The sequence below is a fragment of the Pseudomonas sp. DWP3-1-2 genome (genome assembly GCF_049896285.1).
Lineage (GTDB): Bacteria > Pseudomonadota > Gammaproteobacteria > Pseudomonadales > Pseudomonadaceae > Aquipseudomonas.
The window spans coordinates 1-48,603 of the sequence record NZ_JAFCTZ010000016.1 but is presented as its reverse complement, the minus strand read 5'-3'; the positions used below and the strand labels follow the sequence as shown (position 1 = coordinate 48,603).

Annotated in this window: 46 protein-coding genes and 3 pseudogenes; 23 read left to right on the top strand and 26 right to left on the bottom strand. The window is 59.6% G+C overall.

Annotated elements, in window-relative coordinates:
* From ACP7B0_RS22750 to exaC, 8 genes and pseudogenes are all read right to left on the bottom strand, one after another.
* Positions 1-1,260, bottom strand: a 1,260-nt coding sequence (locus ACP7B0_RS22750) for a type VI secretion system Vgr family protein (RefSeq protein ID WP_426143970.1), incomplete at its 3' end; no start/stop codon positions are given.
* A 499-nt stretch (positions 1,261-1,759) separates the two neighbouring features.
* Positions 1,760-1,972 (bottom strand): annotated as a pseudogene (locus ACP7B0_RS22745) (Arm DNA-binding domain-containing protein); the annotation flags it as partial.
* Positions 1,973-2,378: 406 nt separating this feature from the next.
* Positions 2,379-3,098, bottom strand: coding sequence for a LexA family transcriptional regulator (locus tag ACP7B0_RS22740; RefSeq protein WP_426143969.1), 720 nt, complete (start codon positions 3,096-3,098; stop codon positions 2,379-2,381).
* A gap of 416 nt (positions 3,099-3,514) precedes the next feature.
* Positions 3,515-4,042, bottom strand: coding sequence for an inorganic diphosphatase (ppa, locus tag ACP7B0_RS22735; protein WP_426143968.1), 528 nt, complete (start codon positions 4,040-4,042; stop codon positions 3,515-3,517).
* Positions 4,043-4,166: 124 nt separating this feature from the next.
* Complete coding sequence (locus ACP7B0_RS22730; protein ID WP_426143966.1) at positions 4,167-4,979, bottom strand: zinc-dependent peptidase; 813 nt, start codon at positions 4,977-4,979, stop codon at positions 4,167-4,169.
* Between the two features lie 3 nt (positions 4,980-4,982).
* Positions 4,983-5,630: a DedA family protein gene (locus ACP7B0_RS22725; RefSeq protein WP_426143965.1), complete on the bottom strand. Its 648-nt coding sequence runs from the start codon at positions 5,628-5,630 to the stop codon at positions 4,983-4,985.
* Between the two features lie 290 nt (positions 5,631-5,920).
* Positions 5,921-6,379 carry a GNAT family N-acetyltransferase gene (locus ACP7B0_RS22720; protein WP_426143964.1) on the bottom strand — a complete coding sequence of 153 codons (459 nt, stop codon included), beginning with the start codon at positions 6,377-6,379 and terminating at the stop codon, positions 5,921-5,923.
* Positions 6,380-6,612: 233 nt separating this feature from the next.
* Positions 6,613-8,133, bottom strand: a complete 1,521-nt coding sequence (gene exaC / locus ACP7B0_RS22715; protein WP_426143963.1) for an acetaldehyde dehydrogenase ExaC — start codon at positions 8,131-8,133, stop codon at positions 6,613-6,615.
* 297 nt (positions 8,134-8,430) lie between these two features.
* Between exaC and ACP7B0_RS22710 the strand changes: the two genes are divergently transcribed.
* The 4 genes from ACP7B0_RS22710 (at position 8,431) to ACP7B0_RS22695 (ending at position 12,691) form a co-directional block, all read left to right on the top strand.
* The gene (locus ACP7B0_RS22710) at positions 8,431-10,341 is read left to right on the top strand and encodes a sigma-54-dependent Fis family transcriptional regulator (RefSeq protein ID WP_426143962.1); all 1,911 of its coding nucleotides are present in this window, start codon (positions 8,431-8,433) and stop codon (positions 10,339-10,341) included.
* 97 nt (positions 10,342-10,438) lie between these two features.
* Entirely contained in the window at positions 10,439-11,788 is a 1,350-nt protein-coding gene (mpl, locus tag ACP7B0_RS22705) for a UDP-N-acetylmuramate:L-alanyl-gamma-D-glutamyl-meso-diaminopimelate ligase (RefSeq protein WP_426143961.1), read from the top strand.
* Positions 11,785-12,414, top strand: coding sequence for a flavin prenyltransferase UbiX (gene ubiX / locus ACP7B0_RS22700; protein ID WP_426143960.1), 630 nt, complete (start codon positions 11,785-11,787; stop codon positions 12,412-12,414). Before mpl ends, ubiX begins: the two co-directional genes overlap by 4 nt.
* A complete protein-coding gene (locus ACP7B0_RS22695) occupies positions 12,407-12,691 on the top strand; it encodes a YceK/YidQ family lipoprotein (RefSeq protein WP_426143959.1) in 285 nt (94 codons plus the stop codon). Before ubiX ends, ACP7B0_RS22695 begins: the two co-directional genes overlap by 8 nt.
* 10 nt (positions 12,692-12,701) lie before the next feature.
* On the opposite strand, the gene ACP7B0_RS22690 is transcribed toward ACP7B0_RS22695, so the two are convergent.
* The 3 genes from ACP7B0_RS22690 to ACP7B0_RS22680 all read right to left on the bottom strand — a co-directional run bounded on the left by ACP7B0_RS22690 (position 12,702) and on the right by ACP7B0_RS22680 (position 15,688).
* Positions 12,702-13,343 carry an oxidoreductase gene (locus tag ACP7B0_RS22690; protein WP_426143958.1) on the bottom strand — a complete coding sequence of 214 codons (642 nt, stop codon included), beginning with the start codon at positions 13,341-13,343 and terminating at the stop codon, positions 12,702-12,704.
* A 26-nt stretch (positions 13,344-13,369) separates the two neighbouring features.
* Positions 13,370-15,094 carry a C13 family peptidase gene (locus ACP7B0_RS22685; protein WP_426143957.1) on the bottom strand — a complete coding sequence of 575 codons (1,725 nt, stop codon included), beginning with the start codon at positions 15,092-15,094 and terminating at the stop codon, positions 13,370-13,372.
* Between the two features lie 138 nt (positions 15,095-15,232).
* On the bottom strand, positions 15,233-15,688 hold the full coding sequence (locus ACP7B0_RS22680; protein ID WP_426143955.1) for a MaoC family dehydratase: 456 nt from the start codon (positions 15,686-15,688) through the stop codon (positions 15,233-15,235).
* Positions 15,689-15,902: 214 nt separating this feature from the next.
* On the opposite strand from ACP7B0_RS22680, the gene ACP7B0_RS22675 reads away from it, so the two are divergent.
* The 3 genes from ACP7B0_RS22675 to ACP7B0_RS22665 are packed head-to-tail and all read left to right on the top strand — an operon-like array spanning position 15,903 to position 17,580.
* Positions 15,903-16,265, top strand: coding sequence for a CidA/LrgA family protein (locus ACP7B0_RS22675; protein WP_426143954.1), 363 nt, complete (start codon positions 15,903-15,905; stop codon positions 16,263-16,265).
* Positions 16,262-16,978, top strand: coding sequence for an LrgB family protein (locus ACP7B0_RS22670; RefSeq protein ID WP_426143953.1), 717 nt, complete (start codon positions 16,262-16,264; stop codon positions 16,976-16,978). Before ACP7B0_RS22675 ends, ACP7B0_RS22670 begins: the two co-directional genes overlap by 4 nt.
* An 11-nt stretch (positions 16,979-16,989) precedes the next feature.
* Positions 16,990-17,580: an LON peptidase substrate-binding domain-containing protein gene (locus tag ACP7B0_RS22665; protein WP_426143952.1), complete on the top strand. Its 591-nt coding sequence runs from the start codon at positions 16,990-16,992 to the stop codon at positions 17,578-17,580.
* A 15-nt stretch (positions 17,581-17,595) separates the two neighbouring features.
* Here ACP7B0_RS22665 and ACP7B0_RS22660 read toward each other — a convergent pair whose 3' ends face one another.
* Together ACP7B0_RS22660 and ACP7B0_RS22655 are read right to left on the bottom strand one after the other, a co-directional pair.
* The gene (locus ACP7B0_RS22660; protein WP_426143951.1) at positions 17,596-18,912 is read right to left on the bottom strand and encodes a bifunctional DedA family/phosphatase PAP2 family protein; all 1,317 of its coding nucleotides are present in this window, start codon (positions 18,910-18,912) and stop codon (positions 17,596-17,598) included.
* A gap of 3 nt (positions 18,913-18,915) precedes the next feature.
* A complete protein-coding gene (locus ACP7B0_RS22655; RefSeq protein ID WP_426143949.1) occupies positions 18,916-19,587 on the bottom strand; it encodes a DNA-3-methyladenine glycosylase in 672 nt (223 codons plus the stop codon).
* A 220-nt stretch (positions 19,588-19,807) separates the two neighbouring features.
* Between ACP7B0_RS22655 and ACP7B0_RS22650 the strand changes: the two genes are divergently transcribed.
* From ACP7B0_RS22650 to lipA, 12 genes are all read left to right on the top strand, one after another.
* Positions 19,808-21,079 carry a glutamate-5-semialdehyde dehydrogenase gene (locus ACP7B0_RS22650; protein WP_426143947.1) on the top strand — a complete coding sequence of 424 codons (1,272 nt, stop codon included), beginning with the start codon at positions 19,808-19,810 and terminating at the stop codon, positions 21,077-21,079.
* Positions 21,080-21,113: 34 nt separating this feature from the next.
* Entirely contained in the window at positions 21,114-21,761 is a 648-nt protein-coding gene (gene nadD / locus ACP7B0_RS22645; protein ID WP_426143973.1) for a nicotinate-nucleotide adenylyltransferase, read from the top strand.
* Positions 21,762-21,833: 72 nt separating this feature from the next.
* Positions 21,834-22,256, top strand: coding sequence for a ribosome silencing factor (gene rsfS, locus ACP7B0_RS22640; RefSeq protein ID WP_426143946.1), 423 nt, complete (start codon positions 21,834-21,836; stop codon positions 22,254-22,256).
* A gap of 9 nt (positions 22,257-22,265) precedes the next feature.
* Positions 22,266-22,733, top strand: a complete 468-nt coding sequence (gene rlmH, locus ACP7B0_RS22635; protein ID WP_122852525.1) for a 23S rRNA (pseudouridine(1915)-N(3))-methyltransferase RlmH — start codon at positions 22,266-22,268, stop codon at positions 22,731-22,733.
* A gap of 12 nt (positions 22,734-22,745) precedes the next feature.
* A complete protein-coding gene (gene mrdA / locus ACP7B0_RS22630; protein ID WP_426143943.1) occupies positions 22,746-24,647 on the top strand; it encodes a penicillin-binding protein 2 in 1,902 nt (633 codons plus the stop codon).
* Between the two features lie 31 nt (positions 24,648-24,678).
* On the top strand, positions 24,679-25,782 hold the full coding sequence (rodA, locus tag ACP7B0_RS22625) for a rod shape-determining protein RodA (RefSeq protein WP_426143972.1): 1,104 nt from the start codon (positions 24,679-24,681) through the stop codon (positions 25,780-25,782).
* A gap of 17 nt (positions 25,783-25,799) precedes the next feature.
* Positions 25,800-26,807: a lytic murein transglycosylase B gene (gene mltB, locus ACP7B0_RS22620; protein WP_426143942.1), complete on the top strand. Its 1,008-nt coding sequence runs from the start codon at positions 25,800-25,802 to the stop codon at positions 26,805-26,807.
* Complete coding sequence (locus ACP7B0_RS22615; protein ID WP_426143941.1) at positions 26,807-27,826, top strand: septal ring lytic transglycosylase RlpA family protein; 1,020 nt, start codon at positions 26,807-26,809, stop codon at positions 27,824-27,826. Before mltB ends, ACP7B0_RS22615 begins: the two co-directional genes overlap by 1 nt.
* Before the next feature lie 237 nt (positions 27,827-28,063).
* Positions 28,064-29,224: a D-alanyl-D-alanine carboxypeptidase family protein gene (locus ACP7B0_RS22610; protein WP_426143939.1), complete on the top strand. Its 1,161-nt coding sequence runs from the start codon at positions 28,064-28,066 to the stop codon at positions 29,222-29,224.
* 93 nt (positions 29,225-29,317) lie between these two features.
* Positions 29,318-29,593: a DUF493 domain-containing protein gene (locus ACP7B0_RS22605; RefSeq protein ID WP_426143937.1), complete on the top strand. Its 276-nt coding sequence runs from the start codon at positions 29,318-29,320 to the stop codon at positions 29,591-29,593.
* Entirely contained in the window at positions 29,593-30,240 is a 648-nt protein-coding gene (gene lipB / locus ACP7B0_RS22600) for a lipoyl(octanoyl) transferase LipB (RefSeq protein ID WP_426143936.1), read from the top strand. The genes ACP7B0_RS22605 and lipB overlap by 1 nt, the downstream gene beginning before the upstream one ends.
* 1 nt (position 30,241) lies before the next feature.
* Entirely contained in the window at positions 30,242-31,273 is a 1,032-nt protein-coding gene (gene lipA / locus ACP7B0_RS22595; protein ID WP_426143934.1) for a lipoyl synthase, read from the top strand.
* Between the two features lie 186 nt (positions 31,274-31,459).
* Here the strand turns inward: lipA and ACP7B0_RS22590 are convergent, their stop codons facing one another.
* The 5 genes from ACP7B0_RS22590 to leuS form a co-directional block, all read right to left on the bottom strand.
* Positions 31,460-32,788 carry a lytic murein transglycosylase gene (locus tag ACP7B0_RS22590; RefSeq protein WP_426143933.1) on the bottom strand — a complete coding sequence of 443 codons (1,329 nt, stop codon included), beginning with the start codon at positions 32,786-32,788 and terminating at the stop codon, positions 31,460-31,462.
* Between the two features lie 84 nt (positions 32,789-32,872).
* The gene (gene arfA / locus ACP7B0_RS22585) at positions 32,873-33,028 is read right to left on the bottom strand and encodes an alternative ribosome rescue factor ArfA (RefSeq protein ID WP_020289592.1); all 156 of its coding nucleotides are present in this window, start codon (positions 33,026-33,028) and stop codon (positions 32,873-32,875) included.
* Between the two features lie 120 nt (positions 33,029-33,148).
* Complete coding sequence (gene holA, locus ACP7B0_RS22580; RefSeq protein WP_426143931.1) at positions 33,149-34,186, bottom strand: DNA polymerase III subunit delta; 1,038 nt, start codon at positions 34,184-34,186, stop codon at positions 33,149-33,151.
* A 189-nt stretch (positions 34,187-34,375) separates the two neighbouring features.
* Entirely contained in the window at positions 34,376-34,981 is a 606-nt protein-coding gene (gene lptE, locus ACP7B0_RS22575) for an LPS assembly lipoprotein LptE (protein WP_426143929.1), read from the bottom strand.
* Between the two features lie 89 nt (positions 34,982-35,070).
* On the bottom strand, positions 35,071-37,677 hold the full coding sequence (leuS, locus tag ACP7B0_RS22570) for a leucine--tRNA ligase (RefSeq protein WP_426143927.1): 2,607 nt from the start codon (positions 37,675-37,677) through the stop codon (positions 35,071-35,073).
* Between the two features lie 314 nt (positions 37,678-37,991).
* Here leuS and ACP7B0_RS22565 point away from each other — a divergent pair, with 314 nt between their 5' ends.
* The 3 genes and pseudogenes from ACP7B0_RS22565 to ACP7B0_RS22555 all read left to right on the top strand — a co-directional run.
* A complete protein-coding gene (locus tag ACP7B0_RS22565; RefSeq protein WP_426143926.1) occupies positions 37,992-38,363 on the top strand; it encodes a hypothetical protein in 372 nt (123 codons plus the stop codon).
* 87 nt (positions 38,364-38,450) lie between these two features.
* Entirely contained in the window at positions 38,451-39,212 is a 762-nt protein-coding gene (locus ACP7B0_RS22560) for a YdcF family protein (RefSeq protein WP_426143925.1), read from the top strand.
* Between the two features lie 115 nt (positions 39,213-39,327).
* Positions 39,328-39,468 (top strand): annotated as a pseudogene (locus ACP7B0_RS22555) (xanthine phosphoribosyltransferase); the annotation flags it as partial.
* A gap of 197 nt (positions 39,469-39,665) precedes the next feature.
* Here the strand turns inward: ACP7B0_RS22555 and lnt are convergent.
* The 5 genes from lnt to miaB form a co-directional block, all read right to left on the bottom strand.
* Positions 39,666-41,186 (bottom strand): apolipoprotein N-acyltransferase, encoded by a 1,521-nt coding sequence (gene lnt, locus ACP7B0_RS22550; RefSeq protein ID WP_426143924.1) that lies wholly within the window; start codon positions 41,184-41,186, stop codon positions 39,666-39,668.
* 27 nt (positions 41,187-41,213) lie between these two features.
* Positions 41,214-42,056 (bottom strand): HlyC/CorC family transporter, encoded by an 843-nt coding sequence (locus ACP7B0_RS22545; RefSeq protein WP_426143923.1) that lies wholly within the window; start codon positions 42,054-42,056, stop codon positions 41,214-41,216.
* A 5-nt stretch (positions 42,057-42,061) separates the two neighbouring features.
* Entirely contained in the window at positions 42,062-42,562 is a 501-nt protein-coding gene (gene ybeY / locus ACP7B0_RS22540; protein ID WP_426143921.1) for an rRNA maturation RNase YbeY, read from the bottom strand.
* Positions 42,555-43,577: a PhoH family protein gene (locus ACP7B0_RS22535; RefSeq protein WP_426143920.1), complete on the bottom strand. Its 1,023-nt coding sequence runs from the start codon at positions 43,575-43,577 to the stop codon at positions 42,555-42,557. The genes ybeY and ACP7B0_RS22535 overlap by 8 nt, the downstream gene beginning before the upstream one ends.
* Positions 43,578-43,794: 217 nt before the next feature.
* Entirely contained in the window at positions 43,795-45,123 is a 1,329-nt protein-coding gene (gene miaB, locus ACP7B0_RS22530) for a tRNA (N6-isopentenyl adenosine(37)-C2)-methylthiotransferase MiaB (protein WP_426143919.1), read from the bottom strand.
* Positions 45,124-45,255: 132 nt separating this feature from the next.
* Here miaB and ACP7B0_RS22525 point away from each other — a divergent pair, with 132 nt between their 5' ends.
* A complete protein-coding gene (locus tag ACP7B0_RS22525; RefSeq protein WP_065833723.1) occupies positions 45,256-45,582 on the top strand; it encodes a DUF1820 family protein in 327 nt (108 codons plus the stop codon).
* Between the two features lie 25 nt (positions 45,583-45,607).
* Here ACP7B0_RS22525 and ACP7B0_RS22520 read toward each other — a convergent pair whose 3' ends face one another.
* From ACP7B0_RS22520 to ACP7B0_RS22510, 3 genes and pseudogenes are all read right to left on the bottom strand, one after another.
* Positions 45,608-46,669 carry a hypothetical protein gene (locus tag ACP7B0_RS22520; protein WP_426143917.1) on the bottom strand — a complete coding sequence of 354 codons (1,062 nt, stop codon included), beginning with the start codon at positions 46,667-46,669 and terminating at the stop codon, positions 45,608-45,610.
* Between the two features lie 40 nt (positions 46,670-46,709).
* A complete protein-coding gene (locus ACP7B0_RS22515) occupies positions 46,710-47,840 on the bottom strand; it encodes a hypothetical protein (RefSeq protein WP_426143915.1) in 1,131 nt (376 codons plus the stop codon).
* Between the two features lies 1 nt (position 47,841).
* Positions 47,842-48,603: pseudogene (locus ACP7B0_RS22510) on the bottom strand (hypothetical protein); the annotation flags it as partial.

Below are 48,603 nucleotides of genomic sequence, written 5' to 3'. Positions count from 1 at the left end.
CACGGCGGTCTGTGGGCCGGGGTTGTTGGGTTTGAAGTGTTCGGCGGGGCTGCGAAACGGCACGCTGTGCAACTGGCCTTCGAAACGGTTGAGGAAGAAACCATGGCTGCCCACGCCCAAGGTGTCCGCTACTTTGTTCATGACCCCAAGTCCTGAAGGCTCAGGGCGCACCGACTTGAACAGCGCCGCCAGACTGCCCGGCACTTCGCGGCGCTCCTTGGCCAGTGGCAGGTTGCTCTCGGCGAAGATCTCGACTTCGATCAGCAGGAACTGACGCTCTTCGGCGGGCTTGCGCTCGTACAGCGGGTGCTGGGTCAGCTCAAACCAGCGCCCGGCTTCCATCTGCCGCACACCGCTTTGACCTTGAATACGACGCGCCTGGGACTCACGCTGCTCGATCTGCACCCGGCTCAGCCATTCGCCCCGGTCCTGTTTCTGCCAGCCGTACTGGCCCTGATACTCGTAGCGCTCCAGCGCTTGCGGAGCCGAAGCGGCCTGCAGGGCAGGCATCACCGTTTCCCGCGGCTGGCCGTGGGCCAAGTAATCGACACTGCGCCAGTGCAGCTTGCCGCTGAGCAACTGCGAGCCACTGCTCCACTGGGTAATGCCATCCTGCTTTTCGGTGGCGTTCTGGGTATGAAAACGAATGCTCTGCGGCGCCAGCGCGGGCAGGGTGTCCACCGTATCGGTAAAGACGATGCAGTGCTTGTCAGACGTATGCTCGACGTACCAGAAAATGCCTTCCTGCTCGCACCAGCGTTGCACGAAATTGGCGTCGCTTTCATTGAACTGGGTGACGTAGGAAAGCGGGGCGTATTCACGGCGCAGGTCCAGCCGGTAATTGCCCTTGGCCTGTTCGTACAGTGAAAAAACGGCTTCCAGAATCGTCGGCAGGTTCTTGTCCTGCCAGATGCGGCAGTCGAGGCGGTATTCAAGCAAGCTGAACCATGGCGCGAAGACCAGTTGCCAGTCATGCAGGCCGCCGTCGTTGCCCAGGTAGCGCACGCTCTCGACAAGGCCATGACGCTGCGCGGGAGAACCGTCATCGCAGAGGATGGCCAGGCTGACCGGCTGGCCGATGAGTTTTTCGGGATTGTATTCGGTGTCCTGCACCAGCACATCAAGGGTGTAGCGAGGGACGCGCCCCATGCGCTCGACCCCGTGTACGCGCAGGGCCTGAAGCTGGTTCTCGCCCAGCGGCGTGGTGAGTTGCAGCAGGCGGCCACTCTGGCTGAGTGGGGTGCCGAAGGTCAGGTCCATGGTGTAACTCCTTTACTTGCGCAAGCTGTACGTCCTGCCTTTCAAATTGCCATTTCGTGCGGCGAATTGAAAAAACACAACGTTCAGCGTCGATCCTGTTTGCCGCCCATGGGCGAGTGGCTGCGCTGTTAGTTGCCGATACGGTAAATGAGTTCCCACAGTGGCAGGAAATTCATGATCTTAAGTATCTTCGGCGCAACACGCGCTACGTTGGGTGATGAGGCTACATTTCAACACAGTTCGCAACTAGTTCGTATCGTGCTTCAGGGGCCGTAATCATCGATGTCTGAACCGGTGATTGATAGCCTTGGTTGCTCGCCTGACGGTGTGCTGCATTTCTGAAAATATTGTGGGAGTTGAGCTACAGACACGCCTGGGGGAATTCTGAAAAAGACTTCCTGATTTGGCAAAATCCCCGGACACCAATCGCCGAGCTTTTCGATGATGAAGCAAATGACCTTCGCCGAGCGGCTAGGGGGTCGATGCCGTCGCTTAGTTAGGTGCGTTTAGCGCTGGCGTCGAGCCTGGCTTTCTTAAGGCTGACTTCGGGGAATGCGCCTAGACCCATTTCCCTTCGACGTCCTGCCAGTTGGAAGCGGAGCAGCCACGATTTTCGTCCTGTCGTTTTGACAACGAGGCGCAATCCGTCGCCGTCTTCGTAGGTGCCAGGTTCGGTCAGGTTCTCGACCTGTTTCGGATTCAACTTACCCATGTTCTTCTCCAGTTGACGCCCGTTGGCCCCCACTTGTCCCCCCACCTAATCATCGGATGCAGTCGAATCTGATCGAGCAGCATCGGACAAGGGAATAGCGGAAACCCCCGACCTAGCTAAGCTATCAGGAGATTAAAAAGACAAGGCAGGATTATTTCGGACAATTAAAAAGCCGGCTTGTGGCCGGCTTCTCAAGGACGGGACTGGTTTGTTTTTGGCAAACCGTACTCGCCTTTAACGGTTGCGCTCAGCGAGTGGGCGCTAATAGGGGTGGCTGCGCAGTTTTGCGTGGCCTGGCCTCGGGGCGGGGTGGGCCGGCGGGGCTTTGGGTGGCGTGGAGGATACTGATGTTGATTGCGGTTGCCCAGCGCTGAAACGTATTGTCACTCAATCGTATCCTCGGACCTCACCGAAATACCGGCGCATGGCGTCGCACGTTCAAGGTTGACCACCAGAATACCCAGCCCAGGATGCGTATCTGTTGCTGTTCGAGGTGTGCGGCGGTGAGGAATTCGTCGGGGTATTCGCCGTGGTTGTGGCTGCGCAGGCGCAGGCCGCCGCCGGGCAGGCGGTAGAGGTATTTCACGCGCAGCATGCCGCTGTGCTCCAGCGCGTACATTTCGCCATCAATGACGCGGGTCTGGCCGCGGTCGATGCCGATGAGTGAGCCGTCCTGGACTTTCTCGGCCATGCTGTTGCCGACCATGGCCATGCACATGGCGTTGTCGGGGTGGATGTTCATGCTTTGCAGCACATTCAGTGGCAGACGGATCTTCTTCCCGGTGGTCGGGGTGCCGGGCGTTTCAGATTCGCGCTCCTTCAACATCGGCAACTCCACGTCTCCACGGGGCAGGCTGAGCCCTGAGTGAAGAGGTAACGGTGTGTCGCCCAGACGTTCACTGCCGGTGCCGGGATCATGTGGATGTTTGGGGCCTTCGCCCGTGCGTAGCCAGCGAGCGTTGACGGTCAGTAGTTCAGCCACCTCTTCCATGCGCGCCAGGGGAATGCCGCGCTTGAACCAGTTGTTCACATGTTGAGGCGTGACCTTCCGGTTGGCGGCGAAGTCCGTGGCTGAGAGATGGCACTCCCGCAGGAGGGCGCGTAGTCGTTCACCTGATGTATTCATGACGGTGGAGTTTACGTATGTCGTGAACGCGTTTAAATAAACGAGGTGTTCAAAGCGCGGCGTAAAATGCCGAACGTGTTGTGTGTTGACTACAGCTTTAGCGGGGCGCTGTAGGGATATTCTGTCATTACTGCTGTGTGAGTAAACAATGCGCCGGATGTTTAGCGCGGCGCTAAAGGCGTCAGTGTTCTGTTTAGTGTGTAATGGAAAAGCCTGCGTACTTGCGCAGTTGTTTATATAAAAAATGATTGTTTCCACACGGATGCCAATGTCAGGCATCGGAAAGCCGCGTTTTACTCGGGATTTTAAGGCGGGCGTGGGGTATTCAGCGCAAAGCGGGGAGGGGGCAGCGGGGGATTTAAACGCTGTTTACGGGATGTTTGTCGCCAGACATCCCGTAAACACTGAAACGAGTATCAGCCTTTGAAAGCGTTTACCGATTTCATGATCTCGGTGCGGGCAGCTTCAGCGTCGCCCCAGCCTTCGATTTTTACCCATTTGCCTTTTTCGAGGTCTTTGTAGTTCTCGAAGAAGTGTTTGATTTGCTCGAGCAGCAGTGGGGGCAGATCGGTGTATTCCTTCACGTCGACATACAGCTGGGACAGTTTGTCGTGCGGGACTGCGATAACTTTGGCATCGCCGCCGCCGTCGTCGGTCATGTGCAGGATGCCCACTGGACGAGCGCGGATCACCGAACCCGGGGAAACCGGGTAAGGGGTCACGACCAGCACGTCGAGGGGGTCGCCATCGTCAGCCAGGGTGTTGGGGATGAAACCATAGTTGGCCGGGTAGAACATCGGCGTGGCCATGAAGCGGTCAACGAACAGGCAATCGGTTTCTTTGTCGATTTCGTATTTGATCGGCGCGTGGTTGGCCGGAATTTCGATCGCGACGTAGATGTCGTTCGGCAGGTCTTTACCAGCCGGAATCTTGCTGTAGCTCATTGGGCAGTGCCCCCTTTGATTGACCAGACGGCTTTGGCGGATTAAGCCAAAAAGTGGGCCGGATTATAGGCATATTCTGATGGTGTTGCCACGCGTGGCTTTGGGCCTTTAGGCGTGTAAGTCCTTAGTGCCGGGTCTTGTACGAAGGTTCATTAACCTGCAGCGCCATCAGGCGGGCGAGGGGGTCCTGTCGGTAAAACGCCTTGAGTTGTGCGTACACCTCAGGATAGGCCCTGGCCAGCAAATCCGGCGCGCTGAAGAAGTATTCACTGGTTACGGCGAAAAATTCAGCGGGGTTTTCCGCGGCGTAAGGATCAATGGCGGTTTTGGCGTGGGGGTGGCGATCCAGGTGCTGATTGAGATCGTCGTAGGCGCTTTGCATGATGCGCGCCCAGTCGCTGACCCGCATGTCGCTGTGCAGAGGCGGCAGGCCGTTGGCGTCACCGTTGAGCATGTCGAGTTTGTGCGCGAGCTCATGGATGACCAGGTTATAGGCGTCCCAGTCACCGCTGGACAGCACGCCGGGCAGCGCGAGGATCACCGGGCCTTGCAGCCAGGCTTCACCACTGTGCTCACCCTCCCATTCATGCTCGACGCCGCTTGCGTCGCGATGACGCTGTGGGCTGATGAAGTCATCGGGGTAGATCAGCAGTTCGTGGAAACCCTGATACCAGTTCAGATCGCCCAGGTTGAGCAGCGGCAACTGAGCTTGCGCGGCAATGAACAACCGCTGCTCGTCGCTCAACGTTACGCCCGGCAAAGTCGTGAAGTGCTTGTCCTGCAAAAACAGCACGCAGTTTTCAAGGAGCAGGGCGTCTTGTTCGGCGGTCAGGCCGTCAAGGATCGGCAATTGGTGCCGCACCCGCTGCCAAAGCCCGGGTTCGACCGGGTGTCTGGCCAGCGTGCGCCGGCGACGCCATTGGCTGAACGACCACATGCTTTAGCGGGCTTCGGCTGAGCGTGCCATGCGTCCGCGTATCGCGCCCCAGATCATCGGCAACAGGGACACCAGGATGATCGCCAGCACCAGCGCGGACAGGTTTCTCTTGATGAACGGCACGTTGCCGAAGAAGTAACCCAGCGTCACCAGACTGCCGACCCACAGCACCGAACCCAGTACGCTGAAGCCCAAAAAGCGCGGGTAGTGCATTTTGCCAACGCCGGCAACAAACGGGGCGAAGGTGCGGATGATGGGCAGGAAGCGCGCCAGCGTCACTGTCTTGCCGCCATGGCGTGCGTAGAACTCGTGGGTGCGCTCCAGGTAGTCGCGGCGGAAGATCTTCGAATCCGGATTGCTGAACAGCCGTTCCCCGGCCGTGCGGCCAATGACGTAGTTGGTGCTGTCGCCCAGGATCGCCGCGAGCATCAATAGCCCGCCCAGCAGAACCGGGTCCATGCCGCCACCGGCCGCTACGGCACCGGCAATGAACAGCAGCGAGTCGCCGGGCAGGAAAGGCATCACCACCAGGCCGGTTTCACAGAAAATCACCAGAAACAGGATCGCGTAAACCCAGGTGCCGTAGTTGGTGACCAGCATGTCCAGATAGACATCCAGGTGGAGAATAAGGTCGAGCGGGTTGAAATCCATGTTGGGCTACCTGTGTAGCTGACCCTGAATCGGGCCGCGAGCGGAAGAAACTGCAGAAGGTATTGAGGGCGCGATTATAGAGGGAGAAACCCGTGAAGGGGGGAGGACCGATGGACTGGTTGGGATGTGCGGCGTATTTGTATGACTGGATCTGTCCGTGATGCCGCCGGTGTCTGTAGGCGCCAACGTGTGGCGAGGCGATGATCCCGGGTCATCATCAATATTGCTTCGCGAACAAGGTGGATCGCCACCCCGGTCGCTCCTACAGGCACTGCGGGCGGGGGCTGCACTCAATCCCCGTTAATCGGTAGCACGTAGTTTTTGAACTCCTTGTCTTCGCGAAACCCGATGGATTCGTAGACTTTCTGGGCGACTTCGTTGTTGCTGCTGGTGGAAACCCGCATGCGCACCGCATGGGAGTCCTTGGCCATTTTTTTTGCGCTTCTCATCAGGTGGTCAGCGACCAGTTGGCGGCGGGCGTCTTCCGCGACGTAGATGTCGTTGAGGATCCAGACGCGTTTCAGGGACAGCGACGAGTAGCTGGGGTAAAGCTGGCAGAAGCCCAGCAGCTTGGTGTCATCGTCATCCGGTAAGGCGAGGTAGATGACTGACTCATCACGGCGCAGGCGCTTTTCCAGGAAGGCGCGTGAGGACTCCGGGAAGGGATGCTCGCCGTAGAATTCACGGTATTTGACGAACAAGGGGCAGAGCAGGTCCAGATGTTCCAGCGTGGCTTTGATGATCCGCATGGTGGCCTCAACTTCAACAAGGGCTAATGCCGGGATAACAACGAGCGATTGGACGGAGCTGTCGAGCACGATGGTGCCCAACGCCTTTAGAATGCGCAATCTAATGATTTCAAGTAAAGCAGACGATGAACGGTCGGCACGTATTGGATGCCAGTGGTTAAAAGCGATGCGTTTGGGCAGGCCCAAAATACCAATGGCCTCCGAAGAGGCCATTGGCAGGCAAGCAACCGGGTTTAGAAGAAGCCCAGCGGATTGATGTCGTAGCTCACCAGCAGGTTTTTGGTTTGCTGGTAGTGCTCAAGCGCGATTTTGTGGGTTTCGCGGCCGACGCCGGATTTTTTGTAACCCCCGAACGCGGCATGCGCCGGGTACAGGTGATAGCAGTTGGTCCATACGCGACCGGCCTTGATCGCCCGGCCGACGCGGTAGGCGCGGTTGATGTCGCGCGTCCACAGGCCGGCACCCAGGCCAAACTCGGTATCGTTGGCGATGGCCAGGGCTTCGGCTTCGTCCTTGAAGGTCGTGACGCTGACCACCGGGCCGAAGATTTCTTCCTGGAACACGCGCATCTTGTTGTTGCCTTTGAGCAAGGTCGGCTGGATGTAGTAACCGGTCGCCATGTCGCCTTCCAGTTTTTCCACTTTGCCGCCGGTCAGCAGTTCGGCCCCTTCGCCCTGAGCGATGTCCAGGTACGAAAGAATCTTGTCGAATTGCTGCTGGGACGCCTGGGCACCGACCATGGTTTCGGTGTCCAGCGGGTCGCCACGCTTGATTTTCAGCACCTTCTGCATCACGACTTCCATGAACTGCGGATAGATGGATTCCTGAATCAGCGCACGGGAAGGGCAGGTGCAGACTTCGCCCTGATTGAAGAACGCCAGCACGATGCCTTCGGCCGCTTTGTCGATGAACTCAGGCTCGGCGTTCATGATGTCTTCGAAGAAGATGTTCGGCGACTTGCCGCCCAGTTCCACGGTAGACGGGATGATGTTGTCCGCCGCCAGCTTCATGATGTGCGAACCCACCGGCGTGGAGCCGGTAAACGCGATCTTGGCGATGCGCTTGCTGCTGGCCAACGCTTCGCCCGCTTCACGGCCGTAACCTTGCACAACGTTCAGCACGCCCGGTGGCAGCAGATCACCGATCAGCTCCATGAGCACGGTGATGCCCAGCGGCGTTTGCTCGGCAGGCTTGAGCACGATGCAGTTGCCCGCCGCCAGCGCCGGAGCGAGTTTCCAGGCCGCCATCAGCAACGGGAAGTTCCAGGGAATGATCTGACCGACCACGCCCAGTGGTTCATGGATGTGATACGCGACGGTGTTGCCGTCGATTTCTGCCGCGCTGCCTTCCTGGGCGCGCAGTACACCCGCGAAATAACGGAAGTGATCGACTGCCAGCGGAATGTCCGCGTTCAGGGTTTCCCGGACGGCCTTGCCGTTGTCCCAGGTTTCAGTGATGGCCAGCACTTCGAGGTTTTGCTCGATGCGATCAGCGATTTTCAGCAGTGTCAGGGAGCGGGCCTGCACGGAAGTCGAGCCCCAGGCTTCGAATGCGGCGTGAGCGGCATCCAGGGCTTTTTCGATATCTTCGGCAGTGGAGCGCGGGAATTCGGCAATGGGTTTGCCGGTGACCGGCGACGTGTTGGTGAAATATTGACCTTTGACCGGCGCGACGAATTCGCCGCCGATGTAGTTACCGTAACGCTCCTTGAAGTTGACCAGAGCGCCTTCGGTACCGGGATGTGCGTAACGCATGGTGTTATCTCCTGATTCTTGTTGTTGGGGGAGCTGCGGCAGCTGGGTGTCAACGCGCTGTTGCGCTTGTTTAAGCGTAGAGCAAAGGACGGGCCATCGCGGCCAAAGCCTTGATTCAGAGAGGTCTTGAAGGATGAACGGCAGTACCTGATGCCGGATCGTCCCGGATGTGGCGCAGGAGGGGGTGACATTTTGTGCCAGATTCGATACCCCCGACCAAAGCACTAGGGGCTGAGATTGCAAAGGCTGGCGGCCTGGAGGATGCTGGACGGCACCTCCAGTGGAGAATAATAAAAAGTGCACAGCAATCATCTGGCCCGCCATGCCCAACAAGTCCTGACTGTCGCCAAAGGCAACGCGCAACTACGCGGACCGGGCAGCGACCCGTCTATTGTCCGTTCCTGGCTGCGCTGCCTGGACGACTACCATCTTGACCCTGCTCACGCCAACGCGCCCGTGGTGCTTGGGCATGATCGCGTGCTGGAAAGCCGCGAGCGTCTGCAACAGGTGCTGAGCATCGCCGGTCAGGAAATGAGCAGCCTGCACCAACAGTTGGCGGACGGTCATGCCGTATTGCTGACCGATGCCCGGGGCGTGATCCTCAACTGCGTGACCGCGCCCGCCGAGCGCATGATTTTCGAACGTGCCGGGCTGTGGCTGGGCGCGGACTGGAGCGAAGCCTGCGAAGGCACCAACGGCATCGGCACCTGTCTGGTGGAGCGTCAGCCGCTGACCATTCATCGCGATGAACATTTTCGAGGTCGCCACACGGGGCTGACGTGTTCAGCCAGCCCGGTGTTCGACCCTCAGGGTGATTTGCTCGCTGTTCTGGATGTTTCCTCGGCTCGGGATGACGTCTCCCGGCAGAGCCAGTTTCATACCATGGCGTTGGTCAACCTCTCGGCGAAGCTCATCGAAAGCAGCTATTTCATACGCCATTTCGAGAACCAATGGTTGCTGCGCTTTCATGTGCAATCCCAGTCAGTGGGGCTGTTCAGTGAAGGGTTGCTGGCCTTTGATGGCGAGGGCCGCGTCTGCGCGTCGAACCAGAGCGCCCTGAATCTGCTCGGCCTGGGGCGCGCTCAGTTGCTGGGTCAGCCGGTGGACCTGTTTTTCGACTGCTCACTTGATGAGCTACTGGGACGTGCCAGCGCCGAGGCGCAGACGAGTTGGCCATTGCGCGCCCGTGACGGTCGGGGTTTCTACGCCGCCTTGCGCGGGCAAGCGCCTGTGACGGCCAAAGGTCCGGCAGCCTTGGTGGTCAAACCCGCGACTCGATCAGTTGTACCGAGCGGCATGTGTCTGGGCGATGAAGGGTTGCAGAACGATTTTCGCCGCGCCCTGCGGGTTTTCGAGCGCGACGTACCTTTATTGATCAACGGCGAAACCGGTTCAGGCAAGGAAGCGTTTGCCAAGGCCGTGCATCAGGCCAGTGAACGTACTGGCAAGGCATTCGTCGCGCTGAACTGCGCGGCAATCCCGGAAAGCCTCATCGAAAGCGAACTGTTCGGTTATCGCGGCGGCAGTTTTACCGGGGCGCGCAAGGAAGGCATGCGCGGCAAGCTGCAGCAGGCCGACGGCGGGACCTTGTTCCTCGACGAAATCGGCGACATGCCGCTGGCCTTGCAAACCCGCTTGCTGCGGGTGCTGGAAGACCGTCTGGTGGTGCCGATTGGCGGCGAACCTCAAGCGGTGGATGTACGAATCATCAGCGCGACCCATAGAAATCTGCTGGAGCGTGTGTCCGACGGTAGCTTCCGCGAAGACCTGTATTACCGGCTCAACGGGCTGGAAGTGGCGTTGCCCGCTTTACGCGAACGCAGCGACAAGTCGCAACTGCTGGATTTTCTCCTGGCGCAGGAATCCGGCGGGCAACACCTGACAATAGACGAACAGGCACGCCAGGCGTTGCTGGACTTTCCGTGGCCGGGCAACGTCCGGCAGTTGCGTACGGTGTTGCGCACCCTGGCCGCGTTGTGTGAAGACGAGCGAATCCGCTTTGACGACCTGCCCGCCGCCATCCGTCTCGGGGCCGCGCCCGGGGTTGCGTTGCCGGTGGTGGATCGTCCGCTGGAAGATGCCGAGCGCAGCGCGTTGGTGTCGACACTGGAGTCCCATCGTTGGCACATGACCCACTGCGCCCGGCAGTTGGGCATCAGCCGCAACACGCTGTATCGGAAATTGCGCAAGCACGGGATTGCGAGATAACGCAATCCGTTGGGGCGCAGTAATCCGCTCCCGATAAACACTAAGTGCCATTTCACCGCCCCTGCGCTAACCTGCGCGGATGGTTTAAGAGGTGGTCATGCATATTCACATCCTTGGTATTTGCGGCACTTTCATGGGTTCGCTGGCGGTGCTCGCCAAAGAGTTGGGCCATCGGGTTACTGGCTCCGACGCCAATGTCTATCCGCCGATGAGCACGCAACTGCAGGCTCAAGGCATCGAACTGACTCAAGGTTACGACCCGGAGCAACTCGACCCGGCCCCTGATCTGGTGGTGATCGGCAACGCGCTGTCCCGAGGCAACCCGGCAGTCGAGTACGTATTGAACAAAGGCCTGCCTTACGTTTCCGGTCCGCAATGGTTGGCCGATCACGTCTTGCAAGGCCGCTGGGTGCTGGCCGTGGCCGGCACCCATGGCAAAACCACCACCAGCAGCATGCTGGCCTGGGTGCTGGAGCATGCGGGCATGAGCCCCGGCTTCTTGATTGGCGGCGTGCCGCAGAACTTTGCCGTGTCGGCCCGTTTGGGGGGCACACCGTTTTTTGTGGTGGAAGCCGACGAGTACGACAGCGCGTTCTTCGACAAGCGCTCCAAGTTCGTGCACTACCGCCCGCGTACCGCGATCCTCAATAACCTTGAGTTTGATCACGCTGACATCTTCCCCGATTTGCCCGCAATCGAGCGGCAATTCCATCACTTGGTGCGCACCATCCCCAGTGAAGGCCTGGTGATTCATCCCACCACGGAACCGGCGTTGACGCGGGTCATCGAGATGGGGTGCTGGACGCCGGTGCAGACCACCGGTCAAAACGGGCAATGGCAGGCGCGCTTGCTCAGCGAAGACGGTTCGCGCTTCGAAGTGATTTTCGAAGGTCAGGTTCAGGGCGAGGTGGATTGGGACATGACCGGCCAACACAACGTGGCCAATGCCCTGGCAACCCTGGCCGCTGCGCGTCACGTGGGCGTCGTGCCCGGCCTGGGCGTTGAAGCGTTGAGTGCGTTCAAGAGCGTCAAGCGGCGCATGGAAAAAGTCGCTGAGGTGCGCGGCATCACGATTTATGACGACTTCGCTCACCATCCGACGGCCATTGCCACCACCCTCGACGGCCTGCGCAAGAAGGTTGGCGACGCGCCAGTGATTGCGATCATCGAGCCGCGCTCCAATTCCATGAAACTTGGCGCCCATCGCGACGGTCTGCCGCAAAGCGTGCAGCAGGCCGATCAAGTGGTCTGGTACGCCCCGGCGAACCTGGGCTGGGATCTGGCCGCCACCGCTGCACTGTGCGCAGTCCCCGCCGTGGTCTGCGACTCTCTGGAAGGCATCATTGCGCGCGTGAAAAGCCAGGCGCAGCCCGGTACGCACATTGTGATCATGAGCAACGGCGGCTTTGGCGGGCTGCATGGCAAACTGGCCGAGGCCCTGCAATGAGTGGCCCGGAGCGCATCACCGTCGCGATGACCGGTGCTTCGGGCGCGCAGTATGGTTTGCGCTTGCTCGACTGCCTGGTGCGCGAAGATCGGGAGGTGCACTTCCTGATTTCCAAGGCCGCGCAATTGGTCATGGCCACCGAGACCGATGTCTCGCTGCCGCCCAAAGCCTCCATGATGCAGGCGTTCCTCACCGAATACACAGGCGCGGCAGCCGGGCAGATTCGCGTCTATGGCAAGGAAGACTGGATGTCGCCGGTGGCGTCGGGCTCGGGTTCCCCCGCCGCGATGGTCGTGGTGCCATGCTCCACCGGCACCTTGTCAGCGATTGCCACGGGTGCCTGTAATAACCTGATCGAGCGCGCCGCCGATGTGACACTCAAGGAACGTCGGCAACTGATTTTGGTACCGCGTGAGGCGCCGTTTTCCAGCATTCATCTGGAGAACATGCTCAAGCTGTCCAACCTGGGCGCGGTGATTCTGCCGGCATCGCCTGGTTTTTATCATCAGCCGCAAACCATTGATGATCTGGTCGACTTCGTCGTTGCGCGGATTCTCAACCTGCTGAACATCCCTCAGGACATGCTGCCGCGCTGGGGCGAGCATCATTTGAGCGCTGATGAGTAAGTTGCTGCTGATCGTGTTGGCGCTGACCCTGACGGGCTGCGCCACCGCTCGCACGCTCAATGCCGCCAAGCCCGGCGCGCCCGTGGTGTACGCCGGGACGCGGCTGGATTTATATGCCATGCAGGGTGGTTGTTGTGCGATGGACCGTTTCGGTGCAGAAGCGCCGAGCTATCCCGGCCTGGACCTGCCTGGCAGCGCCTTGCTCGACACCTTGTTGCTGCCGTTGTCAGTGTTGACTGCATTGGGCGTCGGGTTTCAGGCGTCGGGCGGGTTGTAACCGCTGGGGGCTACTTGCCCAGCTTCCTCAACTCATCCGACTCCACGATCCGCTCGCCGGGTTGTTCTTCCAGCGCCAGCCGCCACAATGCGCGGGCCAGACTGCAGGCCTCGATGGCGCCGTATTTGCCAGGGATCAGCTTGGCCAACGGGGCGGCCAGTTGTTCGGCCAGGCGTGTTTCACTGCGGTTGCCCACCAGCAGAGAAGGGCGGGCGATGGTCAGTTGCGGCCAGTTCTGGGCCTTGAGTGCCTGCTCCATTTCACCCTTGATGCGGATGTAGAACACGCTTGAAGCCGGGTCTGCGTTGATGGCGCTGATCACCAACAGGTGCCGCGCGCCCAGTTCCCGGGCACGTTTGGCGAAAGTCACGACCAGATCCAGATCAATGGCCCGAAAAGCATCCTGTGACCCGGCCTGTTTGATCGTGCTGCCCAGGCAGCAGAAGGCGATATCGATCTGGCCGCCCAGCGTCGGCAGCAGGGTGCTCAATTCACCGACGGGGTTTTCCAGCCGGGGGTGCTTGGCCAGCGGCCGTCGGGTCGGGGCCAGCACGCGGGTGACCGTGGGTTCATTGAGCAGGCGATCGAGCAAGTGTTCGCCGGTCAGGCCGGTGGCACCGGCGATCAGGATGTGTTGCGGCGTCAAGTACATAGCATTCTCCCTTGATAGACAACAGCTTAGTGGCTGCCAACGGTCTTCGCTTCCTTGCGAGTCATAACCGTGTTGAGTGCACGTTCCGCCTGACGTTTGCGCAGGAGATTCCAATGCGCAATCACGCCCTTGGGCGCCCATATCTGCGGTTCCGAAGCGTCGAAATTGTCGGCGATTTCCCGCTCGGCGACCGTCATTTTGGCAGCGACGAAGGCTTGCTGCAGATCGTCGGTTTCAACCAGCGCTTTGGCGAACAGCGCATCGCCAAAGTACGTGAAATCGGCCTCTTCCGAGCAACCGAAAGACACTCTGTCTTCACGGGACGCGGTGATGACCAGGGTGCGGTCATCCTTGAGCGAGGGAATGAAACCACCCGAATAGCACGCTGAAATCACCACGATTTTGTCGCGATTTTTCAGGGGGGCCATGACCGCTGCCAACTCGTCGGCGGGCAGGTCCGCCAGTTCGAGGCGCGGCTGATCCAGCACCAGTTCGTGGTCCTGCGTGCCGTGGCTGGTCAGGTAGATAAACACCAGGTCTTCCGGTCCGCTGCGTTGCGCGAGCGTACGTATGGCGCGGCTGATGTTTTCCCGGGTCGCCAATGGCCGGTCAGTCATGTGGTCACGATGGTTGACCAGGCTGATCTGTCCGTAAGCGCCAAATCGCGAAGCCAGCAGATCGCTGACAAAGTCGGCTTCACGCAGGAAAACGCTCTGTTTGCCGTCGCCGCCGACCACCAGGGTGAACAGTTCCACGGCGGGCGTTGACGCGGGCACGGCGGCCAGCGCTTTTTCCAGTAGCGGCCCTTGAGCGAGCATGCCGACTTCAAGGGCGTCGGGCAGCAGCTTGCCTTGAGCGTCCCGCACACGTTGGCTGTTAACCCAATAACCGCTTTCTACGATGCCTTGTGCTGACGTCAGTACGCCCTGGCCTTGATAAGCGTCATCGGCAAACTCGCCCACGTAGGTACTGCCATCAATCAGGCGCAGACGCCCCTGCCCGGAGTAGCGCCAGTTGCTGAACTCGCCTTCATAATGGCTGCCGTCTGTGCCGATCAACTCGCCTTTGCCGTTGAGCGCGCCGTCCTTGAACTGGCCCACCCACACGTCGCCATCGCTGTTTTCATAGCGACCGTGACCGTCGAGTTGGTTGTTGACGAAGCCGCCGACGTATTGATCGCCATCGGCGCTGTTGAAACTGCCAATGCCTTGCAACTGACCGCTGACGAAGTTGCCGCTGAATTGATTGCCGCTGGCGTCACTGCGCTGGCCTTCGCCGTCAGGCTTGCCCCGGGAGAACTGGCCCTGATACTGGCTGCCATCGGCGAGCTCCAGACGGCCAAGCCCGTCGTACAGATCGGCCTTGAACGCGCCGCGATAGGTGAGGTTTTTTTCTTTGAGGGTGCCTTCGCCTTCGCGCCTGCCCAGCTTGAAGCCGCCGACATAGCTGCCGCCGCTGGTGGTCAGCGTACCTTGCCCGTCGAACAGCCCATTGGCGAACCCGCCTTTGTACACGTCGCCATTGCTCGCGTGCCATTCACCCTGGCCATGCCACTGACCGTCCTTGAACTGCCCGGCGTACCAACTGCTGTTGGGATAATCGATTCGCCCCTGGCCTTGCAGCAGGCCGTTGACGACATCGCCCCGATAACGCCCGCCATCGGGCAGACGTGCATCCGGAGGGGACAGCGGCTCACCGTCACCGCAGGCCGCGATTAAAAGTGACAGAGCCAATGGAGCAAGCGCGCGCATGGTAGATCCCGAAAAAAATGATGCCTGGCGTGTTTCGAGCGCGCCCTTACAGGCACCGTCGCACAGTCGATGGGAGTATGCCGCAGCAGCGAAGAGAGACGAAACAGTCTGTAACGACTGTTTCATCTTTTAACAGTGTTACACGAAGCACATCGACAGCGGTTCAGCAATGAAAGCGGGCTTCTCCTGACCGTCGATCTCCAGTGTGGCCGTGGCTTTGAGCAGCCATTGCCCCGGTTTTTTCTCGGTCACTTCAGTCAGATCAACTTTTAGACGAACGCGCGAGTTGACTTTCACCGGCTGGATGAAGCGCACGCTGTCCAGGCCGTAATTGACCACCATTTTCAGGCCTTCCGGTAACACCAAAAGGTTTTCCATCAGTTTGGGAATCAACGACAGGGATAGAAATCCGTGGGCGATGGTCCCGCCAAACGGCGTTTGGGCGGCCTTGACCGGGTCTACGTGAATGAACTGAAAGTCACCCGTGGCTTCGGCGAACAGATTGATGCGCTCTTGATCGATGGTCAGCCATTCGGAATATCCCAGCTCCTTGCCGACATAATTCTTGAGCTCTGCAACAGGTACAACGGGCATAGGCACTCTCCTTGTCTTTAATCGCTTTCTTTTTGTGTTACTGCTTTTTCTTCTTTTTGCGTAGGATTTTGCCTTCGCAGGTGAAATCCAAGATCAGCAGACGTATGGCGATTGGTCAAGGAAGGCTTAGCCCGGTGCCGCGTTGCGAATGCCTACCCATAGCCACGCCTGTTGTGGTGCTTATAATGTGGCCGCCCATTTGCCGGAGCTTTTTATGTTGTTACGGGGTTTGACCTGGCTGGTGCTGTTCCAACTACTGGGTACAGCACTCAATCATCTGTTTTTTTCGATCCTGCCCGGGCCGATTATTGGGCTGGTGCTGCTACTGGCCTACCTGATGGTGCGCGGAGAGGTTGGCGAGCCGCTGAGTCTGGCGGCCGGCAGCCTGCTGCGCTACCTGCCGTTACTGCTGGTGCCTCCCGCCGTGGGGGTCATGGTCTATGCGGGCGCCATCGCCGAAGACTTCTGGGCCATCGTCGGTTCGCTGGTGCTGTCGCTGGTGATTTCCCTGGTCTTCGCTGGATGGCTGATGCAAAAGCTCATCAAGCGTCAAGCCCACCCTCAGGAGCGGCCATGAGTCTAGACTGGTACGGCGCCGGGATGTCGGTGATTCATCATCCGTTATTTGGCATTGCCATTACCCTTGGCGCTTATCAGCTTGCGCTGGCCGGTTACGAGAAAACCCGCTGGGTGTTTCTGCAGCCGGTGCTGGTGTCGATGCTGGTGGTCATAGGTGTATTGCTCGGCTGCGGCCTGAGCTACGCCGAGTACCGCAAAAGCACGGAAATTCTCAGCATTCTTCTCGGGCCCGCCACGGTCGCGCTGGCGGTACCGCTGTTTCTGAATTTACGCAGAATTCGACAGTTGTTGTGGCCGACGTTAACTACGCTGGTAGTGGGCGGCGTCTTCGCCACCGGGCTGTGCGTGTTACTGGGCTGGCTGTTTGGCGCCGATCACATGATTCTGATGACCATGGCGCCCAAGTCGGTGACGTCGCCTATTGCCATGCTGGTTGCCGAGCAGATTGGCGGCGTGGCGGCGCTGGCGGCGGTGTTCGTCTTGATTACCGGAGTGATTGGCGCAATATTCGGTCCAGCCTTGCTGAACCTGATTCGCGTGGACCACCCAGCGGCCCGAGGCATGGCGCTGGGATTGACCGCTCATGCGGTGGGTACGTCAACAGCGTTGCAGGAAGGCGAGGAGTGTGGTGCTTTCGCTGCATTGGCCATGAGCTTGATGGGTGTCGCCACGGCGCTGTTTTTGCCGCTGGCCGTGTCTTTGGTCGTTTAAAGGTGCCTTGTATGACGTTACCGCTTTTTCCACTCAATGCTGTGCTGTTTCCGGGGTGTTTGCTCGATCTGCAATTGTTCGAGGCGCGTTATCTGGACATGATCAGCCGCTGCATGAAACAGGGCGAAAGCTTTGGCGTGGTGTGCATCACCGAAGGTAAAGAGGTCGGCGATGCGCCAGCGGGCTATTCGCTGATCGGCTGCGAGGCCGTGGTGCGGGATTTCCAGCAGCAGGACAATGGCCTGCTGGGCATTCGCGTGGAAGGTGGGCGGCGTTTCCGCGTGCTCAGCACCGAAGCCCAGCGTGATCAATTGCTGATCGCCCAGGTGCAGTGGCTGGATGAGCCTCAGGAGCGGCCGCTGCAGGAGGAGGACGCGGACCTGGTTGCCTTGCTCGCCGCGCTGGCCGAGCATCCCATGGTGGCGGCGCTGAACATGGGCCTGACCGCCACTGGTCAACAATCACTGGCCAACCAGCTGGCGTATCTGCTGCCCTTTACGGAGGAAGACAAAATCGAGCTGCTGGAGATCGATGACGCTGAAGAGCGCCTCGATGCGATCCAGAATTTGCTCGATGAAATGCAAGGTGATCTGCAGGCCTGAGCGGGCCTGCAACCGTCAGTATTGATAGCGCAGGACTGCATGGGGCAGTGAGTGCAGGGCGAAAGCGCTGAAAAGCGCAATCAGCGCCGGCAACACCAGCCACCACACGCGCACCGGCAAGGCATTGAGCTTGGTTTCACGTTGAACGAACGCCAGGCTCGCAGCACACACACAGAACGCCAACATCATCCCGGCCAATACGTCCGTTGGCCAGTGCACGCCCAGATAAACCCGGGACATGGCAATCGCCAGCGCCGGAATACCGCCCAGCAGCAGCCACGTCAGGCGCAGTCGTACGGGCTGCCCACGACCGGCCAGCACGGCCAGGGTCATGAACAAACCAAACGCGGCTGAACTGTGCCCGCTGGGCATGCTGTAGGTGGTGAGGGGTTCGAGCAGCACTTCCGGACGGGCCCGGGCGAAGACGTATTTCATGCTGCCGTTGACGATGGCGCAACCCAGCGTCGTGGCGCACGCAAAGAGTGCATGGCGCCATTGACGGGTGATCAGCAGCAGAACCAGCAACAAGGCAGCAGCAAAAAACTGGGTCCTGAAATCCCCTAGCCCGGTCACGACGATCACAAACTTGTCGGCCAGGGCGCTGCGATGTTCCTGGACCAAGGCCATGATCCCGTTGTCAAACTGGGTCAGGTACGGCCAGCCCAGAAACAGCCCGCCCAGCATGATCCCGCTCACCAGTGCGATGACCTTGGTGGCGTAGCGCTTGCCCCGCAGACTGCTTTGCATCGCCACGGCCAATAGCACAGCCATCCCGCCACCGACCACCGCAGCCTGCGGCCAGAAACCTTCCGGCAAGGGCAGGCGAACCGCTGCGCCAGCAGCCCATCCCGGCAACAGATACACAATCGACCATCCCGCCGCACCCAGGACGCTGACCGCCGCGAAGCGCGGGAAGGGCATGTCGAACATGCCCGCCACCATCGGCAACATGGGTCTCAGCGGACCGATGAAGCGACCGACCAGCAGGCTGGCAATGCCGTAGCGCTGGAAATAGATTTCAGCACCGCCGATCCACTCCGGGTGATGACGCAGACCCGGCAGGCGGCGAATGTTCTGGTGAAAATGGCGACCCAGGAAATAAGAAACCGCGTCGCCCAGCAAGCCACCGGCAAAAGCCAGCAACAGGACTTCACCCAATGGCAGCACGCCGCTACCGGCCAGTGCCGCGACAGCGAACAGCAGTACCGTGCCCGGCACGATGATCCCGGCAATGGCCAGGCACTCGACAAATGCCACCACGAAAATGGCCACGCTCAGCCATGAAGGGTTTGCCGCCAGCCAGCCGGTGATGCTATCGAGCCATGGCCCCATGGGTCAGTTTCCTTGATCGATTAAAAAGTAGTCGCGGCCTTCGACCTGACCGCGTCGCAACGGGTTCCGCGTGCAAAAGCGCGTGTATTGGGCGTCGACGAAGCGATACATGAGGTGTTCATCACGGCCTTTCGGAATGCCCAGGCGCGTGGTCTGAATGATCTGGCTCGGGTTTTGCGCCACGTCTTCAACCATCAGCCGCTCCGGGTCGAAGCGCTTGGCATCCCACATCGGCACCTTCAGGCCCAAGGCTTTGCACAGCAGGGTCTGGCCCGCACAGAGACGTTCAGGTGTTCGGACGGCGCCGCTGGCGTCAGGGTTGTTCAGTTGCATCAACGCGAGGCTGTTGGCATCCGAGAGCTCGTCCACCCAAGGGAAGGCGGATTTGATGAGGACCGCGTTGCCGGGGCCTTCGGCGCTGAAGTTCAGCGAATCGCCGCCCCTGGCGTAGTACATATAGATGTGGCCGCCTTCGAGAAACAACGCCTTGCGCTTCTCGGTGTAGCCCAGCGAAGCGTGACTGCCCTTCTCGGCGCAGTAATACGCCTCGGTTTCGATAATCCGCGCCGCCAGCCAAAGCTCACCCACCTTGTGCCGAATGACCTTGCCCAACAGGGCGCGGGCCAGCACTTGAGCGTCGCGGTGGAAGAAGCTATCGGGCAGGGCAGCAGGCATGGATTCACAGGGAGTGGCGACAATTGGGCGGTGATGATACCAATCCCAATCTTAATTGGAGCTGAATTGTGCGGGGTTAAGTAACCTCCGGCCCGCTCGCTCCATCGAGCCGTATTGCGCTTTTTTGCAATGTTCTTGACCATCCGCCCGTCACCGCTGTCGTTAGTGTCGCTTGACCGCTATAATCGGCCGCTTTCCTATGCCAAGACTTCTGAAGACCATGACTGAGTCTGTTCTTGACTACATGACCCGCCTGGGTCAAGCCGCCCGCGAAGCTTCGCGAGTGATCGGCCGTGCCAGCACTGCGCAGAAAAACCGTGCGCTGTTGGCCACCGCTGCCGCTCTGGATGAGGCGCGCGTTCAGTTGTCTGCTGCCAATGACATGGACCTGGCCGCCGGTCGCGCCAATGGCCTTGAGCCGGCCATGCTGGAGCGTCTGGCCCTGACCCCCGCACGAATCGACAGCATGATCGTCGGGTTGCGTCAGGTGGCCAATCTCTCGGACCCGGTAGGCGCCATCCGTGACATGAGCTTTCGTCCGTCCGGTATTCAGGTGGGCAAGATGCGTGTGCCGCTGGGCGTGGTCGGGATTATCTATGAGTCGCGGCCCAACGTGACCATCGATGCTGCGAGCCTATGCCTGAAGTCCGGCAACGCGACCATCCTGCGCGGTGGCTCCGAGGCGATTCATTCGAACAAGGCCATTGCCGCGTGCATCCAGCGCGGCCTTGCCGAGGCCGGTCTGCCGGCGGCTGTGGTTCAGGTGGTGGAAACCACGGACCGCGCCGCAGTGGGTGCGTTGATTACCATGCCCGAGTTCGTGGACGTTATTGTTCCGCGGGGCGGCAAAGGCTTGATCGAACGCGTCAGTCGTGATGCCCGCGTACCGGTCATCAAGCACCTGGACGGCATCTGCCACGTTTATGTCAGTGCCCACGCGGATCTGCCCAAGGCGCAGCGCATAGCGTTCAACGCCAAGACTTATCGTTACGGGATATGTGGCGCCATGGAAACCCTGCTGGTGGATCAGACCATCGCCGCGGAGTTCCTGCCGCAAATGGCGGCGCAGTTCCGCGAAAAAGGCGTTGAGCTGCGCGGTTGCGAACGTACCCGCGAGCTGATCGAGGCGAACCCTGCGACCGAAGAAGACTGGCAAACCGAGTACCTGGCGGCGATTCTGTCGATTCGCATCGTGGCCGGGCTTGATCAGGCCATCGAACACATCAATCATTATGGCTCCCATCACAGCGATGCCATCGTCTCCGATCATCAGGGGCAGGTGCGGCGTTTCATGGCGGAAGTCGACTCCAGTTCGGTCATGGTCAACGCGCCCACCAGCTTCGCTGACGGCTTCGAATATGGATTGGGTGCCGAGATCGGCATTTCTACTGATAAGCTGCACGCCCGCGGTCCGGTGGGCCTCGAAGGTCTGACCTGCGAGAAGTACATCGTGATCGGTGATGGCCAGTTGCGTGGACAGGAGCCAGCCTGACTTGAGCGAGCCTGAAAGGCACGCCGCTGCGCTCATGCCTAAACGTATCGGCATTCTGGGGGGCACGTTTGACCCTGTGCACATCGGTCATTTGCGCGGCGCGCTGGAAGTCGCCGCGTTGCTTGAACTGCATGAGTTGCGCCTGACGCCCAGCGCCCGGCCACCTCATCGCGACACGCCAAGTGTTTCTGCCCAGGACCGTCTGGCGATGGTCAAGTGCGCGGTTGCCGGAGTGCCGCCATTGACGGTGGATGACCGCGAGCTGAAGCGGGACAAGCCGTCGTACACCATAGACACGCTGGAATCGATGCGGGCCGAGTTGGCCGCGGAGGACCAGTTATTCCTGTTGCTGGGTTGGGACGCCTTTTGTGGGCTACCGAGCTGGCATCGTTGGGATGAACTGTTGGAGCACTGCCATATCGTGGTGCTGCAGCGTCCGGATGCCGACAGCGAATCGCCGGATGCCATGCGCAATCTGCTGGCGGCACGCGCTGTCAGCGATCCCAAGGCCCTTAAAGGGCCGGGCGGACAAATTACTTTCGTCTGGCAGACACCCTTATCCGTGTCTGCCACCCAGATCCGCCAACTGCTGGCCAGCGGGAAGTCGGTGCGTTATCTGGTGCCAGACGCGGTACTGGCCTATATCGAAGCGCACGGGCTGTACCATGCGCCGAAAAACTGAGGAAGCGCCCCACAACTGCTTTTATCGATAAGCGTTCTGGCGTTTCCACACATACGAGCAAATGAGTTTTATATGACCAAGCAAAAAATGAGCAGTGAAGAAGTCGTCAAGGTTGCAATCGCAGCACTGGAAGAAATCAAGGGCATGGATATCCTGACCATCGACGTGCGCGAGAAGACCAGCATCGCCGATTACATGCTGATCTGCACCGGTACCTCCAACCGTCAGTTGAACGCGCTGGTTGATAGCGTGCGTGACAAGGTCAAGGCTGCAGGCCTGAAATCGTTGAGCGAAGAAGGCAAGGGCGACAGCGACTGGGTTCTGCTGGATCTGGGCGACGTCATCGTTCACGTCATGACCGCCGCCGCCCGTCAGTTCTATGACCTTGAGCGGTTGTGGAAGGGCGCTGAGCTGAGCCGTTCGGGCGATGGCAAGCACCACAACCCTGAAAATACCCATGAGCATTTCCTCAAGCTCAACAAAGATCAGCAGTAAGAGGTCGTTGTGCGGCTGCGTCTGATTGCCGTCGGTTCGCGTATGCCAAAGTGGGTGGAAGAAGGTTGGCACGAATATGCCAAGCGTCTGCCATCCGAGCTGGCGCTGGATCTGGTGGAAATCCCGCTCAATACCCGGGGCAAAAATGCTGATGTGGCGCGCCTGATCCGTCAGGAAGGCGAAGCCATGCTGGCCAAAGTGCAACCGGGTGAGCGGATCGTGACCCTTGAGGTCCACGGCAAGCCCTGGAGCACCGAGCAGCTGGCGGTGGAGCTGGAGCGCTGGCGGCTGGATTCGCGCACCGTGAACTTCATGGTCGGCGGCCCCGAGGGGCTGGCGCCGGAAGTCTGTGCGCGCAGCGAGCAGCGCTGGTCGTTGTCGCCGCTGACCCTGCCGCATCCGTTGGTGCGCATCCTGATTGGCGAGCAGATCTACCGCGCCTGGACAGTCCTGTCCGGGCATCCTTACCACAAATAGCATGCGCCCCGAATGTCTCAGCCGATCCGCCTAAAAGACCATGAGAAAGACGCACGTCTGGTGCGCGGCAGGGTCGTGGTCGGGGCTGTGGCTGTCGTCGTGCTGGTTTGTGTGCTGGTGGCGCGGTTGTATTTCCTGCAGGTCATCCAGTACGAGTATCACTCGACCCTCTCGGAAAACAACCGGGTTCATGTCCAGCCGATCCCGCCGAGTCGAGGGTTGATCTTCGACCGCAATGGCGTAGTGGTGGCTGATAACCGGCCCAGTTTCAGCCTGAGCATGACCCGCGAGCGTGCCGGTGAGTGGTCGCAGGTGCTAGACACCATCATCGAAGTGCTTGAGCTGACGCCAGACGATCGCGCTATCTTCGAAAAACGCATGAAACAGGGGCGGCGGCCGTTTGAGCCGGTGCCGATCCTGTTCGAGCTGACCGAAGAGCAAATCGCCCGGGTGGCCGTCAATCAGTTCCGCCTGCCGGGTGTTGAAGTGGTGGCGCAGTTGGTTCGGCATTATCCCCAGGGGCCGCATTTCGCGCACTCGGTGGGTTACATGGGGCGAATCAACGAGAAAGAGCTGAAAAGTCTCGATCCGGTGGCCTATAGCGGTACTCATCACATCGGTAAAACCGGGATCGAACGCTTCTACGAGTCCGAGCTGCATGGCCAGGTCGGCTACGAAGAAGTCGAGACCAACGCCCGTGGCCGTGTGTTGCGCGTGCTCAAGCGAACCGATCCGGTGCCGGGCAAGGACATCGTGCTCAGCCTGGACATCAAACTGCAGGAAGCCGCCGAAGCTGCGTTGGGCGGTCGCCGTGGCGCTATCGTGGCACTCGACCCGGCGACGGGCGAAGTGCTTGCGATGGTGAGCGCACCGAGCTTCGACCCCAATCTGTTCGTCACCGGTATCAGTTTCAAGGCATACGCCGAGCTGCGTGATTCCATTGACCGACCGCTGTTCAACCGTATCCTGCGCGGTTTGTATCCACCGGGTTCCACTATCAAGCCTGCGGTTGCCATCGCGGGGCTGGATGCCGGTGTGATTACGGCGTCGAGTCGGGTGTTCGACCCCGGTTTTTATCAGTTGCCCAATTACGATCACAAGTACCGTAACTGGAACCGCACCGGCGACGGCTGGGTCGATCTGGACACCGCAATCATGCGCTCCAACGACACCTATTTTTACGATCTGGCGCACAAGATCGGCATCGACCGACTCTCCAGTTACATGAACAAATTCGGCATCGGCCAGAAAGTCTCGCTGGACATGTTCGAAGAATCGCCGGGCCTGATGCCGTCCCGGGACTGGAAGCGTGCGACCCGTCGTCAGGCCTGGTTCCCCGGCGAGACCTTGATTCTGGGGATCGGCCAGGGCTACATGCAGGCCACGCCGTTGCAGCTTGCCCAGGCCACAGCGCTGGTGGCCAGCAAAGGCAAATGGCATCGACCGCATCTGGCCAAGACCATCGAAGGGCAGCCGCCTGTGGATGAGAATCCGATGCCGGACATTGTGCTGCGCGATCCCTCCGACTGGGACAAGGTCAACCACGGCATGCAGCAAGTGATGCACGGTGCCCGGGGGACGGCGCGCAAGGCGGCGATCGGCGCTCAGTACCGGATTGCCGGGAAAAGCGGTACGGCTCAGGTCGTGGCCATCAAGCAGGGCGAAAAGTACGACCGTTCCAAGGTTCAGGAACGCCATCGTGACCACGCTTTGTTCGTTGGCTTCGCGCCTGCCGACAATCCGAAAATCGTCGTGGCCGTGATGGTGGAGAACGGCGAGTCCGGGTCCGGCGTTGCTGCGCCCGTGGTGCGTCAGGTCATGGATGCCTGGCTGCTCAACCCTGATGGCACACTCAAGCCCGAGTACGCTTCTATATCACCCGTGGAGACTGCGGCCAGTGCCCGTGAAGAGTAATTTCGACCGCATCCTGTCCAGCGAAGACGTGATGCGCCGCCGCGCCACGATCCTGCAGCGCATTCATATCGATGGGCCGCTGCTGATCCTGTTGCTGACACTGGCGGCCGGCAGCCTGTTCGTCTTGTATTCGGCCAGCGGGAAAAACTGGGATCTGCTGATCAAGCAGGCCACTTCGTTCGGTATCGGGCTGGTGGCCATGGTGGTCATTGCGCAACTGGAGCCGCGCTTCATGGCGCGATGGGTGCCTGTGCTGTATGTGGCGGGGGTGTTGCTGCTGGTGGTGGTGGATGTGATGGGCCATAACGCCATGGGCGCGACCCGCTGGATCAACATTCCCGGCGTGATCCGCTTTCAGCCTTCTGAGTTTCTCAAGATCATCATGCCGGCGACCATCGCCTGGTACCTGTCCAAGCGCACGCTGCCACCCCATCTCAAACACGTGGCCGCCAGCCTTGGGTTGATTGGCATACCGTTCGTCCTGATCGTGCGTCAGCCGGACCTGGGCACCTCGCTGCTGATTCTGGCCTCCGGGACCTTCGTGTTGTTCATGGCCGGGCTGCGCTGGCGCTGGATCATCAGCGTGCTCGCGGCCGCTGTGCCCGTCGCGGTAGCGATGTGGTTCTTCATCATGCACGACTACCAGAAGCAGCGAATCCTGACGTTTCTCGATCCTGAGAGCGATCCGCTGGGTACGGGCTGGAACATCATTCAGTCCAAGGCCGCCATTGGTTCGGGCGGTGTCTTCGGCAAGGGCTGGTTGCTGGGCACTCAGTCCCACCTGGACTTCCTGCCGGAAAGCCACACGGACTTCATCATCGCGGTATTGGGTGAGGAATTCGGCCTGGTGGGGATCTGCGCGCTGCTGCTGATCTATCTGCTGTTGATCGGGCGTGGCCTGGTCATCACCGCTCAAGCGCAGACATTGTTCGGAAAATTGCTCGCGGGCAGCCTGACAATGACATTTTTTGTTTACGTTTTCGTCAACATCGGTATGGTCAGTGGCCTGTTGCCCGTTGTGGGGGTGCCGCTGCCCTTCATTAGTTACGGTGGAACTTCGCTGGTGACGTTACTGTCAGCGTTTGGCGTTTTGATGTCGATCCACACACATCGTAAGTGGATTGCGCAGGTTTGATTAAGGTGAAGAATTCAATGCAAGTAGTGCGTAATTGGGCTCGATATGCTCCGTTGGTCGGCCTGGTTGGCATCCTTGGTTCTGTTCAGGAAGCAATGGCCGGTGACTACGATGGCTCGCCGCAGGTGGCTGAGTTCGTCGGGCAGATGACCCGCGATTACGGCTTTGCGGGTGAACAGTTGATTGAAGTGTTCCGCGAGGTCAATCGAAAGCAGGCCATTCTTGATGCGATCGCCCGACCGGCTGAACGCGTCAAGCAGTGGAAGGAATACCGTCCGATGTTCATCACTGACGCGCGCATCGCGCGAGGTGTGGACTTCTGGCGTCAGCACGAGGCGGCCCTGGCCCGTGCAGAACAGGAATACGGCGTTCCGGCGCAGGTTATCGTGGCGATTATTGGCGTTGAGACGTTTTTTGGGCGCAATACCGGCAATTATCGGGTCATCGATGCGTTGTCCACCCTGGGCTTCGATTACCCGCCGCGTGCCGACTTCTTCCGCAAGGAACTGCGTGAATTTTTGCTGCTGGCCCGTGAACAACAGGTCGACCCGCTCACGCTCAAGGGCTCCTATGCCGGCGCAATGGGCTTGCCGCAGTTCATGCCGAGCAGTTTCAGGGCTTATGCCGTGGACTTCGACGGCGATGGCCACATCAATATCTGGACCGACCCGGACGACGCCATCGGCAGTGTGGCCAGTTATTTCAAGCGCCATGGTTGGGTTGCAGGTGAGCCCGTGGTCAGCCTCGCCAGCGTGCGCGGTGATCGTGTCGATGAAGGGCTGAGTCCGGGCATTGATCCGGTAAAGAACGTTGGGGAGTTGCGAGCGTTGGGTTGGGCGAGTCATGATGCGCTGCGCGATGATCTGCCAGTCACTGCCTTCCGCCTTGAGGGTGAAAACGGGCCGGAATACTGGATGGGTCTGAAGAATTTTTATGCGATCACGCGTTATAACCGCAGCGTGATGTACGCCATGACCGTGCATCAGCTGTCTGAATTGTTGGTTCAAGCTCGGGGCGTCAAGTAATGCGGCCAATGCCGATTCGCACACCACTGAAATTGCTGTCCTGCGTTGCAATTGCGTTGCTGGTGGTGAGTTGTTCTTCTACAAACAGCCGCGCCCCCCAAAAAGGCGGCGCAGTGGTGCGCTCTACACCGGGGCTGGATATCAACCGGGCGCATAAAGACGGCGCGCCCTGGTGGGATGTTGATGTTTCGCGCATCCCGGATGCCACCCCGACGTTGCACAACGGGCCTTATAAAGCCAACCCGTATACGGTGCTGGGCAAGACCTACTTTCCGCTTAGCGACTCCCGGCGTTATGTCGCCACGGGCACGGCGTCCTGGTACGGCACCAAGTTCCATGGGCAGAACACCGCCAACGGTGAAGTCTATGACCTGTACGGGATGAGTGCCGCCCACAAGACCCTGCCGCTGCCAAGCTATGTGCGGGTGACCAACCTGGACAACAACCGCACGGTTATCCTGCGGGTCAATGATCGCGGGCCGTTCTATTCCGACCGGATCATCGACTTGTCCTATGCGGCCGCCAAAAAACTGGGTTATGCCGAAACCGGCACCGCTCGGGTCAAGGTCGAAGGCATCGACCCGCAAGAGTGGCTGGCTCAGAACGGCCGCCCGACACCGCTGTTGCCGAATAAACCGCAGGTTATCGCCCAGGCAACGCCTCCCGCGTTGACGGTGTCTTCCGGCACCATTGAGCAATACACGCCGCCACCTCAACAGCACGCGGCACCAGCGGTGCCTTTGCAGGTCGACACAAAAAAAAACGCTTCCGGACAGCCGTCTGGGCTGTTTCTCCAGGTGGGAGCCTTCGCCAATCCCGACGCTGCGGAACTCCTGAGATCGAAGCTGAGCGGGATGGTGCGCGCACCGGTTTTCGTCAGTTCGATCGCACGCAATCAGCAAACGCTGTATCGGGTGCGCATGGGACCGATCAGCACGCCGGGTGAAGCCCAGCAGTTACAGAACAGCGTCAGGTCGGCCAACCTTGGACAGCCTAGCGTCGTGACATCGGATCAATGATCGGTGTGGTCCCGGAGTCATCCGGGGCTGACCGATTGGTGGTTGCCCGGTGATGCGTATTTGCCATCAGAGCATGCGTCTCCGGCAACTGTATGCAAGTTTGTCTGTCGAACAGACGACCTTGTTTGCCAGGATAAGAGCCTGGCTTAGCAGGTCGTGAAAAGTGTTTTCGCTTTCACCGCCTGATCAGCTTTGCCCGCGAGGGCATGTTTGCCCATTAGCAATTTCGAGAGACGGATGAACATCACCACCTTTGCAAAACGATTGTGCCTGCTTGTACCGCTGATCATCACCCCTGCCGCCTGGGCGGTGGAACAGATGACGCCCGCCGCGCCGCAACTGGCTGCCAAGGCCTACGTGCTGATGGATGCCACCAGCGGCAACGTGCTGGTCGAGAACAATGGCGACCAGCGCCTGGCCCCGGCGAGCCTGACCAAACTGATGACAGCGTACATCGCTACCCTGGAAATCCGTCGCGGTCAGATTGGCGAGAACGATCCTGTGACCGTCAGCGAAAATGCCTGGCGTACCGGCGGCTCGCGGATGTTCATCAAGGTCGGTACTCAAGTCACGGTCAGTGACCTGCTGCACGGCATTATCATTCAGTCGGGTAACGACGCCAGCGTTGCGCTCTCCGAGCACATCGCCGGTAGCGAAGACGCATTCGCCGACATGATGAACAAGACTGCGGCTGATCTGGGCATGACCAACAGCCACTTCATGAACCCCACTGGCTTGCCAAACCCGGAGCACTATTCTTCGGCGCACGACATGGCGATCCTGGCCCGGGCCATCATCCATGAAGATCCGGCGCACTATGCGATCTACTCGCAGAAAGAGTTCTTCTGGAACGGCATCAAGCAGCCTAACCGCAACTTGCTGCTATGGCGCGACAAGACCGTTGACGGTCTGAAAACCGGCCACACAGACGAGGCTGGCTATTGCATGGTCTCCTCTGCCGTGCGTGACGGCATGCGCTTGATTGCCGTGGTCTTCGGTACGAGCAGTGAGCAGGCCCGTGCCGCTGAGACCCAGAAGCTGCTGACCTACGGCTTCCGTTTCTTCGAAACCCAGAACTTCTACCAGAAAGGCACTGAGCTGGCCCAGGCTCCGGTCTGGAAAGGCTCGGATAACCAGGTCAAGGCTGGCCTTGCGCAAGACCTGAGTATGACCATGCCTAAAGGCGAGATGAAGAAACTCACCGCCAGCATGACCATGAACCCGCAATTGGTTGCGCCCATCGCCAAGGGCGACGTGATCGGCAAGGTTGAAGTGAAACTGGGCGACAAAGTGGTGCACACCGCCGACTTGATCGCACTGGAACCTGTAGACGAAGGTGGCATTTTCCGCCGCGTGTGGGATAGCATCCGCTTGTTCTTCTACGGCTTGTTCAACTGACATTCTTAGTAAATCAATGCCGACCTTCTCGCGCCCGCTCATACCCTGAGCGGGCGCGTGTCCGTCGTCACGGCTTGTGAGACCTTTACTGCCATGACTGATACCGACGTCAAGTCGCACAAAATCGAATTCCCCTGCGATGACTACCCGATCAAAGTGATCGGCGACACCACTGTGGGTTTCACTGATCTGGTGATCGAGATCCTGGCCAAGTACGCCACCCTCGATATCAAGACCCTTGCCGAGCGCCAAAGCAGCAACGGCAAGTACACCACCGTTCAGCTGCATATCATTGCCACGGGCGAAGACCAACTGCGCGATATCAATAGCGCCCTGCGCGCTACGGGTTTCGTGCACATGGTGCTCTGATGGCCGGCACCCTGGGGTTTCGTGATCCCGGGCAGGTTGACTACGAGCGCGCCTGGCACGCCATGCAGCGCTTCACCGACCAGCGCGATAAAGACGTGCAGGACGAAGTCTGGCTGGTCCAGCACCCGCCGGTCTTCACGCAAGGGCAGGCGGGCAAGGCCGAGCATCTGCTGTTACCGGGTAATATTCCGGTCATACAGGTCGATCGTGGCGGCCAAGTAACCTATCATGGCCCCGGCCAACTGGTTGCTTACCTGATGCTGGACGTCAGGCGCCTTGGCTTCGGCGTGCGTGATCTGGTCACCCGGATCGAGCGCAGCCTCATTGCCGTGCTGGCCAGTTACGGCGTGACCGCCGCCGCTAAACCCGACGCACCGGGTGTTTACGTAGATGGCGCGAAAATCGCCTCGCTGGGACTGCGGATTCGCAACGGTTGTTCATTCCATGGTCTGGCGTTGAACGTCGACATGGATCTGGAACCGTTTCGACGGATTAATCCCTGCGGATATGCGGGGCTGGCAATGACCCAGCTGCGTGATCATGCAGGACCGATTGAATTTGCCGAGGTTAGTGCCCGGCTGCGCGCGCAGCTCGTCAAACACCTCGACTATGCTGAGCAGACGACCCTCACGGGCGGAATCGATTGATATGACTACTGCGACCGACATTGCTGAGAGCCCCGAGCAAGACCTGATCCCGACGCTTGATGTTTCCGAGCGCGTTGCCCGCCCGAAAGTCGAAGCCGGCGTGAAGCTGCGCGGCGCTGAAAAAGTGGCGCGGATCCCGGTAAAGATCATTCCAACGGTCGACCTGCCGAAGAAACCGGACTGGATTCGCGTGCGGATCCCGGTTTCCCCGGAGGTTGATCGCGTCAAGCAACTGCTGCGCAAGCACAAGCTGCACAGTGTCTGCGAGGAAGCTTCCTGCCCGAACCTGGGTGAATGTTTCTCCGGCGGCACCGCGACCTTCATGATCATGGGTGACATCTGCACCCGTCGCTGCCCGTTCTGCGATGTGGGTCATGGCCGTCCGAAGGCCCTGGACGTCAACGAGCCGGTGAACCTGGCTGTGGCCATCGCCGACCTGCGCCTCAAGTACGTGGTCATCACCTCCGTGGACCGTGACGACCTGCGCGACGGCGGTGCTCAGCACTTTGCGGATTGCATCCGTGAAATCCGCAAGCTGTCACCGAACGTGCAACTGGAAACGCTGGTTCCGGACTATCGCGGCCGCATGGACATTGCGCTGGAAATCACCGCTGCCGAGCCGCCGGATGTGTTCAACCACAATCTGGAAACGGTGCCGCGCCTGTACAAGGCTGCGCGTCCAGGCTCTGATTACCAGTGGTCATTGACCCTGCTGCAACGCTTCAAACAGCTGGTGCCGCACGTGCCGACCAAGTCCGGCTTGATGCTGGGCCTGGGCGAGACCGACGAAGAAGTCATCGAAGTCATGAAGCGCATGCGCGAACACGATATCGACATGCTGACGTTGGGGCAGTACCTGCAACCGTCGCGCAGCCACTTGCCGGTCTCGCGCTTCGTGCATCCAGACGTGTTCGCCTGGTTCGCCGAAGAAGGCTACAAGATGGGTTTCAAGAACGTCGCATCGGGTCCGTTGGTGCGCTCTTCGTACCACGCCGACGAACAGGCCAAAATCGCTGTCAAAGCCATGGTGTAAATGCCGGGCGGCTTGAGCGCCTGAGCTGAATACAAAACGGGCCGGATATCACTATCCGGCCCGTTTTTTTGTCGTCTGATTATCCCGTGGGACCGGCTTTAGCCGGGAAAGCTGTGTTCCTGAAGAAACACAGGCGCTGATGCTCAGGTCGCTTCCCGGCTGAAGCCGGTCCCACGGTTATCTGCTTCAGGGTCTGCGCAATGCCTCCAGCAACTCATGGGTTGGATAGCCATCAGCGGGCCATCCGAAAGATTGCTGTGCGCTGCGAATCGCCTTGCGCGTGTTGGCGCCGATAATCCCGTCTGGCGTGCCTGCGTCGTATTGCCTGGCCGAGAGCAGGCTTTGCAGTTCGACGCGCTCTGATCGACTCAGAGGCAGGTCATCGCGTGGCCATTCACCCAAAACGTAACCCCCGCCCATGAAACGCTCCGAAAGCAGGCCGATGGCCAGGGCGTAGGACGACGAGTTGTTGTACTTGAGGATCGCCCGGAAGTTATCGATCACCAGAAACGCCGGGCCACGATGGCCTGCGGGCAATAGCAGCGCAGCCTGTTGCTGTTCAGTGCCGGCAGGCAGCGGCGAGCCGTTGGCCAGGCTCACGCCCAATTGCTGCCATTGGCCCAGGCTCTTGCGGGTCGAAGCATCGGCCAGGGCATAGTCGAAACCTGTGCGCAGCTTCACTTCGTATCCCCACGTCTGCCCGCGCTGCCAGCCGGAGCTTTGCAGGTAATGCGCAGTGGAGGCCAGGGCGTCCGTCGGGGAGTTCCAGATGTCCCGGCGGCCATCGCCATCGAAGTCCACCGCATGGGTGTTGTACGTGGTCGGAATGAATTGCGTCTGGCCCATGGCGCCTCCCCACGAGCCGAGCATCCGGTCTGGGGTGATGTCGCCTTGCTGGATAATCTGCAGGGCGGCCAGCAATTGATCCTGGGCAAAGCCCCGACGACGGCCTTCATAGGCCAGGGTTGCCAATGAGCGAATCACGGATTGCGAGCCCTGGAACTGGCCGAAGTTACTCTCCATGCCCCAGACCGCGACCAATACCTGGCGGTCTACGCCATAACGTTGCTCGATGGTTTGCAGCACATCGGCATATTGATTGAGCAATGCCTGGCCCTTGCGAACCCGTGCTGCCGAAATCGCACCGTCGAGGTATTCCCACACCGGACGCGTGAATTCGGGCTGGCTGCGGTCGGCACGGACCACACTCATGTCGGGCGTCACGCCTGCGAAAGCGGTGTCGAAAACGTCGGGCCTGATGCCCGCCTGGAGGGCCTTGGCTCGGAAACCCGCCTGCCAGTCACTGAAACTCATGGTTGGCTGAATGTCGAGGTTCGCATCGACGGCAAGTACCGGAGTGACGGGCGCCACGGGTGCCACAGGCACGGTGTTGGCGTTTGTAAGAGGCGTTGCGTCGGCGGCGGTGGGTTTTTCCGCGCAGGCAACTAACAGGATGACACTGGAGGCGGCGATCAGTTGGCGTAACTGCCAACGTCGGGAAAAACAAGAAGGCATGCTTGGGTCCAAGGTATTACCGATAGGTGCAGACCTTAACACGCCAGTCTGGTCTCGGGTGCATCAGGGAGAAGTCGTGGTGTTTCAAGCCGCCAGAAGGTAAGAAGCCTCCCAGCTTTTAGACTGGAAGGCTTCGCGGCGGTAGCTGCCTTTGCCTTTGCCGGGCTGTTCCTGACGGCTGCGGAACAAGGGCTGGGCGACGATGGATTTGGCCTTGTTGGCCCGCTTCGGTTTTTTCATGGCGGATGCGCTCTTGGGTGGTTCTGCAAACGAGGGCAATCATCCGGCAGAGCGGGGCGGGTGTCTAATAGATGTGTGCTATGGGGGAAGGGTACTCATCCGTTGGAGCGAGGCTTCCGATTACTCCGCTGGCAACGTCAACCTTTGCCCCGCCATCAACAACCCCAGCCGCGTCAGGCTGTTCCACGGCGAACCGGCAGCCTGGCCTTTGATTTGGGCGTCAATGCGTTGGGCGTCCATCAGCAGTTCGCTCCAGCGTTTGGCGGAATGGCGTTGCAAGGCTTTGCTCATCAGGGGTTTGCGCTTGTCCCAGATGGGCGGGCGAGCCGAACTGAAGGCTTTGTCCAGTGGCACGCCCTGGCTGAACTGCAAAGCCAGGTTGGCCAGCACGCGTAACTCCCGGGACAAGGCCCAGAGGATCACGGGAGGTTCCACACCTTCGCCACGCAGGCCTTCGAGCATGCGCACGACGTGAGCGGCTTCGCCGTTGAGGACGGCATCGGTCAGGCCAAACACATCGAAGCGGGCACTGTCGGCGACCGCCGCCTGTACGGTTTCGACGGTGATCTGGCCTTCTTCGGCCATTAGCTTGAGCTTTTCGATTTCCTGAGCCGCTGCCAGCAGGTTGCCTTCAACCCGGGCTGCAATCAGTTCCACGGCGTCCTGGGTCGCTGCAAGCCCGGCTTGAGACAGGCGCTGACGAATCCACTGCGGCAACTGGCCGATATCAATGGGCCAGATCTGTACGAATTGCGTCTGCGGCCCATCGACCAGGGCTTTGCCCCATTTGGTTTTCTGCGCGCTGCCATCGAGCTTGGGCAGGCTGATCAGCAGCAAGGTGTCTTCAGCGGGGCGTGCGCAATATTCCATCAGCGCCGCAGCGCCTTTGTCGCCGGGCTTGCCGGAAGGCAGGCGCAGCTCCAGCAAGCGACGCTCGGCAAACAGCGACATGCTGGCACCCGCCTGTAACAGCGTGCCCCAGTCGAAGCTGGCATCGGCGCTGAACACCTGACGCTCGTCGAAGCCTTGCTGGCGCGCCGCTGCACGAATGGCATCGGCCGCTTCCTGACACAGCAAGGGATCATCGCCGCTAACGATATAGACAGGCGCTAGCGCACCTTGAAGGTGTTTGGAGAGTTGGGCTGGATTGAGTTTCATATGGCTCTGTACGAAAAGTGGCTACGCCCGGTGATGCTGCGTTAAAAACAGGCTCGGAATGCTCATTTGAAGCCTGAAGTCGTACGCGACCCCAGCCATTCCTCGCCTGTTTTTGCCTTGCCTGACCTTCGCTCGCCGACTTTTCATACAGACTCAACATGTCGGGGCCAGCAAACTGGCCCCGATCAATTAGCGAGACGGGATTTCGACAGGCGACTGTTGCGGCGTTTCGTCACGGACTTTCTGTGCGGCTTCCAGGGCGTCGGCTTCGGCCTTGGCGACGGCGTCTGCTTTCTGTTGCAGTTCGTCCAGGCGTGCCGGTGACAGGCGGCTCAGCGCAGCGACCATCTTCTGCACTTGCTCGTTACGCATTTCGAGACGGATTTGTGCCGCTTCCTGGTCCGAACCGACCAGGTTGTTGCCGTCATGCACGTAGGTTTTGTCGGTCTGAACCTTGCCACTGGTCAGCAAACGATCTTTTTCACCGTGAATTTCGTAGTTCAGCACGGTGGTCAGAGAGTATTCAGCCGAACGCGCGGAGCCGGAGTAGCTCGCGGTGCGCTGGGATTCCTGCTCGTCGGTGAGGATCAGCTTGTAAGGCGCGCCGGTGTAGACCTTCACACCACCGCCTTCAAGAACGCGGCGCAACTGGCTCACGGTTTCGCCGTAAGCGTTGCGCGCGCTCAGGTCCAGTTCCTTGATCGCGATCTCGTTGCTGCCGGTGCCACGCAGCTGGAAACCACAGGCGCTCAACAGTACGGCGAGGCCCATAACCAGCAAATTGCGTTTGATCATCTTGATGCTCCCCTTGAATCCGTATGGGCCGACGTAGCGTCCCCTGGAAATATGTTCAGCGCCCGATCAATACCGGGCGCTTGATCCCGTTAGCTTGCGACGATGTTGACCAGCTTGCCGGGCACGACGATCACTTTGCGGATGGTCAGGCCATCGGTGAAGCGCAGCACGTTTTCATTGTTCCGGGCCGCAGCTTCGACTTCTTCACGGGTCGCGCTGGCTGGCATTTCGATGTGCCCGCGCAGCTTGCCGTTGACCTGGATGACCAGTTGCAGGTTGTCCTGTACCAGCGCTGTCTCGTCCAGTACCGGCCAGCCCGCATCAATGATGGGCGTGTCATGGCCCAACTGGTTCCACAGCTCGTGGCTGATATGCGGAGTAATCGGTGCCAGCAACAGGGCAACGGTTTCCAGGCCTTCCTGAAGCAGGGCGCGATCCTGTGGCGAAGCCTGTGGGGCTTTTTCCAGGACGTTCATCAAGGTCATCACCTGCGCAATGGCCGTGTTGAATTTGTGATGCTGGCCGACGTCCTGGCTCGCTTGCTTGATGGCATGGTGAATGGCGCGGCGGATGACTTTCTGATCGTCGTCCAGTGCGGCGATATCCAGTGCCGCGGGCAGGCCCTGTGCAACATGGGCTTGCGCCAGACGCCAGACGCGACGCAGGAAGCGGTGCGAACCTTCGACGCCCGAATCGGACCACTCCAGGCTCATGTCTGGCGGCGAAGCGAACATCATGAACAGGCGGCACGTGTCAGCGCCGTACTGATCGATCATCGACTGAGGATCGACGCCGTTGTTCTTGGACTTGGCCATCTTCTCGGTGCCGCCGATTTCAACCGGCAAACCGTCACTGATCAGCCTGGCGCCGACGATCTTGGCCTTGCTGTCGCGTTCGAGTTCCACGTCAGCCGGGTTGAACCAGGTCTTGCTGCCGTTGGCTTCAAGACGGTAGTAGGTTTCGGCGATGACCATGCCCTGGGTCAGCAGGTTCTTGAACGGCTCGTTGGAGGTGAGCAGGCCTTCATCGCGCATCAACTTGTGGAAGAAGCGCGCATAGAGCAAGTGCAGAATGGCGTGTTCGATGCCACCGATGTACTGGTCCACCGGCAGCCAGTGGTTGGCTGCGGCCGGGTCGACCATGCCGTCTTCGTAATGAGGCGAAGCGTAGCGCGCGAAGTACCAGGAGGACTCCACGAAGGTGTCCATGGTGTCGGTTTCACGCTTGGCCGGTGCGCCGCATTTAGGGCAGCTGCACTCGTAGAACTCGGGCATGCGCGCCAGTGGCGAACCGGCGCCATCGGGTACGACGTCTTCCGGCAGCACCACCGGCAACTGGTCTTCCGGGACAGGAACGTCACCGCAGGTGTCGCAGTGCACGATAGGGATCGGGCAGCCCCAATAACGTTGACGGCTGATGCCCCAGTCGCGCAGGCGGAACTGAGTCCGGGACTGGCCAAGGTTTTTCTTGATCAAGGCCACTTCGATGGCGTCGAATGCGCCAGCGAAGTCCAGACCATCGAACTCGCCGGAATTGATCAGTTGTCCATGTTCGCCGTAGGCAGGCTGCCAAGGCGCAGGCGTTTCGTCGCCCGCGCTGGTACGCACCACAGGCTTGATCGGCAGGTAGTACTGGGTCGCGAATTCGAAATCACGTTCGTCATGGGCAGGAACCGCCATGACCGCGCCATCGCCGTAGTGCATCAGTACATAGTTGGCGACCCAGACCGGCAGTTTTTCGCCGGTCAGCGGGTGCTCGACGAACAGCGACGTTGGCAGGCCCTTTTTCTCTTGGGTCGCGACGTCGGCTTCCGCGACGCTGCCGCTCTTGCATTCATGAATGAAGGCTTGCAGCTCGGGATTGTCCTGGGCGGCCAGGGTCGCCAATGGGTGCTCGGCAGCCACGGCAACGTAGGTCGCGCCCATCAGGGTGTCTGGACGGGTGGTGAATACTTTCAGCGCGCCCGCTTCGCCAATGGAGGCTTGGTCGTAGGGGAACTGCACTTCCATGCCGCGGGATTTGCCAATCCAGTTGCGCTGCATGGTTTTGACTTGCTCAGGCCAGCCTGGCAACTCGTCGAGCCCTTCAAGCAGTTCATCCGCATAGGCGGTGATCTTGAAGTAGTACATCGGGATTTCGCGTTTTTCGATGATCGCACCCGAACGCCAGCCGCGCCCGTCGATGACTTGCTCGTTGGCCAGGACGGTCTGGTCGACCGGGTCCCAGTTTACGGTGCCGTTCTTGCGGTAGATCACGCCCTTTTCGAACAGGCGAGTGAACAGCCACTGTTCCCAGCGATAGTAATCGGGCTTGCAGGTGGTGACTTCACGGGACCAGTCGATCGCCAGGCCCAGGCTCTTGAGCTGGGTCTTCATGTAGGCGATGTTTTCGTAGGTCCACTTGGCAGGCGCGACGTTGTTCTTCATCGCGGCGTTTTCTGCCGGCATGCCGAATGCGTCCCAGCCCATGGGCTGCAGGACGTTTTTGCCTCGCATGCGCTGATAGCGGGCGATCACGTCACCGATGGTGTAGTTGCGCACGTGACCCATGTGCAGCTTGCCGCTAGGGTAAGGAAACATCGACAGGCAGTAGTATGTCTCCTTGCCTGGCTGTTCACTGACTTCAAAAGACTTTTGCTCGTCCCAAAAGGTTTGGGCGGCGGCTTCGATTTCGCGGGGCTGATAGAGTTCGTGCATGGCTACTTTTTACTAAAGATTGGTGACCCTTGACCTCTTCGTGGCTTCGTCGAGTCAGGTCGGCACCGCTGCCGGACAACAAGGGACTGCCTGCGCGGTGCGTTCTAGCTCAAGAGAGCGGAAGTGGAATTACAGGAAGCGCCGTAGCATACATGAGCGCTGACTACCGAGGGAAACGCTGATTGCTTGGCAGATGACTTGAAAACGCCCGGTCAGCGTCTCGCCGCCGCCGTTGGTCGCTGCAATCGCCCGGTTTTGAGAGCGGCGCTAAGCTGAATGTCGAGGGTATGTTTTATCTTCGATGAGGTGAACGGATGACAGAGTTGCAGCACATAGATACAACCCCTGAGCTGTATGAACGTTTGATAAATCGATTGGGGCTTGCCCTGGAAATAGCCAAAACATCGGTCCGTCTGCGAGACGAACTCCCTCAGGAGCTTGAGTTGCGGGGCCTTAGTCGTGCGGAGTTCGAGATTATCGAGGCGTATCTGGAAAAAGACGTGGCAGCACCCGCTGCTGTTCTGACCGGCGAGTTGAAGGGCAGCTTCATGGTTTCACGGGAGCCCGCTGGGCCGGTATCGACGCCGCAACGTTCAGCCAAGGTCATCTGGCTGAAAGATCAAAAACGCGCCAAGGCATCGGCAAAGTTGAGTCGTTACAGTTCACGCAATTTTATTAAACGCTAAACCCTGCGCGGGCCATGCGCCTGCTTCTTTAGGCATTGTCGCTTAACGTCAATCCTCTTAGGCTTCGAGCATCTCTGGAGATGCTCGATGCCTGTTCGCTACCTGCTTAAAGCCCTGCTGCTGCCTCCCGGGGTTCTCTTGCTGTTACTGGTGCTTGCCTGGTGGCTGCGTCGAACCCGACCGCGCCTGGCGGCTGTCTGTTTTGTGGTTGGCGTCGGTGGCCTTTGGCTGATGAGTTTGCCGGTTGTTGTGGAGTGGGCCGCCCGCGGGATCGAGCAGGACGCGCCGCTCCCCCGTGACCAATGGGCGAACCTGGCCCAGCAGGCGGATGCCATTGTGATTCTGGGTTCCGGACGTGAGCGCAACGACCCGACCTGGGGCGCGGATATCCCCACCGGCGTGGCCCTGGAGCGGATGCGTTACGCGGCGCAGCTTGCCAAGGCTTCGGGCTTGCCGGTGCTGATCAGCGGCGGGCTGTACTACGGCGAACCGCCCAGCGAGGCGGCAATCATGGCGCAATCGCTGGAACGGGATTTTGGCGTGAAGGTCCGCTGGCAGGAAGGGTTGAGCCGCACCACCTGGGAGAACGCCACGATGACCGCCCCCGTGCTGCAGCCCCTGGGGATCAAGCGCGTGATCCTGGTGACGCAGGCGTGGCACATGCCCCGATCACGATGGAGTTTCGAAAAGGCCGGTTTCACCGTGGTCAGCGCGCCCGTGGGGTTTCTCGGGCGGGACAATGCGTTGCTGTTTGGCGGCTGGCTGCCGGAAAGCAGGGCGGTGTGGCAGAACGGACAATTGTTGAATGAAGCGGCGGGCTTGTGGACGTATCGGTTGTTGTACCGCTGAAAATGCGATTTCCGTAGGCGCGCACGGAGGTTACGACACCCCGCGAAGCGGTGTGTCAGGCAAACCGCTATCGCTGCCTCGCGTTGCTCCTGAGCGCCTACACATCCGATTGTGGGGTAAGGCTTTCCAGGCGCTGCTTTCCATGATCAAGCAAGCCGGTGCCACCGTGGCCGAACTGGACGCCCAGGGCTATCGCGTCGAATCGCTGGCGCGGGTGAAGTCCTTGGCAGGTGGAACTGTAACCTTTGTGGAGTGATGCCCAATCGCTGCTTCGCGTTGCTCTGTAGGAGCGAGCTTGCTCGCGATTCAATATTCAGACACACCCAATATTGACTGACCCGCCGCCATCGCGAGCAAGCTCGCTCCTACAGAAAAAGCGGCGTGTCAGTCGATGCGCTCCCGTTATAACGCTATCGCTGCCTTGCGTTGCTCGTGAGCGCCTACGGACCCGCGTTATACCGTCTTGGAAATCCGGCTCGCCACCAGTGCCCAGCCAATCAGCGCGATGCACAGGATCGTCAGCGGCCATGAGCGCCAGCGCAGGTACGGGGTGAGGTTTTGCATGGGCACCACTTCGCCGTACAACACGCCACGCTCGAACTGCGGGATTTTCACAGTGATCTGGCCGAATGGATTGATAAGGCCAGTGACGCCGTTATTGGTCGCGCGGATCATCCAGCGACCGGCTTCAAGGGCGCGCATCTGAGCCATTTGCAGGTGTTGCAGCGGGCCGATGGACGTGCCGAACCAGGTGTCATTGCTCACGGTCAGCAGCAAGTCGCTCTGGGCGGACAGACCCGCAGCGAATTCGGGGTACACCACTTCGTAGCAGATGAAGGGCGCTATCTGATAACCCTTGGCCTGCAGCATTGGCTGATCACTCGGGCCGCGGGCGAAGTCCGACATCGGCAGGTCAAAGAACGCAATCAAACCCCGCAGAATGTCCTGCAGTGGAACGTATTCGCCAAACGGCACGAGCTTTTGCTTGAGATAGGTCCCGTCGCCTTCGCCAGTGACCGTGATGCCGTTGTAATAGCGTTTTTCACCGTGGCGACCGATTTCCCGGATCGGCACGCCGGTAATCAACGCAGCGCCCCGATCCGCCGCGAATTTGCCCATCATCGCCAGATAGCCTTCTGCCGATTCCTTGAGCACCGGGATCGCGGTTTCCGGCCAGACGATCAGGTCAGCCTGTTGCGAGCGGAACGTCATGTCGCGGTACAGCGCCAGTTGCGCGTTCAACTGCTCCGGGTCCCATTTCATGCTCTGTTCGATGTTGCCTTGCAGGGCGGCGACTTTCAGGGGCGGGCCGGAAGGCGAGGTCCAGGCGTGATGTTTCAGCGCCAGACCGGCAATCCATGGCCCAATCAGCAGCGCCACACCGGCGGCCAGAAACGATTTACGCGCCCGCAGCCGGTAAAGGTTACACAACAGGGCCGCCGTCAGCGCGAGGGTGAAGGACACCAGCCACATGCCGCCCACCGGTGCCAGACCCGCCAAGGGGCCGTCCAGCTGGCTATAACCGGAGTACATCCACGGGAAGCCGGTCAGGAACCAGCCGCGAAAGGCTTCCTGCCCAAGCCACAATGCGGCGAAGGCCAGCGCGTCCGCCAAAGGGGCTTCATTGCGTCGAATCCAGCGCGCCCATAACCACGCGGGCAGGGCGAAGAACCAGGCGATGCAGGCGATGAACAGCAGCATCAGGAAACCGGCAAGCAGCACCGACGCGCCGCCGAAATTATGAATGCTGACGTAGATCCAGCTGGTGCCTGCGCCGAACAGGCCAAAGCCGAAACACCAGCCTCGGCCCAGTGCCTGACGGGGACTCAGGTCACGCAAGCCCAGATAGAACATCGCCAGTGCCACCAGCGCCAACGGCCAGATGTCAAAAGGCGCCAGGGCCAGCGTGGTGAGCCCGCCGGCCACCACGGCCAGCAGGTTACCGGGCCAGCCGGGGCGGGTGATCCAACGCATTGAACTTCCTTAAAACGGGTAGGGCTTTTACGAGCGCGAGAGCGGGCTCAGGCGCAGCAAGTGAATTCGACGGCTGTCAGCATTCAGAATCCGAAAACGATACTCGCCGATTACGGTGATTTCATTACGCTTGGGCAGATGCCCGAACGCACTCATCACCAGACCGCCGACGGTGTCGAACTCGTCATCGGAAAACTCGCTGTCGAAAAACTCGTTGAAGCTTTCGATGGGCGTCAGGGCCTTGACCAGGAAGTCGCCGCTGGGCAGCGGTTTGATGTAGCTGTCTTCCTCGACGTCATGCTCGTCCTCGATATCGCCGACGATCTGTTCCAGCACGTCTTCAATGGTGACCAGACCCGCCACGCCGCCGTATTCGTCAATCACGATGGCCATGTGGTTGTGGTTGGCGCGGAATTCCCGCAGCAGCACGTTCAGGCGCTTGGACTCCGGAACGAACGTCGCCGGGCGCAACAGCTTGCTGATGTCGCCGTCGCCGCCGTTTTCCTTGAGAATCAGGGGCAGCAGATCCTTGGCCAGCAACACGCCGAGCACGTCGTCGTGGCTTTCGCCGATCACCGGATAGCGCGAGTGGGCAGCATCGATGACGGCAGGCAGGAACTCGCGGGGCGTCTGGGAAGCCTTGATGCTGATCATCTGCGAGCGCGGCACCATGATGTCGCGTACTTGCAGGTCAGCCACCTGAATGGCGCCTTCAACGATGGCCAGCGCTTCGCTGTCCAGCAGTTTGTTCTGGTGGGCTTCGCGCAACAGCTCCAGCAGCTCCTGGCGGTTTTTCGGCTCATGGGCAAAAGCCTGGGTCAGTTTACCCAGCCATGACTTTTGCCCGTTGCTCGATCGGTCTTCGCTCATAGCCCTTACTCGTGGTCCTTGCTTAGTGGTTCTGAATGTTGATGGTCGGCGCTTTCGTCGTCGGCATAAGGGTCGGGGTAGCCCAACTCCTCAAGCAACGTTCGTTCCAGTGCTTCCATTTCTTCGGCTTCTTCATCGTCGATATGGTCGTAACCCAACAGATGAAGGCAGCCGTGAATGACCAGGTGCGCCCAGTGTGCGTCCGGTTCCTTGCCTTGTTCCCGCGCTTCGCGGGCTACAACAGGCACGCAGATGACCAGATCGCCGAGCAGCGGGATATCCAGCATCTCGTCGGGGACATCTGCCGGAAAGGACAGCACGTTGGTTGCATAATCCTTGTGTCGCCACGTGTGATTAAGTTCGCGGCCCTCGGTTTCATCCACCAGCCGAATGGTCAGTTCCGAATCGGCACTGCGCTGGCGCAGGCCCATCTCGCACCAAAGGCGGAACTGGGCTTCACTCGGGGCGCTTGCTTCACTTGCGTGTTGCAGGTCCAGCTCAAGCATCGCGGCGGTATTCCCGTGAGGCATTGGCCTTGGCCGGTGGCTCGTCAGTGAAGCGGTCTTCGAAGCGCTCGTAGGCTTCGACGATGCGCTGGACCAGCGGATGGCGCACGACGTCCTTGGGCTTGAAGTGCGTAAAGCTGATGCCTGGCACGTCCTTGAGAACATCGATGACATGGGTCAGGCCCGACTTGGTGCCCTTGGGCAGATCGACCTGGGTGATGTCACCGGTGATCACGGCGGTTGAGCCAAAACCGATTCGCGTCAGGAACATCTTCATCTGTTCGACGGTGGTGTTCTGGCTTTCGTCGAGAATGATGAAGCTGTTGTTCAGTGTCCGGCCACGCATGTAAGCCAGCGGTGCGACTTCGATGACCTGTTTCTCGATCAGCTTGGCGACGTATTCGAAACCGAGCATTTCATAGAGCGCGTCATACAGGGGACGCAGGTAAGGGTCGATCTTCTGTGCCAGATCGCCGGGCAGGAAGCCGAGTTTTTCACCCGCCTCAACCGCCGGGCGCACCAACAGGATGCGTCGGATCTGTTCCCGCTCCAAAGCGTCCACCGCGCATGCCACGGCAAGATAGGTCTTGCCCGTGCCCGCCGGGCCGATGCCGAAATTGATGTCGTTGCCGAGGATTTCTTTGACGTAACGTTGCTGATTCAGGCCGCGTGGGCGAATCATGCCTTTTTTGGTACGCAGCGCCACGCCAGGATCGGCGGCAGGATGGTTGTCCAGGGTTTCGACGCCCGATTCCTGAAGGAACAGGTGAACCATGTCTGGCGACAGCTCCGTACCCTTGGTTTCCCGGTACAGGCGGCGCAACAGGTTCTCGGCCGAAGTGGTGTGTTTAGGCTCGCCAATCAACTCGAACTGGTTTCCGCGATTGCGGATTTCGATGTCCAGGCGTTGTTCGATCAAGCGCAAATGCTCGTCGAGCTGCCCGCACAGATTTGCGAAGCGATGAGCCTCGAAAGGTTCGAGGGTAAAGCGATGTGGTTCGACTGGTGCGTTCAAGGTCGTTTTTAGCCGCCCTGGGGCAATTAAGGTGAAACGAAGGATAACCCCAGCGCTTCAACTGCGAAAGCTCTGACTTACTAAAGGTGGGTGATGGCGCGGTCGTTGGAGCGAGGCTTGCCCGCGAATCGGTATCGCACTCGACCTATCAATCACCTGGAACCCGCCTTCGCGGGCAAGCCCTGCTTCAACAGGGCTGAGGTTTATTCTGCAGGCCTCAGTTCAACAAAGAGCCCCGCAACGAGTGCGGCTGCGCGTCATCGATGTGCACGTCCGCGAACTGGCCGATCAGTTTCGGATTGTCGCAGCGGAAGTTGACGATGCGGTTGTTCTCGGTTCGGCCCTGAAGTTCACCGGGGTCTTTCTTCGAGTAGTCGGTGACCAGGATGCGCTGGGTGCTGCCCACCATCTGTCGGCTGATCTCGAAACCCTGCTGGTTCAGGCGATGCTGTAAAGCGGCCAGACGCTCCTTTTTCAGTGCTTCCGGCGTGTCGTCCTTCAGGTCGGCGGCTGGGGTGCCGGGGCGCGGGCTGTAGACGAACGAGAACGAGAAATCGAAGCCGACGTCTTCGATCAGCTTCATGGTGTTGTCGAAATCTTTTTCGGTTTCGCCCGGGAAGCCGACGATAAAGTCGGAACTGATGCTGATGCCCGGTACGGCTGCCCTGAGCTTGCGCAGTCTGGATTTGTATTCCAGGGTCGTGTGGTTGCGCTTCATGGCCGCGAGAATCCGGTCCGAGCCGGATTGCACAGGCAAATGAAGGTGCTTGACCAGTTCCGGCACTTCGGCGTGAGCCTGGATCAGGCTGTCGGAAAACTCCAGCGGGTGCGAGGTGGTGTAGCGGATGCGATCAATGCCGTCGATGGTGGCCACGACCCGGATCAGATCGGCCAGGTCAGCGGTGCGGCCTTCATGAGTCACGCCACGGTAACCGTTGACGTTCTGACCCAGCAGGGTGACTTCACGCACGCCGTTTTCGGCCAGGTGGAACACTTCCGCCACCACGTCGTCGAACGGCCGACTGACTTCTTCGCCCCGCGTATAAGGCACCACGCAAAACGTGCAGTACTTGCTGCAGCCTTCCATGACCGACACATACGCGCTCGGGCCATCGACGCGTGGCTCGGGCAAATGATCGAATTTTTCGATTTCCGGGAACGAAACATCGACCTGCGGCAAACGCGTCACGCGTGCAGCGTCGATCATTTCCGGCAGACGGTGCAGGGTTTGCGGGCCGAAAACCACGTCGACGTAGGGTGCGCGATCTCGAATGGCCGCGCCTTCCTGACTGGCCACGCACCCGCCGACGGCGATGACCATCTCCGGGTTGGCCAGCTTCAGCTCACGCCAGCGGCCCAACTGGGAATACACCCGGTCCTGGGCGCGTTCGCGAATCGAGCAGGTGTTGAGCAGTATGACGTCGGCATCTTCCGCACGAGCGGTGACTTCCAGGGCTTGATGTTCGCCCAGCAGATCGACCATGCGCGAGCTGTCGTACTCGTTCATCTGGCAACCGTGGGTTTCGATATAAAGCTTCTTGGTCATGCTTACGTCATCAGGTGGTTCAAAGAACCGCGCATTATAGTGGCGCAGGTCCCGGGTTCCTAGCATCGTCTACCGAACGGGCATGCTATAGTGCGCGCCCTCTTTTATTGCCTCGATTCTTACCCGCCCTCTATGACCAAACGCGAAGCTCCAATCTACAAGGTGATTTTCCTCAACCAGGGACAGGTGTTCGAAATGTACGCCAAGCAGATCTACCAAAGTGATCTGTGGGGTTTTCTGGAGGTTGAGGAGTTCGTCTTTGGCGAGCGCACGACCGTCGTGGTGGACCCGAGCGAAGAAAAACTCAAGGCGCAATTCGAAGGTGTGGTGCGCAGCTTCGTGCCAATGCACTCCATCGTGCGCATCGACGAAGTCGAGCGGGTCGGCACGCCAAAGATCAGCGAAGCCCGCGGCACCAGCAACGTGATGCCGTTTCCGATGCCCATGCCGGATAAGTGATCTAGCCGCTCACCGGCTTGAAGCTTCACTTTTTTGTCATTTGCACCTCGGTAAATCGCGTCGAAATAGCTAACTCCGGCCTCTGCTGTCTCAAGGTGTTAACAGCCTCGCTCAGGCGTTGCAGTGCTGCGCTGGGTTTGGCCCATTGTTCCGGTGGCAAGGGGGCTGACCAGCGTTGCATGGCCTCGGGTAGGACGGCGCGGCCGATGCTTTTGATGCGGCGGATTTCCCATTCGGTGAGGTGGTTGGGCAGCGTCCACAGGGTCAGCACGTGGTACAGGTACCACCAGAACGGATAAAAGAAACCGACTTCCCGATCCCTGCGCCGCCGACGCATACGCTCCCGGGCGTTGTAGAACGTGTGGAGACCTTCATGGGGCGGGTCGCCGGGGTTTTGCAGGTCCAGCGGGTCCTGGATTTCCTTGAGGCTGTGCACCTCGTATTCCATGTACGCCCGGATCGCCTCCCAGTTGCACACCGCCAGATCAAAACCGCTGCAGAAAAATTCCAGGCTGTAATGCTCGTCATGAGGCGGATGATAAAACCCGACGCCCATGGCGTATTGAATATCCATGCCGTACTGCGTCACCGACCGCGCCTGCACCACCCAGGCCGACAGCGATTCCCACGGCACGAAAATAGGCTCGGTATGGCCACGAGGAACAAAACAGACCTCCCGGCGCTGACGGTTGAAGCGGGTGGGGACGACTTTTTTGTATTTGGCGAGGTGGTGGAAGGTGATGGAGAGGAAGATACTTAGGGCGAAGGCGGCGAGCCAGCAGCCGATTTCTAAGCCTTCGGGTACTAGAACAGTCGCAATCTTTGTAGCCTCTTTCAATCCTCTACCCTCTACGATTGAAAACAGCCAGTCTAGTGCGGGAATAAATAAGCCAAAAAACCAAATCGCCCAGAAAGGTAATCCCAATGTCATCTGCCAACCAAAGACAGCAGGCATACCCACACCAAAATCCAGGTAAGTGTCATTCACCTCGCCCACGGCATGACCATAGTCCTGAGCGGGCAAATCGGTGGGCAGTGGCAATGGGGCTAGATACACCACCTGCCCGGTCGGAAAGTGCTCAACCATCCCCGCATGGGGCGTGTGATGAATCGGGGGGGGGGGGCGCTCATGACGCTTTTCTCTGAGCGACACGCTGCGCCTCTGCAAAGCGCTCCGCAATACCCTGATCAGGCTTGTGCTCACGCAGGGTTTTGACGGTTTCGCTCAGGCGTTGCAGTTCTGCGCTGGGCTTGGCCCATTGTTCCGGTGGCAAGGGTGCTGACCAGCGTTGCATGGCCTCGGGTACGACGGCGCGGCCGATGCTTTTGATGCGGCGGATTTCCCATTCGGTGAGGTGGTTGGGCAGTGTCCACAGGGTCAGCACGTGGTACAGGTACCACCAGAACGGGTAAAAGAAACCGACTTCACGATCCCTGCGCCGCCGACGCATACGCTCCCGCGCGTTGTAGAACGTGTGCAGGCCTTCATGGGGCGGGTCGCCCGGGTTTTGCAGGTCCAGCGGGTCCTGGATGTCCTTGAGGCTGTGCACCTCGTATTCCATGTACGCCCGGATCGCCTCCCAGTTGCACACCGCCAAATCAAAACCGCTGCAGAAGAACTCCAGGCTGTAATGCTCATCATGAGGCGGATGATAAAACCCGACGCCCATGGCGTATTGAATATCCATCCCGTACTGAGTCACCGACCGCGCCTGCACCACCCAGGCAGACAGCGATTCCCATGGCACGAAAATGGGCTCGGTATGGCCGCGAGGAACAAAACAGACTTCCCGGCGCTGGCGGTTGAAGCGGGTGGGGACGACTTTTTTGTATTTGGCGAGGTGATGGAAGGTGATGGAGAGAAAGATGGTGAGAGGTACGAGAGAACCCCAAGCACCGAACTCTAAGCCATAAAACATGAAATCCAGAGCAAACTTCATTGCTTGCGTAAAATCGTGGCCGTTTGAAATGGAAAGCAACCAAACGAGCACTGGGGCAAATCCCCCCAGAAACCAGATCACCCAAAAGGGCAGCCCCAATGTCATTTGCCAACCAAACACTGCTGGCAAACCCACGCCAAAATCCAGGTAGGTGTCATTCACCTCACCAACGGCATGACCATAGTCCTGAGGGGGCAGGTCGGTAGGTAACGGTAGCGGGGCCAGATACACCGTTTGCCCGGTCGGAAATTGTTCGACCATTCCTGCATAGGGGGCGCGATGAATCGGGGGTGGTGTGTCGGGCTTGTCAGTCGCCATCTCAGTCATCCACCTGCTTGATCAATGCTGGATCAATCCTGAAGTAGGCGCATTCCTCTCCTTGACGCGTGATCTGTCGTCCGGGGAAATGGCCACTTTCACCCGTGACGGGGAAGCGCAGGTCATAGAGATTGCCTTCATAGCGGCCATCCCGGTAGGCATGGCCCAACTGGATGGACAGTACGATGTTGGTGTTTCCGGGATAGGCCGAGTTGATAACGCTGCGGATATCAATCAATTCCAGGGTCAGCGGGCTTTGCCGCTTGATCAGAATGCAGCCTTGCAGCGCCTCATCCAGTGGGCGCCATTGGGCTGGCATGCCTACACGACCGGGGATTTCGCGTATCACCTGATACGCGCCGATATTGAGCAAGACGCTGCTGGCACTGCTCGCTAACTGCTGTGCCAGGTCGCTAACTGACAGGGTTGGAAAGTGCAGCAGGAAACGACGGGGCTGCGCAGCGCCGGAGTCATCCGAGGCCGGCAGGATTTCCACATGGGGTGCCTGTACACACCCACGAAGCGCTTTCTGATACTCGCTCAAAGGCAGCGACTTGCGCTGATCCGGGTCCAGGCTCCATGGCGTGCTGAGGAGCCAGCGGTCATGGGAGCTCAGGTTATGACGGTTATAGAACCAACTGCCTGACAGCTCCAGCGCGGTAAACAGAATTCCGGCGAGATTAAAACGGAAAAATACCGTGGACAGGCGTGCCCCGGCGGCGGCCCAGGCGGCCGTTCGGGCGGGCGAGTTGCTGGCCGCAGC

Excerpts from the sequence above, each read along its gene's own strand:
- ACP7B0_RS22740 (WP_426143969.1), bottom strand. The coding sequence starts at position 3,098 with ATGAATACATCAGGTGAACGACTACGCGCCCTCCTGCGGGAGTGCCAT.
- ppa (WP_426143968.1), bottom strand. The coding sequence starts at position 4,042 with ATGAGCTACAGCAAGATTCCGGCTGGTAAAGACCTGCCGAACGACATC.
- ACP7B0_RS22730 (WP_426143966.1), bottom strand. The coding sequence starts at position 4,979 with ATGTGGTCGTTCAGCCAATGGCGTCGCCGGCGCACGCTGGCCAGACAC.
- ACP7B0_RS22725 (WP_426143965.1), bottom strand. The coding sequence starts at position 5,630 with ATGGATTTCAACCCGCTCGACCTTATTCTCCACCTGGATGTCTATCTG.
- ACP7B0_RS22720 (WP_426143964.1), bottom strand. The coding sequence starts at position 6,379 with ATGCGGATCATCAAAGCCACGCTGGAACATCTGGACCTGCTCTGCCCC.
- exaC (WP_426143963.1), bottom strand. The coding sequence starts at position 8,133 with ATGCGTTACGCACATCCCGGTACCGAAGGCGCTCTGGTCAACTTCAAG.
- mpl (WP_426143961.1), top strand. The coding sequence starts at position 10,439 with ATGCATATTCACATCCTTGGTATTTGCGGCACTTTCATGGGTTCGCTG.
- ubiX (WP_426143960.1), top strand. The coding sequence starts at position 11,785 with ATGAGTGGCCCGGAGCGCATCACCGTCGCGATGACCGGTGCTTCGGGC.
- ACP7B0_RS22695 (WP_426143959.1), top strand. The coding sequence starts at position 12,407 with ATGAGTAAGTTGCTGCTGATCGTGTTGGCGCTGACCCTGACGGGCTGC.
- ACP7B0_RS22690 (WP_426143958.1), bottom strand. The coding sequence starts at position 13,343 with ATGTACTTGACGCCGCAACACATCCTGATCGCCGGTGCCACCGGCCTG.
- ACP7B0_RS22685 (WP_426143957.1), bottom strand. The coding sequence starts at position 15,094 with ATGCGCGCGCTTGCTCCATTGGCTCTGTCACTTTTAATCGCGGCCTGC.
- ACP7B0_RS22680 (WP_426143955.1), bottom strand. The coding sequence starts at position 15,688 with ATGCCCGTTGTACCTGTTGCAGAGCTCAAGAATTATGTCGGCAAGGAG.
- ACP7B0_RS22675 (WP_426143954.1), top strand. The coding sequence starts at position 15,903 with ATGTTGTTACGGGGTTTGACCTGGCTGGTGCTGTTCCAACTACTGGGT.
- ACP7B0_RS22670 (WP_426143953.1), top strand. The coding sequence starts at position 16,262 with ATGAGTCTAGACTGGTACGGCGCCGGGATGTCGGTGATTCATCATCCG.
- ACP7B0_RS22665 (WP_426143952.1), top strand. The coding sequence starts at position 16,990 with ATGACGTTACCGCTTTTTCCACTCAATGCTGTGCTGTTTCCGGGGTGT.
- ACP7B0_RS22660 (WP_426143951.1), bottom strand. The coding sequence starts at position 18,912 with ATGGGGCCATGGCTCGATAGCATCACCGGCTGGCTGGCGGCAAACCCT.
- ACP7B0_RS22655 (WP_426143949.1), bottom strand. The coding sequence starts at position 19,587 with ATGCCTGCTGCCCTGCCCGATAGCTTCTTCCACCGCGACGCTCAAGTG.
- ACP7B0_RS22650 (WP_426143947.1), top strand. The coding sequence starts at position 19,808 with ATGACTGAGTCTGTTCTTGACTACATGACCCGCCTGGGTCAAGCCGCC.
- nadD (WP_426143973.1), top strand. The coding sequence starts at position 21,114 with ATGCCTAAACGTATCGGCATTCTGGGGGGCACGTTTGACCCTGTGCAC.
- rsfS (WP_426143946.1), top strand. The coding sequence starts at position 21,834 with ATGACCAAGCAAAAAATGAGCAGTGAAGAAGTCGTCAAGGTTGCAATC.
- mrdA (WP_426143943.1), top strand. The coding sequence starts at position 22,746 with ATGTCTCAGCCGATCCGCCTAAAAGACCATGAGAAAGACGCACGTCTG.
- rodA (WP_426143972.1), top strand. The coding sequence starts at position 24,679 with ATGCGCCGCCGCGCCACGATCCTGCAGCGCATTCATATCGATGGGCCG.
- mltB (WP_426143942.1), top strand. The coding sequence starts at position 25,800 with ATGCAAGTAGTGCGTAATTGGGCTCGATATGCTCCGTTGGTCGGCCTG.
- ACP7B0_RS22615 (WP_426143941.1), top strand. The coding sequence starts at position 26,807 with ATGCGGCCAATGCCGATTCGCACACCACTGAAATTGCTGTCCTGCGTT.
- ACP7B0_RS22610 (WP_426143939.1), top strand. The coding sequence starts at position 28,064 with ATGAACATCACCACCTTTGCAAAACGATTGTGCCTGCTTGTACCGCTG.
- ACP7B0_RS22605 (WP_426143937.1), top strand. The coding sequence starts at position 29,318 with ATGACTGATACCGACGTCAAGTCGCACAAAATCGAATTCCCCTGCGAT.
- lipB (WP_426143936.1), top strand. The coding sequence starts at position 29,593 with ATGGCCGGCACCCTGGGGTTTCGTGATCCCGGGCAGGTTGACTACGAG.
- lipA (WP_426143934.1), top strand. The coding sequence starts at position 30,242 with ATGACTACTGCGACCGACATTGCTGAGAGCCCCGAGCAAGACCTGATC.
- ACP7B0_RS22590 (WP_426143933.1), bottom strand. The coding sequence starts at position 32,788 with ATGCCTTCTTGTTTTTCCCGACGTTGGCAGTTACGCCAACTGATCGCC.
- arfA (WP_020289592.1), bottom strand. The coding sequence starts at position 33,028 with ATGAAAAAACCGAAGCGGGCCAACAAGGCCAAATCCATCGTCGCCCAG.
- holA (WP_426143931.1), bottom strand. The coding sequence starts at position 34,186 with ATGAAACTCAATCCAGCCCAACTCTCCAAACACCTTCAAGGTGCGCTA.
- lptE (WP_426143929.1), bottom strand. The coding sequence starts at position 34,981 with ATGATCAAACGCAATTTGCTGGTTATGGGCCTCGCCGTACTGTTGAGC.
- leuS (WP_426143927.1), bottom strand. The coding sequence starts at position 37,677 with ATGCACGAACTCTATCAGCCCCGCGAAATCGAAGCCGCCGCCCAAACC.
- ACP7B0_RS22565 (WP_426143926.1), top strand. The coding sequence starts at position 37,992 with ATGACAGAGTTGCAGCACATAGATACAACCCCTGAGCTGTATGAACGT.
- ACP7B0_RS22560 (WP_426143925.1), top strand. The coding sequence starts at position 38,451 with ATGCCTGTTCGCTACCTGCTTAAAGCCCTGCTGCTGCCTCCCGGGGTT.
- lnt (WP_426143924.1), bottom strand. The coding sequence starts at position 41,186 with ATGCGTTGGATCACCCGCCCCGGCTGGCCCGGTAACCTGCTGGCCGTG.
- ACP7B0_RS22545 (WP_426143923.1), bottom strand. The coding sequence starts at position 42,056 with ATGAGCGAAGACCGATCGAGCAACGGGCAAAAGTCATGGCTGGGTAAA.
- ybeY (WP_426143921.1), bottom strand. The coding sequence starts at position 42,562 with ATGCTTGAGCTGGACCTGCAACACGCAAGTGAAGCAAGCGCCCCGAGT.
- miaB (WP_426143919.1), bottom strand. The coding sequence starts at position 45,123 with ATGACCAAGAAGCTTTATATCGAAACCCACGGTTGCCAGATGAACGAG.
- ACP7B0_RS22525 (WP_065833723.1), top strand. The coding sequence starts at position 45,256 with ATGACCAAACGCGAAGCTCCAATCTACAAGGTGATTTTCCTCAACCAG.
- ACP7B0_RS22520 (WP_426143917.1), bottom strand. The coding sequence starts at position 46,669 with ATGGTTGAGCACTTTCCGACCGGGCAGGTGGTGTATCTAGCCCCATTG.
- ACP7B0_RS22515 (WP_426143915.1), bottom strand. The coding sequence starts at position 47,840 with ATGGCGACTGACAAGCCCGACACACCACCCCCGATTCATCGCGCCCCC.